The sequence below is a fragment of the Mesorhizobium sp. WSM4814 genome, from assembly GCF_055811595.1.
Window position 1 is genome coordinate 1 of sequence record NZ_JBVVQT010000025.1, and the last position, 57,514, is coordinate 57,514.

At 63.6% G+C, this 57,514-nt stretch carries 51 protein-coding genes (1 of these 51 cut by a window edge); 16 read left to right on the top strand and 35 right to left on the bottom strand.

From position 1 onward, the window contains the following. Positions 1–261: 261 nt before the first annotated feature. The 6 genes from AC0L2V_RS27165 to AC0L2V_RS27190 form a co-directional block, all read right to left on the bottom strand. Positions 262–1,260, bottom strand: coding sequence for an ABC transporter ATP-binding protein (locus AC0L2V_RS27165; protein ID WP_128174764.1), 999 nt, complete (start codon positions 1,258–1,260; stop codon positions 262–264). Positions 1,261–1,486: 226 nt separating this feature from the next. After that, on the bottom strand, positions 1,487–2,548 hold the full coding sequence (locus tag AC0L2V_RS27170) for a Gfo/Idh/MocA family protein (protein WP_473521709.1): 1,062 nt from the start codon (positions 2,546–2,548) through the stop codon (positions 1,487–1,489). After that, entirely contained in the window at positions 2,545–3,384 is an 840-nt protein-coding gene (locus tag AC0L2V_RS27175) for a carbohydrate ABC transporter permease (protein ID WP_473521710.1), read from the bottom strand. Before AC0L2V_RS27175 ends, AC0L2V_RS27170 begins: the two co-directional genes overlap by 4 nt. An 8-nt stretch (positions 3,385–3,392) precedes the next feature. After that, on the bottom strand, positions 3,393–4,316 hold the full coding sequence (locus AC0L2V_RS27180; RefSeq protein ID WP_473521711.1) for a carbohydrate ABC transporter permease: 924 nt from the start codon (positions 4,314–4,316) through the stop codon (positions 3,393–3,395). A gap of 246 nt (positions 4,317–4,562) precedes the next feature. Next, positions 4,563–5,822, bottom strand: coding sequence for an ABC transporter substrate-binding protein (locus tag AC0L2V_RS27185; RefSeq protein WP_473521712.1), 1,260 nt, complete (start codon positions 5,820–5,822; stop codon positions 4,563–4,565). Between the two features lie 2 nt (positions 5,823–5,824). Continuing rightward, on the bottom strand, positions 5,825–6,781 hold the full coding sequence (locus tag AC0L2V_RS27190) for an N-acetylmuramic acid 6-phosphate etherase (protein WP_473521713.1): 957 nt from the start codon (positions 6,779–6,781) through the stop codon (positions 5,825–5,827). 200 nt (positions 6,782–6,981) lie between these two features. Between AC0L2V_RS27190 and AC0L2V_RS27195 the strand changes: the two genes are divergently transcribed. Genes AC0L2V_RS27195 through nagA form a run of 4 tightly spaced genes read left to right on the top strand, consistent with a single transcriptional unit; the run spans position 6,982 to position 10,860 of the window. Beyond that, on the top strand, positions 6,982–7,863 hold the full coding sequence (locus AC0L2V_RS27195) for a glucosamine kinase nucleotide-binding domain-containing protein (RefSeq protein WP_473521714.1): 882 nt from the start codon (positions 6,982–6,984) through the stop codon (positions 7,861–7,863). Further along, complete coding sequence (locus AC0L2V_RS27200) at positions 7,860–8,642, top strand: GntR family transcriptional regulator (RefSeq protein WP_473521715.1); 783 nt, start codon at positions 7,860–7,862, stop codon at positions 8,640–8,642. The genes AC0L2V_RS27195 and AC0L2V_RS27200 overlap by 4 nt, the downstream gene beginning before the upstream one ends. Before the next feature lie 32 nt (positions 8,643–8,674). Continuing rightward, the gene (locus AC0L2V_RS27205) at positions 8,675–9,685 is read left to right on the top strand and encodes an SIS domain-containing protein (protein ID WP_473521731.1); all 1,011 of its coding nucleotides are present in this window, start codon (positions 8,675–8,677) and stop codon (positions 9,683–9,685) included. Next, entirely contained in the window at positions 9,682–10,860 is a 1,179-nt protein-coding gene (gene nagA / locus AC0L2V_RS27210) for an N-acetylglucosamine-6-phosphate deacetylase (protein WP_473521716.1), read from the top strand. The genes AC0L2V_RS27205 and nagA overlap by 4 nt, the downstream gene beginning before the upstream one ends. A 41-nt stretch (positions 10,861–10,901) precedes the next feature. On the opposite strand, the gene AC0L2V_RS27215 is transcribed toward nagA, so the two are convergent. From AC0L2V_RS27215 to AC0L2V_RS27230, 4 genes are all read right to left on the bottom strand, one after another. Beyond that, positions 10,902–12,281, bottom strand: a complete 1,380-nt coding sequence (locus tag AC0L2V_RS27215; protein WP_473521717.1) for a malonyl-CoA decarboxylase — start codon at positions 12,279–12,281, stop codon at positions 10,902–10,904. A 231-nt stretch (positions 12,282–12,512) separates the two neighbouring features. Further along, positions 12,513–13,190 (bottom strand): ribulose-phosphate 3-epimerase, encoded by a 678-nt coding sequence (gene rpe, locus AC0L2V_RS27220; RefSeq protein WP_473521718.1) that lies wholly within the window; start codon positions 13,188–13,190, stop codon positions 12,513–12,515. A 131-nt stretch (positions 13,191–13,321) separates the two neighbouring features. Next, positions 13,322–15,280: an EB domain-containing protein gene (locus AC0L2V_RS27225; protein WP_473521719.1), complete on the bottom strand. Its 1,959-nt coding sequence runs from the start codon at positions 15,278–15,280 to the stop codon at positions 13,322–13,324. A 166-nt stretch (positions 15,281–15,446) separates the two neighbouring features. Beyond that, on the bottom strand, positions 15,447–19,070 hold the full coding sequence (locus tag AC0L2V_RS27230) for a hypothetical protein (RefSeq protein WP_473521720.1): 3,624 nt from the start codon (positions 19,068–19,070) through the stop codon (positions 15,447–15,449). A gap of 552 nt (positions 19,071–19,622) precedes the next feature. Between AC0L2V_RS27230 and dnaK the strand changes: the two genes are divergently transcribed. The 6 genes from dnaK (at position 19,623) to AC0L2V_RS27260 (ending at position 25,613) form a co-directional block, all read left to right on the top strand. After that, the gene (gene dnaK, locus AC0L2V_RS27235; RefSeq protein WP_091591896.1) at positions 19,623–21,539 is read left to right on the top strand and encodes a molecular chaperone DnaK; all 1,917 of its coding nucleotides are present in this window, start codon (positions 19,623–19,625) and stop codon (positions 21,537–21,539) included. A 311-nt stretch (positions 21,540–21,850) separates the two neighbouring features. After that, positions 21,851–22,981 (top strand): molecular chaperone DnaJ, encoded by a 1,131-nt coding sequence (gene dnaJ, locus AC0L2V_RS27240; protein WP_023801455.1) that lies wholly within the window; start codon positions 21,851–21,853, stop codon positions 22,979–22,981. 142 nt (positions 22,982–23,123) lie between these two features. Further along, a complete protein-coding gene (gene pmtA / locus AC0L2V_RS27245) occupies positions 23,124–23,729 on the top strand; it encodes a phospholipid N-methyltransferase PmtA (RefSeq protein ID WP_473521721.1) in 606 nt (201 codons plus the stop codon). A gap of 278 nt (positions 23,730–24,007) precedes the next feature. After that, complete coding sequence (locus tag AC0L2V_RS27250) at positions 24,008–24,604, top strand: NADPH-dependent FMN reductase (protein WP_128174788.1); 597 nt, start codon at positions 24,008–24,010, stop codon at positions 24,602–24,604. Between the two features lie 20 nt (positions 24,605–24,624). Continuing rightward, positions 24,625–25,308: an orotidine-5'-phosphate decarboxylase gene (pyrF, locus tag AC0L2V_RS27255; RefSeq protein WP_473521732.1), complete on the top strand. Its 684-nt coding sequence runs from the start codon at positions 24,625–24,627 to the stop codon at positions 25,306–25,308. Between the two features lie 17 nt (positions 25,309–25,325). Beyond that, positions 25,326–25,613 (top strand): DUF1330 domain-containing protein, encoded by a 288-nt coding sequence (locus AC0L2V_RS27260; protein WP_091591899.1) that lies wholly within the window; start codon positions 25,326–25,328, stop codon positions 25,611–25,613. Positions 25,614–25,676: 63 nt separating this feature from the next. On the opposite strand, the gene AC0L2V_RS27265 is transcribed toward AC0L2V_RS27260, so the two are convergent. The 12 genes from AC0L2V_RS27265 to AC0L2V_RS27320 all read right to left on the bottom strand — a co-directional run bounded on the left by AC0L2V_RS27265 (position 25,677) and on the right by AC0L2V_RS27320 (position 36,552). Then, the gene (locus AC0L2V_RS27265) at positions 25,677–26,030 is read right to left on the bottom strand and encodes a cupin domain-containing protein (protein WP_473508018.1); all 354 of its coding nucleotides are present in this window, start codon (positions 26,028–26,030) and stop codon (positions 25,677–25,679) included. A 25-nt stretch (positions 26,031–26,055) separates the two neighbouring features. Then, complete coding sequence (locus AC0L2V_RS27270; RefSeq protein WP_473508019.1) at positions 26,056–27,441, bottom strand: NAD(P)/FAD-dependent oxidoreductase; 1,386 nt, start codon at positions 27,439–27,441, stop codon at positions 26,056–26,058. Positions 27,442–27,465: 24 nt separating this feature from the next. Continuing rightward, positions 27,466–28,575 carry an ABC transporter ATP-binding protein gene (locus AC0L2V_RS27275; RefSeq protein ID WP_473508020.1) on the bottom strand — a complete coding sequence of 370 codons (1,110 nt, stop codon included), beginning with the start codon at positions 28,573–28,575 and terminating at the stop codon, positions 27,466–27,468. A gap of 1 nt (position 28,576) precedes the next feature. Then, positions 28,577–29,362 carry an ABC transporter permease gene (locus AC0L2V_RS27280; protein WP_473508021.1) on the bottom strand — a complete coding sequence of 262 codons (786 nt, stop codon included), beginning with the start codon at positions 29,360–29,362 and terminating at the stop codon, positions 28,577–28,579. Continuing rightward, positions 29,362–30,252, bottom strand: a complete 891-nt coding sequence (locus AC0L2V_RS27285) for an ABC transporter permease (protein ID WP_023801446.1) — start codon at positions 30,250–30,252, stop codon at positions 29,362–29,364. The genes AC0L2V_RS27280 and AC0L2V_RS27285 overlap by 1 nt, the downstream gene beginning before the upstream one ends. Before the next feature lie 10 nt (positions 30,253–30,262). Further along, positions 30,263–31,333: an extracellular solute-binding protein gene (locus AC0L2V_RS27290; protein WP_473508022.1), complete on the bottom strand. Its 1,071-nt coding sequence runs from the start codon at positions 31,331–31,333 to the stop codon at positions 30,263–30,265. Positions 31,334–31,362: 29 nt separating this feature from the next. Further along, a complete protein-coding gene (locus AC0L2V_RS27295; RefSeq protein ID WP_473508023.1) occupies positions 31,363–32,031 on the bottom strand; it encodes a helix-turn-helix domain-containing protein in 669 nt (222 codons plus the stop codon). Positions 32,032–32,138: 107 nt separating this feature from the next. Further along, positions 32,139–33,209 carry a D-alanine--D-alanine ligase family protein gene (locus AC0L2V_RS27300; protein ID WP_473508024.1) on the bottom strand — a complete coding sequence of 357 codons (1,071 nt, stop codon included), beginning with the start codon at positions 33,207–33,209 and terminating at the stop codon, positions 32,139–32,141. A gap of 95 nt (positions 33,210–33,304) precedes the next feature. Then, positions 33,305–34,186 (bottom strand): SMP-30/gluconolactonase/LRE family protein, encoded by an 882-nt coding sequence (locus AC0L2V_RS27305; protein ID WP_473508025.1) that lies wholly within the window; start codon positions 34,184–34,186, stop codon positions 33,305–33,307. After that, complete coding sequence (locus AC0L2V_RS27310; RefSeq protein ID WP_473508026.1) at positions 34,183–34,824, bottom strand: 2-dehydro-3-deoxy-6-phosphogalactonate aldolase; 642 nt, start codon at positions 34,822–34,824, stop codon at positions 34,183–34,185. Before AC0L2V_RS27310 ends, AC0L2V_RS27305 begins: the two co-directional genes overlap by 4 nt. A 22-nt stretch (positions 34,825–34,846) precedes the next feature. Beyond that, positions 34,847–35,788 carry a 2-dehydro-3-deoxygalactonokinase gene (locus AC0L2V_RS27315; RefSeq protein ID WP_473508027.1) on the bottom strand — a complete coding sequence of 314 codons (942 nt, stop codon included), beginning with the start codon at positions 35,786–35,788 and terminating at the stop codon, positions 34,847–34,849. Next, positions 35,785–36,552: an SDR family NAD(P)-dependent oxidoreductase gene (locus tag AC0L2V_RS27320; RefSeq protein ID WP_473508028.1), complete on the bottom strand. Its 768-nt coding sequence runs from the start codon at positions 36,550–36,552 to the stop codon at positions 35,785–35,787. The genes AC0L2V_RS27315 and AC0L2V_RS27320 overlap by 4 nt, the downstream gene beginning before the upstream one ends. A gap of 443 nt (positions 36,553–36,995) precedes the next feature. On the opposite strand from AC0L2V_RS27320, the gene gshB reads away from it, so the two are divergent. Continuing rightward, on the top strand, positions 36,996–37,937 hold the full coding sequence (gshB, locus tag AC0L2V_RS27325; protein ID WP_473508029.1) for a glutathione synthase: 942 nt from the start codon (positions 36,996–36,998) through the stop codon (positions 37,935–37,937). A 160-nt stretch (positions 37,938–38,097) separates the two neighbouring features. Continuing rightward, positions 38,098–38,976, top strand: coding sequence for a hypothetical protein (locus AC0L2V_RS27330; protein ID WP_473521722.1), 879 nt, complete (start codon positions 38,098–38,100; stop codon positions 38,974–38,976). A 33-nt stretch (positions 38,977–39,009) separates the two neighbouring features. Here the strand turns inward: AC0L2V_RS27330 and AC0L2V_RS27335 are convergent, their stop codons facing one another. The 3 genes from AC0L2V_RS27335 to AC0L2V_RS27345 form a co-directional block, all read right to left on the bottom strand. After that, positions 39,010–39,186: a DNA-binding protein gene (locus AC0L2V_RS27335; RefSeq protein ID WP_473521723.1), complete on the bottom strand. Its 177-nt coding sequence runs from the start codon at positions 39,184–39,186 to the stop codon at positions 39,010–39,012. A 249-nt stretch (positions 39,187–39,435) separates the two neighbouring features. Next, positions 39,436–39,981 (bottom strand): Panacea domain-containing protein, encoded by a 546-nt coding sequence (locus AC0L2V_RS27340; protein ID WP_473521724.1) that lies wholly within the window; start codon positions 39,979–39,981, stop codon positions 39,436–39,438. Positions 39,982–40,035: 54 nt separating this feature from the next. Further along, positions 40,036–41,004, bottom strand: coding sequence for an IS1595 family transposase (locus tag AC0L2V_RS27345; protein WP_473521725.1), 969 nt, complete (start codon positions 41,002–41,004; stop codon positions 40,036–40,038). Between the two features lie 152 nt (positions 41,005–41,156). Here AC0L2V_RS27345 and AC0L2V_RS27350 point away from each other — a divergent pair, with 152 nt between their 5' ends. Continuing rightward, positions 41,157–42,689, top strand: coding sequence for a YifB family Mg chelatase-like AAA ATPase (locus AC0L2V_RS27350; protein WP_473521726.1), 1,533 nt, complete (start codon positions 41,157–41,159; stop codon positions 42,687–42,689). Positions 42,690–42,750: 61 nt separating this feature from the next. Here the strand turns inward: AC0L2V_RS27350 and AC0L2V_RS27355 are convergent, their stop codons facing one another. The 4 genes from AC0L2V_RS27355 to lepA form a co-directional block, all read right to left on the bottom strand. Continuing rightward, entirely contained in the window at positions 42,751–43,293 is a 543-nt protein-coding gene (locus AC0L2V_RS27355) for a hypothetical protein (RefSeq protein ID WP_287068089.1), read from the bottom strand. Positions 43,294–43,434: 141 nt separating this feature from the next. Continuing rightward, the gene (locus AC0L2V_RS27360) at positions 43,435–45,627 is read right to left on the bottom strand and encodes a malate synthase G (RefSeq protein ID WP_473508030.1); all 2,193 of its coding nucleotides are present in this window, start codon (positions 45,625–45,627) and stop codon (positions 43,435–43,437) included. Positions 45,628–45,795: 168 nt separating this feature from the next. Beyond that, a complete protein-coding gene (locus tag AC0L2V_RS27365; protein ID WP_473508031.1) occupies positions 45,796–47,817 on the bottom strand; it encodes a hydantoinase/oxoprolinase N-terminal domain-containing protein in 2,022 nt (673 codons plus the stop codon). Between the two features lie 112 nt (positions 47,818–47,929). Beyond that, positions 47,930–49,735, bottom strand: a complete 1,806-nt coding sequence (gene lepA, locus AC0L2V_RS27370; protein WP_287206326.1) for a translation elongation factor 4 — start codon at positions 49,733–49,735, stop codon at positions 47,930–47,932. A 158-nt stretch (positions 49,736–49,893) separates the two neighbouring features. On the opposite strand from lepA, the gene AC0L2V_RS27375 reads away from it, so the two are divergent. The 3 genes from AC0L2V_RS27375 (at position 49,894) to msrA (ending at position 52,494) form a co-directional block, all read left to right on the top strand. Continuing rightward, complete coding sequence (locus tag AC0L2V_RS27375) at positions 49,894–50,943, top strand: TadE/TadG family type IV pilus assembly protein (RefSeq protein WP_473508032.1); 1,050 nt, start codon at positions 49,894–49,896, stop codon at positions 50,941–50,943. Positions 50,944–51,363: 420 nt separating this feature from the next. Continuing rightward, positions 51,364–51,642, top strand: a complete 279-nt coding sequence (locus AC0L2V_RS27380; protein WP_128245691.1) for a hypothetical protein — start codon at positions 51,364–51,366, stop codon at positions 51,640–51,642. A gap of 111 nt (positions 51,643–51,753) precedes the next feature. Continuing rightward, positions 51,754–52,494 carry a peptide-methionine (S)-S-oxide reductase MsrA gene (gene msrA, locus AC0L2V_RS27385; protein ID WP_473508033.1) on the top strand — a complete coding sequence of 247 codons (741 nt, stop codon included), beginning with the start codon at positions 51,754–51,756 and terminating at the stop codon, positions 52,492–52,494. A 170-nt stretch (positions 52,495–52,664) separates the two neighbouring features. Here the strand turns inward: msrA and AC0L2V_RS27390 are convergent, their stop codons facing one another. The 6 genes from AC0L2V_RS27390 to AC0L2V_RS27415 all read right to left on the bottom strand — a co-directional run. Continuing rightward, positions 52,665–53,390 (bottom strand): amino acid ABC transporter ATP-binding protein, encoded by a 726-nt coding sequence (locus AC0L2V_RS27390; RefSeq protein WP_473508034.1) that lies wholly within the window; start codon positions 53,388–53,390, stop codon positions 52,665–52,667. Next, the gene (locus AC0L2V_RS27395; RefSeq protein WP_091591934.1) at positions 53,368–54,027 is read right to left on the bottom strand and encodes an amino acid ABC transporter permease; all 660 of its coding nucleotides are present in this window, start codon (positions 54,025–54,027) and stop codon (positions 53,368–53,370) included. The genes AC0L2V_RS27390 and AC0L2V_RS27395 overlap by 23 nt, the downstream gene beginning before the upstream one ends. A gap of 10 nt (positions 54,028–54,037) precedes the next feature. Beyond that, entirely contained in the window at positions 54,038–54,709 is a 672-nt protein-coding gene (locus tag AC0L2V_RS27400) for an amino acid ABC transporter permease (protein WP_473508035.1), read from the bottom strand. Positions 54,710–54,749: 40 nt separating this feature from the next. Further along, on the bottom strand, positions 54,750–55,544 hold the full coding sequence (locus tag AC0L2V_RS27405) for a transporter substrate-binding domain-containing protein (protein WP_473508081.1): 795 nt from the start codon (positions 55,542–55,544) through the stop codon (positions 54,750–54,752). Positions 55,545–55,735: 191 nt separating this feature from the next. After that, entirely contained in the window at positions 55,736–56,740 is a 1,005-nt protein-coding gene (locus AC0L2V_RS27410) for a cytochrome d ubiquinol oxidase subunit II (RefSeq protein ID WP_091591938.1), read from the bottom strand. A gap of 10 nt (positions 56,741–56,750) precedes the next feature. Then, positions 56,751–57,514, bottom strand: partial view of a cytochrome ubiquinol oxidase subunit I gene (locus AC0L2V_RS27415; protein WP_473508036.1) — the 3' portion only. The gene runs 595 nt beyond the window's last position; 764 of the gene's 1,359 nt are visible here — the last part of the coding sequence; its start codon lies off the right edge, out of view; its stop codon occupies positions 56,751–56,753.

A 57,514-nucleotide genomic window follows, 5' to 3' on the forward strand; every position in this document is an offset into this window, starting at 1 on the left:
CAATGTGGCCTGATTGCGTTTCAAAAAACGCCCCATGCGCCATCTGCGCCAAACTTCGGCCCCCGTGCAAAGCCCTCCTTGTGGGAGAAGGTGGCCTCGCCCACGGGTCTTGCCTCCGGCAAGCCCAAGGACAGGCTCCGCGAGGTCGGATGAGGGGTGCTCCAGCTTGGCACCGACGGCATTCCTTCCAACACCCCTCATCCGGCTCGGCGCTGCGCGCCGATCCACCTTCTCCCACAGGGGGAGAAGGAAAAAGGGGCGCTACTTCAGCACCTTGCCATCCGCTCCAAACCGATAAGTCTTCGCCGGATCCGGCGTCGCGTAGAGCGTGGCGCCCGGTTCGGCGTTGTAGACGCCAAAAATGCGCACGGTGATCAGCCCGGCCTTCTCGCAGTCGAGATAGAGGTTGGTGTCGGCGCCGAGATGCTCGGCGTGGACGACCGTGCCTTTCCAGGCGCCGGATTTCGCATCGACGGTCAAATGCTCGGGCCGGACGCCGATGGTCCTGGCCGTCTCGCCGAGCCTGGCGCCGTCGACGAAGTTCATCTTCGGCGAGCCGATGAAGCCGGCGACGAACTCATTCGCCGGCGCATTGTAGAGTTCCATCGGTCCGCCGATCTGCTCGATCTTGCCCGCGTTGAGCACGACGATCTTGTCGGCCAGCGTCATCGCCTCGACCTGGTCGTGGGTGACATAGATCATCGTCGCCTTCAGCCGGCGATGCAGCTGCGCGATCTCCAGCCTGGTGTTGACGCGCAGTGCGGCATCGAGGTTGGACAAAGGCTCGTCGAACAGGAAAAGCTTGGGCTCACGCACCACGGCGCGGCCGATGGCGACGCGCTGGCGCTGGCCGCCGGACAGCTCGGCCGGCCGCCTGGCCAGATAGGGCTCCAGCGACAGCATCGACGATGCGATGCCGATGCGGCGGTCGATCTCGGCCGCCGGCGTGCCTGCCTGCTTGAGGCCGAGGCCCATATTGTTCTTCACCGTCAGATGCGGGTAGAGCGCATAGGTCTGGAACACCATGGCGATGCCGCGCTTGGCCGGCGGGGTTGCGGAGACGTCCGCGCCGTCGATGACAACACGGCCCGAGGTCGAATCCTCCAGCCCGGCGATGACCCTGAGCAGCGTCGATTTTCCGCAACCGGAGGGGCCGACGAAGACGACGAATTCGCCATCGGTCACTTCGAGGTTGATGCCCTTCAGCACCTCGACCGGCCCAAACGCCTTCTTCACATTCTCGATATTCAGCGAGCCCACGGCGTTCCTCCGGATTGGAATGTAGGCGCCAAGGCACCCCCCTCTGGCCTACCGGCCATCTCCCCCTCAAGGGGGGAGATCAGCTGTCGGTGTCGCTTTCGCAAATTTCCAGCGCCGCAAAGTGGCGCGCGGCCGTGAAGCTGCCAATCTCCCCCCTGGAGGGGGAGATGGCCGGCAGGCCAGAGGGGGGCGCCGTAGGGCGCCACCACTTGCAACACGTCATATGTCACAGTCGCACCGCCTTCCCGCTGCGGACGCTCTCGTCGGCGGCAAGGCAGACGGCGAGCGACTTCACCGCATCGTCCATGTGGCGGGTCAGATCAATATCCTCGCGGATCGCCTTGAGCAGAAAAGCCTGTTCGCGATCGCAGAGTTCCTGATGGCCGGGTTCGCCCTCCATCGACAGCATCTCATCCGGCTTGGCGAATTTTCCGTCAGCGCCGGTCGCCGCGCTGTGCAGGCGGATGGTCGAGGTCCTGGTGTGGGTGTCGATGTCGTCGGATTTGACGCCTTCCTTCATGACGATCGACACGCAGCCGTTCGGCGAGATCACGTCCTTCACGAAAAAGGCGGTTTCCGAGATCATCGGCCCCCAGGCGGCCTCGTACCAGCCGACCGAACCGTCCTCGAACAGCACCTGCAGGTGCCCGTAATTGTACATCGTGGGCGCAATCTCGTCGCTCAGCCGCAGCCCCATGCCGCGCACCTCGACCGGCCTGGCGTCGGTGATCTGCAGCATCACGTCGAGATAATGCACGCCGCAATCGACGATCGGCGACGTCGTCTGCATCAATTGCTTGTGCGTGTCCCAGCTATGGCCGGAGGATTGCTGGTTGAGGTTCATGCGAAACACGTACGGACCGCCGAGCTTGCGCGCCTCGGCGATCAGCCTGATCCAGGACGGGTGATGGCGCAGGATGTAGCCGATCACCAGTTTTCTGCCGTTGGCCTTGGCTGCGGCGACGACGCGTTTCGCATCCGCCACCGTCGTCGCCAGCGGCTTTTCGACAAAGACATGGCAGCCGGCCTCAAACGCCTTCACCGCATAGTCTGCGTGGCTGTCGGAATAGGTGGCGATGCAGGCGATATCTGGTTTTTCCTCGCGCAGCGCCTCGTCGAAGGAGCGCCTGGTGCCATAGCCGGAAAGCCCAGGCGGCAACGGCACGTCCGAGCGGTTGACCAGCGCCGCGATCTGGAAGCCGGGGTTGGTATGATAGGCCAGCGCATGGCTGCGGCCCATGTTGCCGAGCCCGGCGACGACGACGCGAAGAGATTTTTCCTTGCTCACTTGACCGCTCCCGAGGTGATGCCGCGGATCAGCTGCCGCGAGAAGATGACGTAGAGGATCAGCACCGGCATGATCGCCAGCGACAGCGCGGCCAGGATGGCGTTCCAGTTGGTGACGAACTGGCCGAGGAACAGCTGCGCGCCGAGCGTCACCGTCTTGGTCTCCTCCGACGGCGCCAGGATCAGCGGAAACCACAGATCGTTCCAGATCGGGATCATGGTGAAGACGGCGACCGTCGCCATCGACGGCCGCACCAGCGGCAGCACCAGCCGGAAGAAGATGGTGTATTCGGACAGGCCGTCGATGCGTCCGGCATTCTTCAGATCGTCGGAGACCTGCTTCATGAATTCCGACAGGATGAAGACGGCGAGCGGCAGGCCTTGCGCCGTATAGACCAGGATCAGCGCCGTCAGCGTGTTGACCAGTCCGCTCGCCACCATCAATTGCAGGATGGCGACGGTGCCGAGGCGGATCGGGATCATGATGCCGAGGGCGAGATAAAGCCCCATTAGCGAATTGCTGCGAAAACGGTATTCCGACAGCGCAAAGGCGGCCATCGCGCCAAACAGCAGCACGAAGAACAGCGAGGCGACGGTGACGACAAGGCTGTTCTGGAAATAGTGGATGAAATCGCCCTGGCCGATGACGGTGGTGTAGCCGATCAGGTCGAAGGTTTTCGGGGTCGGCGGCGTCAACGGCGCGCCGAAGATGCCGGCGCGGGATTTAAACGAATTCATGATGACGATGATCACCGGAAACAGCGCGATCACCGTATAGGTCAACAGCACCGCATGGGCGCCGACGGTGCGGGGCAGGGAGTGGGTCGCCGTGCTCATCTTACGCCTCAGAACTGATAGCGACGCAGGCGCGTCTGGACGAGGAACAGGTAGACGCAGACGCCGCCAAGGATGATCAGGAACATCATCGTGGCGATCGCCGCGCCCATGTTGGGATCGCCGACCTGCAGCTGGAAACCGAAGAAGGCGCGGTAGAGGAAAGTGCCGAGGATATCGGTCGAATAATTCGGGCCGGCCAGCGCGCCTTGCGCGCTGTAGATCAGGTCGAAGGCGTTGAAATTGCCGACGAAGGTGAGGATCGAGATGATGCCGATCGACGGCAGGATCAGCGGCAGCTTGATCTTCCAGAATTGCGACATGCCGGTGATGCCGTCGCATTCGGCGGCTTCGATCACCTCCTCGGGGATCGACAGCAGCGCGGCATAGATCAGCATCATCGGGATGCCGACGAACTGCCACACCGAGATCAGGCTGAGCGTGGTCAGCGCATATTCTTCTTTGCCGAGCCACGGCGTGAACAGGCTTTTGAGGCCGACGAGATCCATCAGGTTCGGCGCCACGCCCCACAGCGGCGACAGGATCAGCTTCCAGGCGAAGCCGACGATGACGAAGGACAGGATTGTCGGCACGAAGATCGCGGTGCGGTAGAAGGCGGAGAATCTCAGCCGCGGGCTGGACAGCAGTGCGGCCAAAAGCACGCCGATCGGATTCTGCACGATCATATGGATGATGAAGAACCAGACGTTGTTGCGCAGCGCGTTCCAGAAATTGACCGACCAGTTGGGATCGCCGAACAGCCTGCGGAAGTTTTCCAGCCCGACGAAGACCTGGGCCTGGTCGATGTTGCGGAACAGCGAGAGCTGCAGCGTGCCGGCCAGCGGCAGGATCATGATCGCCGTATAGACCAGCACCGCCGGCGCCAGGAAGACGACGATATGCCAGCGGAACGGTCGTTTCGGTGCTGCGGCCATGCGTTCGGTCCCCGCCGATCAGGTTCTTGCGATGCTTTCGACGGCAGCGCTGCCCCTCACCCTTACCCTCTCCCCGTGAAGGACGGGGAGAGGGGGGCGTCAGCGCCGGAGCTTCTCCCTTCCCCCATCACTATACGGGGAGAAGGTGCCGGCAGGCGGACGAGGGGCGGCGCCGTCGGTTGCAGTCGATGCTATCGAAAAAAGCAGAGCCGTCCACTTGCGACGGCCTTGCTTCTATCTGCGCTCTTACTTCGCCGGCTTGTACCAGCTGTCGAGGCCGTCCTGCAGCTTCTTGGCGGCAGCTTCCGGCGTGACGGTGCCGTTGATGACGTTGGCCGATTCAACCCACGTCTCGTTCTCGAGGTTCGGCGTGCCGCGCGACAGGATCTGGTAGGTCGAGCGGATCGTCGACTTGCACTTGTCGCGCCAGGAGACGAATTCCTGGGCCAGCGGGTCTTCCATCTTCACCGGGGTGTTGTTCAGGCTGAAGAAGCCCGGCAGCGCGTTGGCGTAGATGGTGGCGAAATCCGGCGAGGCGACCCAGGTCAGGAAGGTCTTGGCCGCATCCGCATTCTTCGACGCCGCATTGAGGCCCATGCCGATATCGGTGTGGTCGGAGATGTAGCAGGTGTCGCCGGTCTTCGGCACCGGCGGCGGGAACGCGCCCATCTTGAACTGCGCCTGGGTGTTGAACAGGCCAATCTCCCACGAGCCGGCCGGGTAGATGGCGGCGCGGCCGAGGGTGAACAGGTTCTGGCTGTCCGGATAGGTCTGCGCCTCAAAACCGTCGCCGAGATAGGGCTTCCACTTGGCGAGTTCGGCAAACGGCGTAACCCACTGCGGATCGGTCAGCTTCTGCTCGCCCTTGATCAGCGCCAGACGGCCTTCTTCGCCCTTCCAGTAGTTCGGGCCGATGTTCTGGTAGCCCATGGTCGCGGCTTCCCAGAGATCCTTGGTGCCCATCGCCATCGGGATGTAGGTGCCGTCGGCCTTGATCTTGTCGAGAGCGGCATAAAACTCCTCATTGGTCGTCGGCACCTTGATGCCGAGCTGGTCGAAGGCGTCCTTGTTGTAGATGAAGCCGTGGATGACGGAAGCCATCGGCACGCAGAAGCTCGCCTTGCCGTCGTCGGTCTGCCAGGCGGCCTTGGCGACGTCGGAAAAATTCTCCATGCCGGGCAGCGTCGAGATATCGGCAAGATTGCCCTTCTTGAACAGTTCCAGCGACTTGTCGAACGGGCGGCAGGTGATCAGGTCGCCGGCCGAGCCCGCGGCGAGCTTGGCGCCGAGTGCGGCGTCATATTCGGTCGGCGCCGACGGCGCGAACACCACCTTGATGCCCGGGTTCTTGGCCTCAAAAGCCGGGATCAGCTTGTCCTTCCAGATGGCAAGGTCGTCGCCGCGCCAGCTTTCGATGTTGAGCGTTACGTCCTGGGCATAGGCCATACCGGCCGAGCCGAGAATGCTGGTGCCGAGAAGCAGTGCCGTCAGTAGTTTCGTTGTCATGCTCAGTCTCCCTGTTGACCTTTTTCAGGTTCGGTTTTGAGAACAGAGGCTTTGCGCCCCATGCTCCCCTCGATCGCGGAAAGCGCCGGGCGCAGTTTTTGGCCGGTCCCTTCCAGTAGCTTCTGCGCCGCGTCGGCGCTGGCGGCGCCGGCGGCGAGCAGAATGGCGGTCTTGACGACGCCGCCGCTGTCCTCGAGCAGGCGCGCCGCATCGTCCCTGCTGCGCCCGCTGATGGCGGCGACGATGCGGGCGGCGCGGTCGCGCAGCTTGATGTTGTCGGCCATGAGGTTGACCATATAGCCGTCATGGACATGGCCAAGCTGGATGGCGGCCAGCGTCGACAGCATGTTGAGCGCGATCTTCTGGGCGGTGCCGGCGCCCATGCGCGTCGAGCCGGCGATCACCTCCGGCGGTGTTTCGAGCAATATGGCGATGTCGGCCAGCCGAAGCAGCGGCGCATCCTTGTTGTTGGCGATGGCGATGGTCGCCGCACCCCGGCGCCTGGCGTCCTCGATCGCCCTGACCGCATAGGGCGTCGAGCCGCTGGCCGAGACCGCGATCAGGCAGTCGCCCTCGCCGATGCCGGCAGCGGCAACCGCTGCCGAGGCTTCGTCGGTGTCGTCCTCCGGCCCGCCGGCCAGTGTCTTGAAGGCATCGTCGCCACCGGCGATCAGGATGGCGATACGATCGCGCTGAATGCCGAAGGTGCCCGGCAGTTCCAGCGCATCGGCCAGCGCCATCAGGCCCGAGCTGCCGGCCGCCGCGTAAGCGAGCTTGCCGCCGCTGTTCAGCCGGCTGGCGATGATCTCGGCGGCTTTGGCGATGGCGGGAACGGCGCCGCGCGCCGCCTTGGCGGCCTCGATCTGCGCGTTGGCCAAACAGGAAAGGATGGCGTCCGGAGCCTGGATGTCCAGCCCCTCGGCATTCTGGTGAAGCGCTTCGGTGCGCGTTTCGGCCATCCGCTTTCCCTCCAATCCGCAAAACAATACCAAAAAAATACCACTTGTCCACACGCATTAGCGATTTCCCTGCCTCGGAACTGGCCTTTCGTCAAAATGCGTGGGCTTTTCAATAAAATACACCTTAATCTTTTTGAAACGAAAATTAATCCTTGGCTATTGGTATTTTATTGGTATTATCCGCCGGGAGGAGAAATCGTGTGAAATTCGTGCTTGGCATCGATGGCGGCGGCACCAGCTGCAGGGCGGCTCTTGCAACGGTGGACGGGACTGTCGTCGGCCGCGCCAAGAGCGGTGCGGCCAACATCCGCACCGATCTCACCGGCGCGAGGGCCAACATCGTAGAGGCGGCAAGGCAGGCCTTTGTCGCCGCCGGGCAGGACCCGGAACTGATCCCGCAGACCCCGGCCATCCTCGGCCTCGCCGGCGCCAATGTCGGCACCTACAGGCAGCAGCTCGAAGCGATCCTGCCGTTCAGCCAAAACCGTGTCGAGACCGACGCCGAGATCGCCCTGGAAGGCGCGGTCGGCTCCGGTGACGGCGCCATGGCCATCCTCGGCACCGGCACCGCCTACATGGCGCGCAAAAACGGCAAGTCGCGCGCCATCGGCGGCTGGGGATTCCAGGTTGGCGACCAGGGCAGCGGCGCCCGCATCGGCCGCGACCTGCTCGAGCAGACGCTGCTCGCCTATGACGGCATCCGCCAGGGATCGCCGCTGACGCAGGCCATGCTCGCCGTCTTCCGCGACAATCCCGAGGATTTGGTCGAGTTCACTACCAACGCAAAACCCGGCGATTTCGGTGGCTTCGCGCCCAAGGTCTTCGAGCATGCCGAAAAGGGCGACGCCGTCGCCAACTGGATCCTCGACAAGGCAATCGCCGACGTCGAGGCAGCACTTGGCGTGCTCGATCTCGGCGACGACGATCCGCTCTGCCTGCTTGGCGGGCTGGCGCCGCTCTATTCACCACGCCTGTCGGCGCGCTACCGGGCGCTGCTGAAGCCGCCGCTCGACGATGCGCTGGGCGGCGCCGTGCAGATGGCGGTGCGTGTCTTCGCCAAAGCAGCGGAGGCAACGCGATGAGCGAAGCCGCCGATCAGATCTTCGCCACGCTGAAACAGTCGGCGCAAAGCGGCGCGCCGCTCTATCTGCAGCTCAGGAAGAGCATCGAGGACGCGGTCAATCGCGGCCTGATCGGGCCGGGCGACGCGCTGCCGTCCGAGCGCGACATCGCCAGCAAGGCCGACATCTCGCGGGTCACCGTGCGCAAGGCGGTGCAGGATCTGGTCAAGGGCGGCATCCTTGTCCAGCGTCACGGCTCCGGCACCTTCGTCGCGCCGCGGATGGAGCGCGTCGAGCAGTCACTGTCGCGGCTGACGTCCTTCACCGAGGACATGGCGCGGCGCGGCATGGCGGTGCGTTCAGCCTGGCTCGACCGCGGCCTCTATGCGCCCTCGCCGGACGAGATGATGGTACTCGGCCTGTCATCGAACGAACTGGTGGCGCGGGTGGCGCGGCTGCGCATTGCCAACGATACGCCGCTGGCGATCGAGCGCGCGGCACTGTCTGCCAGCGTGCTGCCCGACCCGGCGGCGATCGGGTCGTCGCTCTACGCGGCGCTTGAAACGACCGGCCATCGGCCGGTGCGGGCAGTGCAGCGCATCTCCGCCGCCAATCTCGGCGACGACGACGCGCGCCTGCTCGAAGTGCCGTCAGGCATTGCCGGTCTGCACATCGAGCGTATTTCCTATCTGGCGAGCGGCAAGGTGATCGAATTCACCCGCTCGATCTACAGGGGCGACGCCTATGATTTCGTCGCCGAGCTCCGGCTGAGCGGGCCGGGCGAAGAGGGCCGGCCATGAGCACAGTAAACACCCAAATGGGGATTACCCATATGCGGCGCGAGATCGAGGAGATCCCGGAGGCCACCGCGCGCCTGCTCGACGGTTCGGCGGCAGTGCTGATCGAGGCCGGGCGCGGCATTCGCGAGCGCGACCCAAACTTCGTCGTCACCGTGGCGCGCGGCTCCTCCGACCATGCCGCCACCTTCATGAAGTATGCGGTGGAACTGACCGCCGGCCTTGCCGTCGCGTCGGTCGGCCCGTCGATCGCTTCGATCTATGGCGCCAGGCTCAAGCTGGCCGGCTCGGCCTGCCTGGCGATCTCGCAGTCGGGCAAGAGCCCGGATATCGTCGCCATGGCGCAAGCCGCGAGAGCCGGCGGTTCGCTGACCGTCGCCATCACCAACACTGCCGATTCGCCGCTGGCGCGGGCCTGCGATTATGCCATCGACATCCTGGCCGGCCCGGAGCGCAGCGTCGCGGCGACGAAGACCTTCGTCAATTCAGCCGTCGCCGGCCTCGCCTTGATGGCGCATAGCACCGGCGACGACAAGTTGCTGGCAGCACTTGCCCGTTTGCCAGAACATTTCCGCAAGGCGATCGCCTGCGACTGGATGGCGCTGGCCAGCGTCCTTGAGACGCAGAAGTCTCTGTTCATCCTTGGTCGTGGTCCGTCCGCGGCGATCGCCAATGAGGCGGCGCTGAAATTCAAGGAAACCTGCGCCATGCACGCCGAGGCCTATAGTGCAGCCGAAGTCATGCATGGCCCGCTGGCGCTGGTCGGGCCTGACTTTCCGGTGCTGGCGCTCGCCGCCCGCGATGCTTCCGAGCCGTCGGTCGCGGAGGCCGCCGACAGCCTGGCGGCCAAGGGCGCGGCCGTCTTCGTGACTTCGGACAAGGCGACAAGCGCTCAGCACCTGCCGCATGTCGCCACCGGCCATCCACTGACCGACCCGCTGGCGCTGATCGTGTCGTTCTATGGCTTCGTCGAGGCCTTTGCCCGCCATCGCGGTCTCGATCCGGACACGCCGCCCAATCTTCGCAAGGTGACGGAAACCATATGAGCGAGCGTTTTGCCCTGACTGGCGCCCGGATTTTTGACGGCGACGACTGGCACGACAACGCTGCCCTTGTCGTGCGAGACGGTCTCGTCGAGGCCATCGTCGCCGCCGGAGCCGTTCCGTCCGGCGTCGAGCGTATCGAAACCGGCGGCGGCATGCTTGCACCGGGCTTCGTCGACCTGCAGGTCAATGGCGGCGGCGGCATCATGCTCAACGACCATCCCGATGTTGCTTCGATCGAAACCATCTGCCGGGCGCACGCGCCGTTCGGCACGACCGCGCTGCTGCCGACGCTGATCACCGACACGCCTGAGATCACCGCAGCGGCGGTTGCCGCCGGTGCCGAGGCCGCAAGGCAAAACGTGCCTGGCTTTTTGGGCCTGCATCTCGAAGGCCCGCATCTGTCGATCGCCCGCAAGGGCGCGCATGACCCGGCGCTGATCCGGCCGATGCTGGATGCCGACCAGGCGATGCTGATTGCGACGCGAAAAACCCTGCCGGTGCTGCTGACCACGATCGCGCCGGAATCGGTCGACACCGTTCGCGTTTCGGCGCTGGTCGAGGCCGGCATCGTCGTCAGCCTCGGCCATTCCGACACCTTCTATGCCAAGGCGCGCGCGTTTGCCGACGCCGGCGCCACAATGGTCACCCATCTGTTCAACGCCATGAGCCAGATCGGCAACCGCGAGCCGGGTCTGGCGGGTGCCGCCATCGATACCGGCACATTGTTTGCCGGGATCATCGCCGACGGCATCCATGTCGATCCCGCCACCATGGCCATCGCACTGCGCGCCAAGCAGGGCCCCGCAAAAATTTTCCTGGTCACCGACGCGATGGCGACGATCGGCACCGAAATGACCTCATTCACGCTGAACGGCCGCGCCGTCTACCGCAGGGACGGCAGCCTGCGGCTTGCCGACGGGACGCTGGCCGGCGCCGATCTCGACATGATCGCCGCCGTCCGCTTCGTCCACCGTGTCGTCGGACTGGACCTGTCGGAGGCGCTGCGCATGGCTTCGCTCTATCCGGCGCAGGCGATCGGCCAATCACACCGGCTCGGGCGGTTCGCCAACGGCACCGCCGCCGATATCGTTGCGCTGTCGGACGAATTGGACGTCAAGGGCGTCTGGATAGAAGGCAACAAGGTTTTCGAGGTCGGTGTCGCAAAGGGCGCCTAAGGTATCAGTCGTTCGGCCCGCAGCCTGAAGCGGGTGGTTGCTCAAGTGTCCCTCTTGTCCCCAATCACCTGGGCTGGCGCCGGAAGCCGCGGCGCGGCCGGTCTCGCCGGTTTCGGCAGCAGGCGGCGCACGGCCGGCGCGGCCGCCACATCGTTCCTGGCGGCGAACAGCTCGTGGTTCTTCTCGATGTCGTCGAGCTTGTAGCGATAATTGACCATCAGGCCATGCGCCTGACGCAAGGCGCGGGGCGACAGATCGCCGAAAAGGTCGATGCGCTCCAGCCGCGCGCCATTGCCGAGATGGAACCGGGCGACCGGGTCGATCACCTTGCCGGAGGCGGTGCGGGATTCGAGGAAATACTGTGCCGCAAGAGGAAGCAGCGCCGGGCCGACGCGGTCGCGAGCGGCAGCGTCCGCATGCCAACCCTCGACGGCGACGAGGTCCAGCACTTCGGCGGCGGAGGGGATGGTTTCGGCCTGCTCGGCCAGCCAGCGGGCAAAGCCCGGCACTGGCGACAGTGTGACGAAATCGGTCAGGCCGGGAAGGTCGCGGCGTAGATCCTCGACCACCTGCTTGATCAGAAAATTGCCGAAGGAGATGCCGCGCAAGCCCTCCTGGCAGTTGGAGATGGAATAGAACACCGCCGTCGTGGCCTGCCGTGGTGGTACCGGCGGCCGCTCGTCGGCGAGCAGCTCGGCGATCGTCGTCGGCATCGCCCGGGTCAGCGCGACCTCGACGAAGATCAGCGGCTCGTCGCCGAGCTGCGGATGAAAGAAAGCATAGCAGAGCCGGTCGGCCGGCTCGATCCGGCGGCGCAGATCGTCCCAGGTGTGGATGGCATGCACCGCCTCGTAGCGGATGATTTTTTCCAGGATGTTGGCCGGCGTCGACCAGTCGATCCGCCGCAGCACCAGGAAGCCGCGGTTGAACCACGACGACAGCAGGTGGGTGAAGTCTGCATCAACGATGGCGAGATCGGGCGATGTGGGCAGCCGGGCGAGCAGATCCTCGCGCATGCGCACCAGCGCCTCGATGCCGCCGGGCGCCAGGTTCAGACGGCGCAGGAGCTCCTGCCTGGCCGGCTCGGCGGCGTCGTGCAGGGCAAGTGCCGAGCGATCGTCCGGCGTGGCGCGATAAGCATCCACCGCAGCGGCAAGCCTGGCGTGATCGGTGCCGAAACGATCGCGCAGCACATGCAGGAAAGCCAGCCTGCCGTCGGCGCCGAGGGTGCGCCAGCGATCGAGTATTTCTCTTGCATAGGCGACGCCCGATGCCTCGCCCTGGCTGGAAAGCAGACGGACGCACAGACGTGCCAGGCTGTCGGCCGAAACCGGCTCGTCACCGCGCACGAGGTTCAGCATCATCCGACCGCGGTCGGCGATGGTGTTCAGCAGGTCAGCGAAAAAAGGGCTGCGGTTCATCGATCCGACCGTCGAAGAGGAGCCTGCGGGAGGGTCCGGAGAGACATGAGGGTGAGACAGAGAATATGGATGGTAGTTTTGGATATGCCAATAAGATCGCCAAAAATGGACAAGGCCATTTTGGCTGGGGATCGCATGTCACGAGCACAAGCGCACCGGCGTCGGCCAACGAATTCCTGACCGGCTGGGAGAACAGCGCGTGCCGGTGACGGCTCGCCGGCAGCGGCAGCGTCAGCCGGCCACCTGGTCGGCCGCTGTCCTGATCGCCTCGATGTTCGCCCGATAGGCTTCGACGCTGTCGCCCTTGAAGATAGCCGCACCGGCGACCAGCACGCTGGCGCCGGCGGCGGTGACCAAAGGTGCTGTTTGCGGCGAGATGCCGCCGTCGATCTCGATTCGGATCGGCCGATTGCCGATCAGCGCCTTCACCCGCTTCACCTTGTCGACGACCTCCGGGATGAAGGCCTGGCCGCCAAAACCCGGATTGACGGTCATGATCAGGATCAGATCGAGCCGGTCGAGCACATATTCGATCGCCGTTTCCGGCGTCGCCGGGTTGAGCGACACGCCGGCCTGCTTGCCGAGGTCCCTGATCGTCTGCAGCGAACGGTCGAGATGCGGCCCGGCCTCTGCATGCACCGTCATGCCGTCGCAGCCGGCTTCGGCAAACGCCTGCAGATAGGGATCGGCCGGCGCGATCATCAGATGGCAGTCGAAGAAGGTTTTGGTGCGGTTGCGGATCGCCTTGATCACCGGCGGGCCGAAGCTGATGTTGGGCACGAAATGCCCGTCCATGACGTCGAGATGGATCCAGTCGGCACCGGCCGCCACCACCGCCTCGACCTCGTCGCCGAGCTTCGAAAAATCCGACGCCAGCACAGATGGCGCGATCAGGGTCTTTTGAGCCATGTTCGCTTCCCGTTCTTGAGCCCGCCTTCGCCGTAATCGTCTCAGCGCTGCTTGTCGACAGGAATCCGGTGCCTGCGCAAAAGGAGAGAGGCAGCGTTGGCCACCTCTCTCCCTGTTCAAGCGTCGCGATTTCAGTTCACCGGATGCAGCGGCCTGGCCAGTGGTGGCAGCAAGACCTTGCCGCTGCCTTGCTTCACTTTTTGCAGATTGGGCTTCTTCACAGGTTGCCTGGGCACGCAGTGTCCACGCACCAGTTTTTCAGTTGCCCGGCAGGCGGTGATGATCAGCGGGTTCTTAACGCATGCCTTGCCGACCAGATGATAGCCGCGCTTGCAGTCGATAATGATGGAGGGCTTGCGCACACATCTCCCGTCGATGCGTTGTTCGTTGCGCTTGCACCTGTCGGCGATCACCGCATTGCGCACGCATTTCAGCCCCACCCGATGGTAACCGGGCAGGCAGTGGATGCTGACCCCGATGCACTTGCCGTTGACAAGCTTTTCGGTGCTGCGGCAGGCAGCCACGAGCGGCCTGTCGACGCATTTGCCACGGATAAGCCTTTGGCTCGGCAGGCATGTGCGGCCGGCATCGATGACGACCGGCGGAAGTTGCGGTTTGCCGGGATTGGGTGGCGTATCGACCGCCAGACCATCGGCATTCGGATCAAAATTGCGCTTGATGCAGGTAAAATCCTCGCTGCTGTTGTCGACGGTGGCGATCGAACCGTTCTGCTTGATCTCCTGCAGGGTGCACTGGATCGAGCGGGTTCTGACGATGCTGAACTCGTGTGCGGCGCTCGCCTTGAACACACCGCCATCATTGAAGGCGACCGTCGTGTCGGTGAAGAATGCGCCGTTCGAGCAGCTGATGCGGTAGTGAAACGCACCCGGCGCCTCGCGCTCGACGTCGAACGCCACCTGGCCCTTGCGCGGGCAGAGTTTTTTGAAGCCAGCGCTGTCCGAGACAGTGACCTCGCCCTGCCAGTCCGAATGCGCCGGCGGGTTGTCGGGGTTGTCCTGAGGTGCGTCGGTGAAGCCGCCCCCACCCGCGCCGGTGCAATGGACGGTGATGTCCTTCCAGCCGTCGAATGGTTCGAACGGACCGTTGCCGACGATCTCGGTCTTGTACTGGAAATAGGCGGTGGCGCCGACATCCTCCCATTTCTCATAGGTGGCGAAATAGCCATTCTTGGTCGCGTCGTGTGACGCCCACGCCTGCTGCACCTCGGAGGTGATCGGCCCGTCGTTCTTCTGGCGCCAGATGCGCATCGACACGGGCCCGGCCTGGTTGGCCTGCGCCCGGCTCGTGACCTTCAACGACGGGCAGACCGTACCGGGCGTCGAGCCGGTCTGGTTCGACTGGTAGGTGGTCAGGAACAGCTTGACGTTGTCCACGTCGAATTCGCCGAAATCATTGGCGACGTCCTGAACCGGCGGCTTGATGACGGGGTCGCAGACAATCTGGACGTCGAACGTTCCATGCTCGGCATAGTGCGAGTCGTACAGCGGATGGGGCCAGTTGCCGCCCTGGGCCTCGCTGACCGCATTGTCCATGTCGAGCGCCGTGTCGGTCAGTGCCGAGAAGCTTGCATGGAAGCTGTGCGTGAACGAGTAAGACTTTGTCGGCCCATCGGGCTGGAGGTGCTGATTGCACCGGGCAATGATCTGGTCGCCGTAAGGCACGACGGCGATACCGGTGTCCGACGACAGCGGTATTATGGAGGGGTCGAAGGAGAAATTTTCCTGATGATCGTAGTCGCGGCTGACAGGTGACGTGCTCCAGATCGGCGGAAATGCGCCGCACTGGCCTGGCCCACAAACGCCGAGCGCCACGCCGACATCCTGCACATAACCTGGCCACCGCGTGTTGAGCTTCATGTGGCCCCAGAACTGGACGCTGCCGCTCTTAAGCGTGTCCCACTTTTGCTTGTCGCTGGAGCCGACGTGGATCGTCGTGTTGGCGCTTTCGGTGTTGAACGACATTGACTTGATGTTCGCCTGCTTGGCGAAGGCCGGCGTGGTGGCGAGCGCAGCTGCGATCAGGGCAGCGGCCGCTGCCGTGTTGCGGAAAGCATGTTTGGCTGAAGACATTTTCTCTCTCCCTGAAATGTTGCTTCGGGGAGTTTGTCGCCGACTGCGGCGATAAGGTTCACGCAGCGGCTGAAACGCGTCCGACCAACACCAAAACCCCGCCGGATTGCTCAGGCGAGGTCTTGTGTTGCGGTCCAAGGTGACGGACTGTTGCGCGCCCGGTCCCCTACTGGAGAGTCCGCGGCCTGCGCCTCGGCTGCTGCAGGATGTTCGGGTTCAGCAGCAGGTTCGGATTGATCTGCAGCGTCGGCGCCCTGCGGATAGGGTGGCAGTCCGGATACTGTCCGACTGTCCCGACCGGGCAGCGCCGCCTGATGATCGGCTGGCACCGGCCGTTGATCAGCCGTGAACCAGGCGCGCACTCCAGCTGCGCCCGGCGGCATGCGCCTCTGATCACCTCGGTCCCGCGCGGGCAGACACAGGCGCCGCGTTTGTTGTGAACCTGGCCGCGGATGGTGCACAGTTCAACCGTCGGTTGCTTGACGATCGGCAAGCAGGCCCTGCCCCTCAGTTCGGTCCGTCTCGGACAGACGCAATCGCCGCTCTTGGTGCGGATCTGGCCAGGCAGCAGCTTGCACAGGCGTGCCGGCGGCTCGTCGGTCGACACGCACCTGCGGTTATACAGCTCGGTTCCGCGCGGGCAGACACAACGTCCGTCGGAGGTACGGATCTGGCCCTTGAGCAGCACGCAGCGCTCCTTCGGTTTCGGTATGATGACCGTGCCGCCAGCCGACGAGCACTGGCCGTTGCGGAAAGTGGCGCCTTGCGGGCAGACGCAGCGGCCGGCGTCGTTCATGACGAGGCCCTGCGAGCACGCCTTCTTCCCCTCATTATTCTTGATGGTGAAGGGATGGCAGGCATAGGCCTTGCCGCGATCGCCCTGCACGCTGGTCAGGTCGCCGGAGAGCATTTTGCCCGCACCTCGCACCGGCGTGTCGGGCGACAGCACGCCGACGCAGTTCTGGCCGCTGACGGCGCCCTGCAGATCGGCCAGGCGGCCGTCGTCGGGAATGATCGCGGTCACACGGTGAACGTGGCTTTCCCCGGCGCCGAGCGTCAGATTGGCGATGCAGGACGCAGGCAAGGTCGCCGGTTCCGGCGCACAACCGAAGGGCGGGTCGATCGAGGTGATCGCCACGCCTTCCAGCCGGCCGAGGCCTTCGACACCGATCGCATCACCAATGCGAACCGGACCGGAGAAGGCGTTTTTCCCATCATTCGCGATGGTGATCTCGAACGAGCAGGGCTGGCCGACCCGGCACTCGGCATCGCCGGTTTTCTCGACACGGATGGTCGAGGCGCCGCCGCCCTTGGCGCAGGCCCTGCCGATCGGATGGACGACGTCGTCTCCTGGCGCCGGGCCGTAGGAGCCGCGTGCGCAGTTCTCGAATACGCCATTCGCTGCAAGCGCCACGTCGAAGTGACGGCTGGTTCCGGGCGTCATGACGGCGCCGGGAATCTGGCACGACAACGCATTGGCCGGAACCGGTTCGCACGTCCATTCCGCGCCGTCGGGAGTGACGGTCTGGATCTGAACGGGCGCGCCTCCAGCCACCAGCGTGGCGGCATCGTTGACCCAAACCGGACCGGTGGGGGCACTGGTGCCGGTGCTGATGACGCTGATGCGGCAGGTGACGGCCGCAGCACCGGCCAGCGCTCCGCTGCACAGTTTGGTGAGGCGCATGGCCGGCTTGCCGCTGTCGGAATGGCGGATGCGTTGCCTGGCGCAGGCCCTGTTGTTGGTGAGGTCGTTCTCGCCGGGGATGGCTTTCACCTCGGCGCAGTTCTCGACCGTGTTTGGCCGGTAGCCGGCCGGCATCACCGCCTTGACGAAGATTGGCGTGGAAGCGCCCGGCGAGAGCACGATGCCGGCATTGTCGCAACGGAACTGGCCGGGGCCGTTCGGTCCGCATGTCCATGTCGGGATCGGGCCGAAGCTCGACGATGCCGGCACGCCACCCGGATAGGTGTCGGTAACCGTCAGCGGCCCGTCGTAGCGGACGTTGCCGTTGTTGATGATATCGATCACGAAGGTGCAGACACCATCTGCCGTGCAGACCGGGGTGCGGGCACGCTTCTTCAGGATCAAATCGACCTTCTTTTCCACCGGCGGCCGGCAGTCGCGGCCCCGGTCGCCACGCCGGCAGATCGGGATCGAGGCGCAGTCGCGGTCGTTGTCGAGGCAAGGAGGCACGCCGCCGGGCCGCGGAAAATCAGGCGGATAGAAAGGCGGCAGGTAACCGCCGCCCGGTATCTGCTCATTGTAGCCGGCACCGCCTTCGCAGGGATGCCAGACTTCGACGTCGCCGACATGCCCTTCTGCCTCAGGGCCTTCTACCTCGGGGTCTTCGAAATAGCCGTCAAAGTCGACGAACCACGCGCCGAAAGGCGGCACGTTGGCCGGCTTGACCAGCGCCGTCGGCGTGATCTGCACACCGTGCACGGCGAGCGGCCCGCCGCCGGCAAGCCGTTCGGCAAGCGCGGGGTTGTCGCGCAACTTGTCTGCGGTCTTGACCAGCGTCTCGGTGCAGATGCTCGCGTCGAGATTGCCGTCGGCGTCATAGCCATATTGCAGGTCGAGGCCGCCAGCCGACTGCCGATTGTCTTGCGGGAAGCCGACCGCATAGTCCTGCGGCATTTCCACCCAGATTGATTCCGTCGCCGGATCTTCCGGGTTTTCGCGCCCGTAGCGGAGGACCTCGCCCGTGCCGGTATCGGCGAACCGGCTGTAGTCGTAGCGGTTTTCCACCGGGCCGCGCTGGGCCAGGTACATGAAGCCGCTGATGTCGAAAGCGATGTCGGTGACGGCGTGGTCGTTGTCGGCCTTGACCGTCAATTCCCAGCGCGGGTCGCCAGCAAAGCTGCCGTCGCGGGCAACGCCCACCGACCAGAGCTCGGCCTTTTCAGCGACGGAATAATAGAGGCGGCCGCCGTGATAGGCGACGGACCAGACGCGACGCTCATCCTGCGTATAACCCCAGCTGTCGGGGTCCTCGCTTTCGAAGGCAGCATCCTCGATGTCCATCACCAGGCCATCGTCGGCAAGCGGGACCAGCCCGTGCGCCGGGCGTCCGGCAACGCCATGGTCGAACCTGTCGACCAGCGTGCCGTTGGCGTCGATGCGGTGGATGAGACCGGTGTCGAGGTCGCTGGCGAAGAACTGGCGGCGGATAGTGTCGAAGGTGACGTCGCCGATGCCAGGGCCGCTGTTGGTGTCGAGGTCGGCGAATTTGCTGACCTGGCCGGTGATGCCGTCGATCTTCCAGATCGTGCCCGGTCCGCCACCGTTCTCGGTGCCGAACTGGCCATCCATGAAGGTGGCGCCGGCAGCACCGCGACGCTGCCGCTCGGGACGACCGTCCGCATCTTCGTCTGACGTGACGATGCGGACGCCATGCAGCGAGGTGGCGCCGGCATAGAGGTTCGCAATGCCCGAGGGAGCACCGTCGCGTACCCCGTCGTCATAGGTGATGCCGAACAACTGGCCGATCTGCCCGGCCGTCACTTCGAAGGGCGGCGGCGTGAAGACGAGTTGGCCGGAGGCCCGCCCGCCCAGCCTTGAAACGTCAAAGACGCGCAAGGTTGCGCGCGTCGTGTCGATAAAGGTCTCGTCGACCGGGTCGACGCTGGGCGGCAGGCCCTCCTCAGGATCACGAATGACGGTACCGGAAAATCCGGTCACCGCCATCGAGCCTGGATAGATGATCTGCGTTTCCTGCGCCTGCACGGCACCGCCAAGCCACAGGATGGTGGCGAGCGCCAACGCCGGAAAGCCGCTGGCCGGTTGCATCGCACGGCGCAAACGGCCAGCACGAGAGCGTACGAACGCGCCGTGGTCGCAAGACATGGAATTCCCCCGACGGGAGAAACATCCGGTGTTTCCGCGCAAATCAGGGCAAGGCGCGACGTTCCGGCACGTTTTCCCTGATCGAATTTGTCTGCTTTCCTCGTAATCACGATATGCCGGCTCTTACGCATGGTCAACGCAACCAGCGGAACGCCTGGCATAGCGACCCCACCCCGAAAGCGGTGGTCGCGCTGAGCCTGGATTTCCAGTCATGGCCTTTCCTTTCCAGGGCCGCACCACGCAGCGCATCTGGGTGTCAGTCGCGAACCGACGCGGAAAGGTTCATGGGCCGGAGAACCCTGGCCGGGCCGGGAAAAGGATGTGTTGGATGCCTTGCGCAGAATGCTTGCGCGCCGCGCAGCCTGTTCTTATATACGCGCCAAGCCGTTCGGCGCCGGAATGCCGGTTGCCGAAGCGGAATTTCTTGTGAACAGGGGCTTTCGTCGGAACGCCTGTACGGGTCCTGAGAGCCTGCTTAGCGGAGAGATTAGAAAAATGGCAAAAGTAATCGGTATCGATCTGGGGACCACCAACTCCTGCGTCGCCATCATGGACGGCAAGGAATCGAAGGTCATCGAGAATGCGGAAGGCGCGCGAACGACCCCATCCATCGTCGCCATCAACAGCGACGGCGAGCGCCTCGTCGGCCAGCCGGCCAAGCGCCAGGCGGTCACCAATCCTGAAAACACCATCTTCGCGGTCAAGCGCCTGATCGGCCGCCGCTATGACGATCCGGTTACGGAAAAGGACAAGAAGCTTGTCCCCTACCAGATCGTCAAGGGCGACAATGGCGACGCCTGGGTCGAGGCCGGCGGCAAGAAGCAGTCGCCCAGCCAGATCTCGGCAATGATCCTGCAGAAGATGAAGGAAACGGCGGAAGCCTATCTCGGCGAGAAGGTCGAGAAGGCGGTGATCACCGTTCCGGCCTATTTCAACGACGCCCAGCGCCAGGCCACCAAGGATGCCGGCAAGATCGCCGGCCTGGAAGTGCTGCGCATCATCAACGAGCCGACCGCGGCCGCACTTGCCTACGGCCTCGACAAGAAGGAAGGCAAGACCATTGCCGTCTATGACCTTGGCGGCGGCACGTTCGACATTTCGGTGCTCGAAATCGGCGACGGCGTGTTCGAGGTGAAGTCGACCAATGGCGACACCTTCCTCGGCGGCGAGGATTTCGACATGCGTCTGGTCGAATATCTGGCGGCCGAGTTCAAGAAGGAACAGGGCATCGACCTGCGCAGCGACAAGCTCGCGCTTCAGCGCCTCAAGGAAGCGGCCGAAAAGGCCAAGATCGAGCTGTCGTCGACGACGCAGACCGAGATCAACCTGCCCTTCATCACCGCCGATGCCACCGGCCCCAAGCACCTGACGCTGAAGCTGACGCGGGCGAAGTTCGAGAGCCTGGTCGAGGATCTCGTCCAGCGCACGATCGAACCCTGCAAGGCGGCGCTCAAGGATGCCGGCCTGAAGGCCGGCGAAATCGACGAGGTCGTCCTGGTCGGCGGCATGACCCGCATGCCCAAGATCCAGGAGATCGTGAAGCAGTTCTTCGGCAAGGAGCCGCACAAGGGCGTCAATCCGGATGAGGTCGTCGCATTGGGCGCCGCCATCCAGGCCGGCGTGCTGCAGGGCGACGTCAAGGACGTGCTGTTGCTTGACGTGACGCCGCTGTCGCTCGGCATCGAGACGCTGGGTGGTGTGTTCACGCGGCTGATCGAGCGCAACACGACGATCCCGACCAAGAAGAGCCAGGTGTTCTCGACTGCCGAGGATTCACAATCGGCCGTGACCATCCGCGTCTTCCAGGGCGAGCGTGAAATGGCCGCCGACAACAAGGCGCTCGGCCAGTTCGACCTGGTCGGCATTCCGCCGGCGCCGCGCGGCGTGCCGCAGATCGAGGTCACTTTCGACATCGACGCCAACGGTATCGTCAACGTCTCGGCCAAGGACAAGGGCACCGGCAAGGAGCACCAGATCCGCATTCAGGCGTCTGGCGGCCTTTCGGACGCCGACATCGAGAAGATGGTGAAGGACGCCGAAGCCAATGCCGAGGCCGACAAGAAGCGGCGCGCGTTGGTCGAGGCCCGCAACCAGGCCGAGGCGCTGGTGCATTCCTCGGAAAAGTCGCTGAAGGAATATGGCGAGAAGGTTTCCGAGGCCGACCGCACGGCGATCGCCGATGCGATCGCAGCGCTGAAGACCGCTGCCGAAGGCGACGACGCCGCCGAGATCGAAGCCAAGACGCAGGCGCTCGCCGAAACCTCAATGAAGCTCGGCCAGGCCATGTATGAGGCTTCGCAGAAGGAAGCCGCGGAAGCTGACGCCAAGGCGGACGCGGCCAAGGACAGCGACGTGGTCGACGCCGACTTCGAGGAAATCAACGAGGACGACGACAAGAAGAAGTCGGCCTAAGCGGCCTGCCGGCAGGTTTAGGCGCATGACCCCGAAATCGGAATCGATTTCCGGAAAGGATCATGCGCAAAAATCAAAGTGCTATAGCGTCCTTTGCGTGTCCAACAGGACGCGCGGCGCTGTAGTAAAGCCCGGCGTAAAGCCGGGCTTTTTTGCCACTCTGGCCGAAAAAGTGCGCGCCTGATCGAAAAAGTGCGGGCAAGCCCGTGTCAACACTGGCATCCCGGCTCCATCGCACCTAAATCGGAACAGCGTGCCGGCGAACGACGCAAAGTGCTTCAAGACGTTGAATATCCGGACTGCGGGAAAAGATGAAAGCTGATTTCTACGAAACGCTGGGCGTGCAAAAGGGGGCCGACGAGAAGGAGCTCAAGAGCGCTTTTCGCAAGCTGGCCATGCAGTTCCACCCCGATCGCAATCCCGGCGATCATGCCTGCGAGCACAAGTTCAAGGAAATCAACGAAGCCTACGAGACGTTGAAGGATCCGCAGAAGCGGGCGGCCTACGACCGTTTCGGCCACGCCGCCTTCGAACAGGGCGGCATGAACGGCGGCGCACACGGCTTCGGCGCCGGCGGTTTCGCCGACATCTTCGAGGATATTTTCGGCGACATGATGGGTGGGCGTCAGCGCCGTTCGTCAGGCGGACGCGAGCGCGGTGCAGACCTGCGCTACAATATGGAAATCACACTGGAGGAGGCGTTTGCCGGCAAGACGGCGCAGATCCACGTGCCGGCATCGATCTCCTGCATGGAATGCTCCGGCAGCGGCGCCAAGCCCGGCACCCAGCCCGTCACCTGCTCGATGTGCAACGGCCACGGCAAGGTGCGCGCCACGCAAGGTTTCTTCTCGATCGAGCGCACCTGCCCGCAATGCCAGGGACGTGGCCAGACCATCAAGGAGCCGTGCGCGAAATGCGCCGGCCAGGGCCGCGTCACCGAGGAGCGCTCGCTGTCGGTCAACATCCCGGCCGGCATTGAGGACGGCACCCGCATCCGCCTTGCCAATGAGGGCGAGGCCGGCCTGCGCGGCGGCCCGTCGGGCGATCTTTATATTTTCCTGGCGGTCAAGCCGCACGAATTCTTCCAGCGCGACGGCGCCGATCTCTACTGCAAGGTGCCGATCTCAATGACGACGGCTGCCCTTGGCGGTTCCTTCGAGGTGACGACGCTGGACGGCACCCAGACGAAGGTCAAGGTGCCGGAAGGCACCCAGAACGGCCGCCAGTTCCGCCTCAAGGGCAAGGGCATGCCGGTGCTGCGCCAGCACAATGTCGGCGATCTCTACATCCAGACCGCGGTCGAGACGCCGCAGAACCTATCCCGCCGCCAGCGCGAGCTGCTGGAGGAGTTCGAGCAGCTTTCCTCGAAGGATAATTCGCCGCAGTCGAGCGGCTTTTTCGCCCGCATGAAGGACTTTTTCGAGACCTTCAGCGAGCGCTGATGGCGACTCTCGCCGATCGGATGTAGAATACAGCCGAGGGGAAGCTCCCCTAGCGTCATCAACACCTTATACCGGCGTCCGCCTTGCCTTGAAGCCCGTAGCTGCTAAGTAGCCACTCGGGGGACCGTTCAGGAGAACTTGCATGGCACATGGTCCCGGACTGCGAAAGACGCTGGCAGAGAAGTTCGACGACGAACTGAAGTTCTTCAAGGGCTGGATCGACAAGCCGAAGGCGGTCGGTTCGATCGTGCCGACCAGTTCCATCACGGCCCGCAAGATGGCCTCCGTCGTCAACCCGATGTCGGGCCTGCCGGTGCTCGAAGTCGGGCCCGGCACCGGTGTCATCACCCGAGCCATCCTCGCCCACGGCGTAAAGCCTGAAAATCTCTACGCAGTCGAATACTCCCCCGATTTCGTGCGCCATCTGCGCCAGCTCTATCCCGACGTCAACGTCATCGAGGGCGATGCCTTCAATCTCGATGCGACGCTCGGCGACAAGAGCGGCCTGACCTTCGATTCGGTCATCTCCGGCGTGCCATTGCTCAATTTCCCGGTCGAACAGCGCGTCGCCTACGTCGAAAGCCTTCTCGACCGCATCCCGACAGGCCGCCCGGTCGTGCAGCTGACCTACGGCCCGCTGTCGCCGATCCCGCCCGGCCGCGGCGACTACACGGTCGAGCATTTCCATTTCGTCATCCGCAACATCCCTCCTACGCAGCTGTGGATCTACCGGCGCGGGGCGCATTAGCTTCTCTGCGCAAAGCCGTTCGGCGATTAGTGGAAACGCGCGTCACTTCGTCATCCACGGGAGCGTAGCGACGCAGCCCAGACCCGAGAATCCATGCCGGGACATCTGAGCACCGCAGCGGTACAGAATTCTGCTCCGCGGCACTCCGCGGCCAAGGTCGCGGAATGGATCCCAGGGTCTCCGCGACGGAGCTTCGCTCCTGCTCCGCCCAGGGATGACGAAGTTGGCGTTGATTTGACAGATCCCTGGCTGTACCTGTCCGGGAACAAGGGGGCCCGATGGCAGTGATCGCGAAAATTCTCGTCTTCGCCGGTTCGAATCGCTCTGGCGCCTACAGCGGCAGGACCGCCGATGTGGCGCAGAAGGAACTCGCCCTGCACGGCGCCGAGGTGACCCGCATCTCGCTTGCCGACTATCCGCTGCCGATCCTCGACGAGGACCTGGAAAAGGAGAAAGGCATTCCCGAGAACGCCATCAAGCTTGCCCGGCAAATTGCGGCCCATGACGGGCTGCTGATCGCGACGCCCGAATATAACGGCTCGATCCCGCCGCTGCTCAAGAATACCATCGATTGGGTGAGCCGGGTGCGCACGGATGACGGGCGGTCGTTCAGGCCGTTCACCGGCAAGCCCGCTGGCCTTTGTTCGTCTTCCAAAGGACATTTCGCCGGGGTACGCTGCATCAACCATCTGCGCGCCGTGCTGGTGCGCTGCCAGATGGAGGTGGTGACGCCGGAGTGCTCTGTCCCGGAGGGCGGCAACGCCTTCGACGAGGACGGGAATTTCAGGGACGAGCGACTGCACAGATCGATGGAGCACCTATGCCGCACGCTGATCGAAACCTCGCGCCTGCTGTCGACGCGGATCGAGGCGTGATCCAGGAGCGCGCCAGCACCATGCAAGACAGGCTGATCGTCGGCCTCGACGTGCCGACGCTGAAGGACGCCGAGACGGTGGTGCGCGAGCTCGACGGGGTTGTCTCCTTCTACAAGATCGGCTATCAGCTCGCCTTCGCCGGCGGCCTCGACTTCGCCCGCGAGCTCGCCAGCGGCGGCACCAGGATCTTCCTCGACATGAAGCTGCTCGACATCGACAACACGGTAGCCAAGGGCGTCGAGGCCATTGCCAGGATGGGCATGACCATGCTGACGCTGCACGCCTATCCGAAGACGATGAAGGCAGCGGTCGCGGCCGCCAGGGGCAGCGATCTCTGCCTGCTTGGCGTCACCGTGCTGACCTCGATGGACGAGCAGGACGTGATCGACGCCGGTTATGAGCATGACCCGCATACGCTGGTGCTGAGGCGCTCCGAGCAGGCGCTGCATGCCGGCATGGGCGGCATCGTCTGCTCGGCCGAGGAAGCGGAGGCGGTGCGCCGGATCGTCGGCCCCAACATGGCCGTCGTCACGCCGGGGATACGGCCCAAGGGCAGCGACCATGGCGACCAGAAACGCGTCGTCACGCCGGCGCAGGCGATCCGCAACGGCTCCAGCCATCTCGTCGTCGGCCGGCCGATCGTCAGCGCCGCCGACAAGCGAGCGGTCGCGGAAGCAATTCTTGACGAAATGCGCTCGGCCTAACAATTCGGAGAACAAGCATGCCGAAGGGATACTGGATCGCCCGCGTCGATGTACGCGATGCGGAAGGTTACAAGGACTATGTCACTGCCGCCAAACCGGCTTTCGATCGTTTCGGCGCCGTTTTCCTGGCACGAGGCGGTGCACATGAAAAAGCAGAAGGGCCGGGCCGCGACCGCAACGTGATCATCGAGTTTCCGTCATTGGCTGCGGCGCACGATTGCTATCACTCGCCCGAATACCAGCGCGCCGTCGCGATCCGGCAGAAGGTGGCCGACGGCGAGATCGTGCTGGTCGAAGGGGTTTAGTTCAGCGGCCACAGCCGTGGCGTGCATAGTCATTTGGAACCGTCGCGAACGTGCCCGCGGCGTTCAGACCGAATGCAGGATGTAAAGCTTGCGCGTTTTCTCATGGATGGTCCATTCGCCCTCCCAGCCAAGCGGCAGGACGAGCAATTCGCCGGGTCCGACATCTTTGGCTGCGCCACCAGGACCGTGCAGCGTCACGCGGCCGGACACGATGTGGCAAATCTCGGAATTCGTGTCACGGCGCGCGGTGAACCGGCCTTGCGAGCATTCCCAGACACCGACTTCGATCTTGCCATCCTCCGACGTCCAAAGCGTGTTGGCTGCTTCCATCTGATCGCCTTCCAGCGAGGTGGGCTTCGGCTGGGGCTCACCGAGGTCGATATGCGCCAGGTGGGCGAAGGTCTTGAAGTCGATCATTGCTAAATCCCTGAAGTGATGCGGTTCAGTGCCCGGTGATGCGATCGGCCACGGCGGCCAGCCGCGACGTGCGCGGCAGCCCCTTTGCTTCCCGCTCGTCGGCAATTCGATAGAGCTGATACATCGAATGGACGCCAAGCCAGCGCAGCGGCTCTGGCTCCCACTTGCGCACGGTTCGATTGACCCAGGGAAGCCGCGTCAACTCGGTGTCGTTGCCCAGCAGCAGATCGCGCAGAGTGCGCCCCGAGAGGTTCGAGGTGGAAACGCCGAGGCCGACATAACCGCCGGCCCAGCCTATTCCGGTGTGCCTGTCAAAGCCCACCGTCGTGCACCAGTCGCGCGGCACGCCCAGCGTTCCACACCACGCGTGGTCGAGCTTGAGCCCCTTGGTCTGCGGCAGAAGCGTCGTCAGGATTTTATGCAGCTTGTCGATCGTCGCCTGCTGGGTGACGCCTCGAACGTCGGTCTTCGAGCCGAACCGATAGGGCACCCCGCGCCCGCCCATGGCAATGCGTCCTTCCCGGGTGCGCTGGGCGTAGCAGTAAGTGTGCGCGGCATCGCCGAGCACCTCGTAGCCATCCCAGCCGATTTCGCTCCACAGCTTGTCGGAAAGCGGCTCGGTGACCACGATGGCGCTGTTGAGCGCCAACCACAGTCTTTCGTGGCCGGCGATTCCCGCGGTAAAGCCCTCGGTCGCCCGCACGATCTTTTCGGCTCGCACCACGCCCCGGTTGGTTGCGACCGTGCCCTTCTCGATCGACAGCACGGTCGTCTGTTCGTAGATCGGGACGCCGAGCCGCTCCACTGCCCTGGCGAGCCCCTGCACCAGCTTTGCCGGCTGAATCCGCGCAACCTTCTTGATGACGAAGGCGCCGCGGGCGTTGTGCACCGCTATGCGCCGACGCATCTCGGCTGCATCGATATACCCGACGCGCTCGTCGGTCAGCGCCCAGGATCTGGCATGGGCATACATCGCCTTGGCGCGCTGCTCCTGCGCCTCGTTGGTTGCGACCAGCAGTTCGTCGGTGCGACGAATGTCGGCGTCGATGCCTTCAGCTTCCGCAACCGATATGACCTCGTTCACCGTGCCCGTCATTGCCGCCTGCATGGCGATGACTGCAGCGCGCGAGGTTGCCTCCTGATATTTTTCGCGCGACCAAGAGAACCCGCCGGACAGCCAGCCGCCATTGCGCCCCGAAGCACCGAAGCCGGCGAACTCCTTCTCGATGACGACAATATTGAGATGCGGGGCCGCCTGCTTCAGATAATAGGCGGTCCAAAGGCCGGTGTAGCCGGCCCCGACGATGCAGACGTCGGCCACGATATCGCCCTGCAGCGGCGGCCGATAGCCGGGCACCCCGCCGATGTCGGCATACCAAAATGAAACGTCGCCGTTCTTCTTCACGTCCATTGTCGCGATTTCCCAGACAGGATTTTAGGTCAGCGTGAAATCGGCGTTTTCGTCGTCGGCCAGCAGCTTCACGTCGCTGCCCGCGAATACGAGGTCGACCTCGTCGCCGATGGCGAAGGTCTCGGCCTCCAGCGTCGAGCGCACGATCGCCTTCGAGGTGTCGGCCAGCACGACCTCGTATTTGGAGCCAGATCCGAGATAGATGGCCTCGCCGATGCGCCCGGGCAGGGTGTTTCGATCTTGTCCGCCCTTTCCCCGCCTGGCGAGGCTCAGCTTCTCCGGCCGCAGCAGCATCACCGGCTTGGCGCCGTCGGCAAGGCGTTTGGCGGCGGCCACTTTCCATCCGGCTACGTCGATGGCGGTCTCGTTGCCGGAGGTGGAGGCTGCACCACGCAGTATCGTCGAGTCGCCGACGAACTTTCCGACGAACAACGTCTCGGGCTCGTCGTAGAGTTGGCGACCGGTGCCGATCTGCTCGATGCGTCCCTGGTTGAACACGGCGATGCGGTCCGAGAGGACCAGGGCCTCCTCCTGATCGTGCGTGACGTAGACGAAGGTGGTGCCCAATTCCCTGTGGATCCGTTTGATCTCGAGCTGCAGCCATTCACGCAGCTTCTTGTCGAGTGCGCCGAGCGGCTCGTCCATCAAGAGCAGCGGCGGGTCGAATACGATGGCACGGGCCAGCGCGACGCGCTGCTGCTGTCCGCCGGAGAGCTCGCTGGGGAAGCGGTGGCCGAAATCGGCCATCCTCACCATGTCCAGCGCCTTGCGCACCCGGGCCGCGCGATCGGGATTGGCGATGCCGCGCAGGGTCAGCGGATATGCGACGTTCCTGCTCACCGTCATATGCGGGAATAGCGCGTAGTGCTGGAAGACGACGCCGATATTGCGTTTGTGCGCCGGTACGCCGATGACGCTTTTGCCGCCGACGTCAAGTGAACCCGAGCTGACTTCGGTGAAGCCGGCGACGACGTTGAGTGTGGTCGTCTTGCCCGAACCGCTGGGTCCGAGCAGCGTCATGAACTCCCCCGGCTCGATGCGCAGCGAGACCTTGTCGAGGGCGATGAAGCTGCCATAGTGTTTGCTGACGGATTTGAGATCTATGGCTGCGCCGCGGGTCGATGGTGAGGCCATGTCAACGTTTTCCCTGTCTCGAACCGATCAGCAGCCCCGCCCCGATCACCAGCGACGTCACGATGAAGAGCAGCGTGCCCACTGCCGCAACGGTGGGGTCGGCGTCCCGGGTGATGCTCGAGAATATCTGGACCGGCAGTGTTTTCAGATACGGGCTGGTGATGAACAGCGCGACGATGATCTCGTCGAATGAGGTCACGAACGCAAACAGCAGCCCCGACAGGATGCCCGGCGCGATCAGCGGCAAGGTCACCGTCCTGAACGCCGTCAGCCGGGTCGCGCCGAGGCTGGCAGCAGCAGTCTCAAGCCGTTTGTCGAAGACTTCCAGGCTGGCGGAGACGGCGATGATGACGAAAGGAACGGCGAGCATCGTGTGGGCCAGCACGAAGCCGGTCATGGTGCCCACCAACCGCGTATCGAGATAGACCGCGTAGATTCCGACGGCGAGCACCACCCCCGGCACGACCATTGGCGTGATCAGCAGCGCGCGCAGCACGCCGCTGACGCGACTTTTCATGCGATCGAGGCCGAATGCCGCCAGCGTGCCGATGACGGTGGCGAACAGCGCCGTGACGACGGCAACCTTGAGCGAGCCGACCAGGCTCGCCGACCATTCGGGGTTGGTGAAAAAGTTCTGGTACCACTGCCAGGAAAAGCCGGATGGCGGAAAGGCCAGCGACTTCTTGTCGTTGAACGACATCGGCACGACAACGATTGTCGGTGCGACCAGCCAGACCGCTACCAGCAGGCAGTACAGACCGAGCAGGATTCGACCGGACTGTTTCATCAGCGCCTCGAGCCCGTCTTGTGCGGTTGACGCGATAGCGGCGCGGCGAGCGCGAGCAGGACGAAGGTCGCGATCAACAGCACCACACCCATCGCACCGCCGCGGCCCCAGTTGAGCAGGCTGAGCACCTGGTTCTGGATCAGGGTCGAGAGCATGGTCGATCGCGGACCACCGAGCAGCGCCGGGGTGATGTAGAAGCCGAGTGCAAGAATGAAGACGATGATGGCGCCCGCGTAGACGCCCGGAAGCGAGAGCGGCAGATAAACCTGGGCAAAGGCGCGCGCCGGGCTCGCGCCGAGGCTCCGTGCCGCCTGCATGAGCCGCAGGTCGATCGTCTTCATCACCGAATAGAGCGGCAGGATCATGAACGGCAACAGCACCTGCGCCATGCCGATCACCACGCCTGTCTGCGTGCGGATCAGCTTGACCGGGCTGAGGCCGACTGCCCTGATGACGGAGTTGATCACGCCGGAATCCTGCAGCAGGATGACCCATGCCAGAGTGCGCACCACGCCGCTCACCCAGAACGGCACCAGCACGCACAGGATGAGGACGAGCCGCATCCTGGGTCCGACCGCGGTCATCACATAGGCATAGGGATAGCCGGCGATGAGACATACCAGCGTCACCCAGGCGGAGATCGCGAAGGTCCGCTGAAGCACCGTCAGATTGACCGGTGTGCCGAAGAACCAGGCATAGTTTTGCCATCCCCATTGCGGCTCGGAAAAGCTGCGCAAGGTCACGATGGCGAGCGGCAGGCCCAGGCAGATGACGAGCAGCAGCAGCGCCGGCGCGACGAGCCAGAAAGCCTGTCCACGAAACCAGCGCCGCCGGCCGTCTGCCGTGACAGCCGGAACAGTGTCCCGGCTGTCGATTGCTCTCGTTGCCACGGCGGCGGACCTAATTGCCGGCCATCAACCCATTCCACTTTTCGTTCGCCACCTCGAAGTTCTCCACCCAGAACTTGATGTTCTGCTGATAGCCAAGCTTCAGCTTGTCCGGCGTGTTGGTCATGAACGCCGCGGTGATCTCGTCCACTTCGGGCTTCGCGTCCTTGTGGATCGGGGTATACGAGGTGGTTTTTGCAAGCGTCTCCTGCGCGCTCTTGCCGAGGTAGGCGTTGATCAGCGCATGCGCCGCGTCGGGGTCCTTGACGCCCATCGGAATGGTCATCTGGTCCATCACCACCAGCCAGTCCTGCCACGCCGGCGTGTACTTCGCGCCGTTCTTCACCGCGGTCATGGCACGTCCAGTCCACATCGCGATCATGTCGGCTTCGCCGGATTCGGCGAGCTGCTGGGAATCGGCGCCGGTCTTCCAGAAGATCGTGTCCGGGCCGAGCGATTTCACCTTCTCGATAGCCTTGTCGATATCGGCAACCGTCATGTTTTCGACCGACCCGCCGGCGGCGAGCAGCGCCTGCTCGATCATGCCGCCGGACAGATCGCCGCTGCCCTCCAGGGCGCGCGAGCCCGGGAATTTCTCGATGTCGAAGAAATCCTTCCAGCTCTTGGGCGGGTTATCCTTGTACTTTTCGGTGTTGTACATCAGCACCACGCCATAGTTCATGGCCGGCACGCTGCATTCGCTGATCTGGCCCTCCGGAATGTTGGACGTATCGATCTTTGAGAAGTCCAGCTTCTGGAACAGCTTGCCGCAATAGACGTAGGGCGGGAAATCGCCGGTATCGACAACGTCCCAGGTGACATTGCCGGACTCGACCTGCGCCTGCAATTTCGAGATCTCGGTTGGCCCGTCGCTGAGCAGCGTCACGCCTGACTTGTCGACGAACTCTTTCAGCGCTGCGATCTGACCATCCTGATAAATGCCTCCATACGAGACGAAGGTGAGCGTCTTGCCCTTCAGCGAGCCCTCTGCCACCTCGCCCGCCACCGACTTGCTCTGCGCAAGCGCTGCTGTGGTGATCATCAGCAGCCCGAGCGCGGCCACCTGTCCGATCCTGGTCTTCATTTTTTATCTCCCATTTATGTGCACCCGCATTAGTTCGGTCCGTCCGGCTGCGAGCCTTGTCCGGGCGTGTATCGATTGAGTTCCGCCGCGCCACTGGTCGGGGGCGCGATGATCCAGAGCACCTGCGCCGGCGTCTTGCCGACATTCTCTGTACGATGCGGCGTCGAGGTGGCGTATTCGATGCTGTCGCCTTCGTTCATGACGAAGCGCTCGTCTGCCAGCGTCAGCTCGACAGTGCCCTTCAGGACGACGAACATCTCGTGCTTGCCGCCATGCGTGTAAGCTTCGTCGCCGGTCGAGCCGCCGACGTCGAACTCCCCCGAATAAACCTCGAATTCATGGATCGGCCGACGCGACAGCAGCGTCTTTCGGCAACCGTGGCTGATCGGCAGCAGGGGGCGGTCGGCTCTGGTAAGCACCTTGTGGAACCCGCCCTCGGTCTGCTCGAACAGCTCGTTGATGCCGAGATCCAGGGCTGCCGCGATCCGCATCAGGGTGCTGGCACTGGCGCCGCTCAGATTGCGCTCGAGCTGGCTGATGAAGCTCGCCGTCGTGCCGACCATGTCGGCCAGCTGGCGAAGCGAAATGCGTCGGGCCATGCGAATGGCCTTGATCCGGCCGCCGACATGCTTGGCCTTGCCGGCTTCCGTCGTCGCCAGCGCGGCTACCTCCGGGGATGTCGCAGGGTCGACTTTCACCGAGCGCCTCCTTCACTTAACACCCTATTAAGTGAAATGTCGGAACGCAAGCCGTTTGTCGAGGCACGGTCCTGGCCCGTCGGCGCGGCTGCGTACGCGGGCGCTGCTCATTTCGTGGGCGAGGCGAAAAAACGGCTCGCGGCGGTCGCGGCCATCGCATCGGCGAGGCCCATCTGCCATTGCGTACGGCAATAGGCGCGGAAATCGAAGCAAGGCAGGCCCGGGCAGACCTCGAACTCGATGAGGTGGATGCTGTCGTCGGCTTCGATCCGGAAATCGACGGAAAACACATCCCGCAGGCCAAGCCCGGCGATCAGGCTTTGCGCGATCCGTCGGATCCTTGCATCGGCTCGCGGCTGGCTGGCGGCAACCGGCAGCAGCACCGGCTCGGCATATGTTCCCGCCGCCCTGGCAGCCTCGCCGGTGTCGCCGTAGAGCGCCAGGCTGTCTTCCATTGTCTGGAAATCACTTCCCGACTCGACAAAGACGATGCCGAGCGCTTCGACGCCGGTGTCCGGATTCAGACCGAGAAAACTGGCGCGCGCATTGCGCCCGGTGACGTAGGGCTGCACGACGACATCGTCGCGATAGGCAGCGAAGACGCGCCGGCTAAGCTCAAGCGCGTGGCCGAGATCTCTGCTGCGCGAATCCGGCCAGATGCCAATCTTGGCGCCGAGCCGGCTCGGCTTGACGAACCAGCCGGCTGGCGAAGCCGGTGGCTCGACCAGCCAGCGTCCGTCGCGTGCCAAACCGGATTGCGGCACCGGCAGGCCGAGTGCGCCGAGCACGGCGCCGGAGCGGAACTTGTCCTGGCAGAGCGCAAACAGCGCATCATCGGCGCCGAGCAGCTTCAGGCCGTTCAGCCTTGCCAGCGCCGGCGCCGCACCGCCACGGAAATAGGCGATGCCGTCGGTCAGCGTCCACACCAGCGTCGTCTTCGGATCCTCACCGGCAAGCAGATTTGCGGCATCGTCGAGCGCCACCGGCGCGAAGGACAGGCCGCGCGTCTGGCAGGCTGCGGCCAGCGCGTCGAACTCAGGGGCGATGTCGGTCGATTGCGCCAGATAGGAGGCGATTTCGGCGGCGCGCCCCGGCACGTGGCCATCAGCAACCAGCCGCTCGAAGCAGGCGTTTTCCGGCTCGTAGAGTAGGATCAGCTTCGGCCTGCGGCTTGACATGGCATCAACGATTCCTGGCGATGAACGGGCCTGGCAGCGCGACTGCCTACCATCGCATGGCGGATGTATCAGGCTTTCGCGAAATCGACGTCAGCCTAGCCAATCAGCACGCGCGGCTCGAAGCGGCCGTTGACCGGAATGTCGAGCAGAAACGTCATGCCGGCTTGCGGATCCAGCAGGCGCTGTTTCTCATCCTTGCCCGACCAGGCGGAGGTGACCGCCAGCCGGTCGGCATTCCTGCCGACAAAGGCCGGGCAGGACGGCTGCGTCACCGGCATCGCGACCGAACGGATGAGCTTGCCGTCAGGCCCGTAGGCTTCAACGACGCTGCCGCCCCAGCAGGCGTTCCACAGGACACCGTCGCGATCGAGCACCGAACCGTCGATATAGCCCTTGGCCTTGCGGTGATCGACGAAGATTTTTGGCTCGCCAGCCGGCAGGCCGGCCGCCGGATCGCAGCCGACGCGCATCAACAGGCCGGTGCTGGTATCGGTGTAATGGGCAACGGTTCCATCTTCGGAAAAACAGATCGAGTTCGACACCGTGATGTCTGAATAGAGCCGGCGCAATTCACCCCTGAAGAACCAGTAGATCGAGCCAGCGGCCTTTGCCTCGCCCTTGCCCATCGTGCCGACCCAAAAGGCGCCGCAGGGATGGACGCGCGAATCGTTCGAGCGCGTCGCCGGATTGTCGGCCTCGATGGCCGTATGCAGCGTCATTTTGCCGGTCGCCACGTCGCGGACATGCAGGCCGGTTTCGGTGGCGATCAACTGTCTTTTGTCGTCGACGACGGCGATCGCGCTGGCCATTTGGCCAAGCTCGTGGATTTTGACGGCACCGCCGGACAGGGGCTTTTCCAGAAGCTGGCCGTTGACGATGTCGAACCAGTAGAGCGTTTCGGTGGCGGGGTCATAGCTCGGGCCTTCGCCGAGTTGACAGACATGGTCGGAAAAAACCGAAACGATGGCTTCGCTCATGGCGCTGCTCCAAACGCTGCGTCCCAGGCCGCGACTGCGGCCTGCGCCCGCGTTGCCACCTCGTCGACGCTCATACCAGGCTTGAACAGACTGGAGCCGAGGCCGAAGACGCTGACACCGGCCGCCTTGTAGCCGGCAAAGTCCTTCTCCGACACGCCGCCGACCGCGCCGACCAGCGTCTCAGCCGGCAAAACGGCGCGCATCGCCGCGATCCCGGCCGCGCCGAGCACGCTGGCCGGGAAGAATTTCAGCGCCGAGGCGCCGAGCCCGATGGCCTGGAAGGCTTCGGTCGGCGTGAATACGCCCGGCATCGTCACCATGCCGTAATTCATGGCGCGACCCATGACCTCGGCATCGATGTTGGGGCTGACCAGCAGCCGCCCGCCGGCCTTCTCCAATCCGTCGACATCGGCTGCGGTCAACACAGTCCCCGCGCCGACCAATGCCGTCGCCGGCAGCGCCTCAACGATTCTCGCGATGGAGACAAACGGATCCGGCGAATTGAGCGGCACTTCGATCGTTTCGATGCCGGCCTCGAAGATCGCCCGGCCGACGGCCACCGCCTCGTCCGGCTTGAGGCCGCGCAGGATGGCGACAAGCCCGCGCTCGAGCTTCGGAAACGATGCGGTCTCGGTCATGCGGCAACTCCGCTGTTGTCGATCATGTCTGGGCAATCATGCCATTTTTGCGCGCCGCCTCGATGAGGCCGGCACGCACCGCCTCGTCGGCATCGACGGCTCTCACCGCAAGCCCGGCAAGACCGAGCGCCTCAGTGTAGAGGGTGCCGAGCGCGCCGGATGCGACCAGCACGATCGACGCCGCGCCTTTTCGATAGCGGCGGCTGGCCGAGGCGATCTCGCCGCCGATCAGCAGGCCGGACAGGCAAGCAGCGGCATCGTCGGGTTTCAGGTCCTGCAATAGGCCCGCAGCGCGGATCGAGAACAGCCTCGATGTGACATCGCCGCCCTCGGCCAGCGCGATCTCGCACCAGCGCTGGAAAAACGGATTGCCTGGTGCAACCGGCTTGGGCTGCTCGCCCAGCGAATGGCGCAGGATCGAATGCGCCGCCAGCACCGAAAACAGCTCGCCGGTCGGCCAGGTGCCAAAACCGGCAACGGCGCCGTCCTCGACCAGCACCCATTTGGAGTGGGTGCCGGGCATGCAGACGAGATGGCGGCTTGTTGCCGGCAAACCGGCGCCGGCAAGCTGCGTTTCCTCGCCGCGCATGACGTCAGGCGCGTCGGCCTGGCGCTGGGCAAGGCCCGGCACGATGCGGATATCGCGGCGCTGGCCTGGAACGCGCGCAGCACCGGCAAGGATGGCGCCGATCGGCGCCGGCACGCTGACATAGGGCGCCTCCAGCCAGCCCTGGCGCGAGCCGGCCATGCCGCAGATGATCACGGGCATCGTTTTCGGCGCGCCCATCGCCGCCAGATGTCCTTCGAGGATGGTCGAAAATCCGGCCGCCTGCGCGGTGATCAGCCCGTCGTCGCCGCGACGCTCGGCGAGGACATTTCCGGCCTCATCGACCAGCCAGACCCTGAGACGGGTGGTGCCCCAATCGACGGCGGCCACAGAAGGCACGTTGCTCGCTGAGTTCACAGGAAGCCCCCGTCGACGATCAGCATCTGCGCGGTCAGCATGCGCGAAGCGTCCGACGCCAGGAACAGCACCGTGCCGACGACGTCTTCCGGCTGCATCACCTGCTTGATGCATTGCTTGGCCACGTGGGCGGAGAGCGCCTTTTCGGTGACCCAGAGCTGCTTCTGCCGCTCGGTGATCACCCAGCCGGGTGCGATCGCATTGACGCGAATGCCGTCGGCGCCGAGCTTGCCGGCAAGCCCCTTGGTCAGGCCGACGATTCCGGCCTTGGCGGCGGTATAGGCCGGCATGTCGGGGTGATTGATCAGGAACGACGTCGACGTGAAGTTGATGATCGAGCCGCCGCCGGCGCGCTTCATGCCCGGCGCCACCGCCTGTGCGGAGAAGAAATGCGGACGCAGGTTGACCGCCTGGTTGTTGTCCCAGAACTCCACGGTGACGTCTTCCACCGCGTGGCGATCGTCAAGTGCTGCATTGTTGACCAGCACGGTGACGTCGCCATGCGCCTCTGCGGCCCTGGCGGCCGAAGCCCGCAGCGCCTCGACGTCGCGTATGTCGGTCTTGAGATAGAGGGGGCGGCGGCCGAGATCCTTTTCGATGCGGTCGGCCAGCGCCAGGCTCGGGGCGTCGGCGATGTCGATGAAGGCGACCTTTGCCCCCTGGCGGGCAAAACCCTCGGTCAGCGCCGCGCCGATGCCGGAGCCACCGCCGGTGATCAGCACCGAAGCGCCCTCAAGGTCGGCAAAGCGCGCCGATGGCATCATTTTTTTCTCCTCGCGCATGGCCCCGAAAATCGGTTGCGATTTACGGAAAGGATCATGCGCAAAATCAAAGTGCTACAGCGTCGTTTGCGCGTCCAAAAGGACGCGCGGCACCGTAGGCTCGGTCGGCGCGCATCCTAGCCAGCCCGGTCGGGGGAGCAAGGGAGAAAAAGCAAATTCGCGGGCTTATGTCTGACAAGTCGCTCGTCAGATCGCCTTGACGCGCAAGGTGCCACGGAGGCAATTTCTGAGATAGCCGAGCGTGGCATCGAAACCCGACCGGCCCCCCGAACGGGAATCGTTGCCGCCGGCGCAGCCGAACTGACAAGGGCGCTCCGCCTGCGCCTCATCGAGGCCCAGCAGGCGCTCCTCAAAATGTCGCGATTGGCAGATGACCGGCGAGGTTGTAAGGGCAAGCAGCCCATCCGATCCGCCGGAGATCCGCCATGCCCCTGAAAGTCGCTGTCCAGATGGACCACATCTCCACCGTCTCGATTGCCGGCGACACGTCGTTTGCGCTGTCGCTGGAAGCGCAGCGGCGCGGCCACCAGCTGTTCCATTATACGCCCGACCGGCTGTCGCTGCGTGACGGCAAGGTGTTTGCCGGCGTCGAGGAAATGCAGGTCCGCGACGAGAAGGGCAGTCACTATTCACTCGGCGAGAAAGTGCGCACCGACCTGTCGGAGATGGACGTCGTCCTGCTCAGGCAGGACCCGCCTTTCGACATGAACTACATCACCACGACGCATATGCTCGAGCGCATCCATCCCAGGACGCTGGTGGTCAACGACCCGGCCTGGGTGCGCAACAGCCCGGAAAAAATCTTCGTCACCGAGTTTCCCGACCTGATGCCGGAAACGCTGATCGCCAAGGACAGCCAAGAGGTTGCCGCCTTTCGCAAGGAATTCGGCGACATCATCGTCAAGCCGCTCTACGGCAATGGCGGCGCCGGCATCTTCCACCTGCACGAGGCCGATCGCAACCTCGCCTCGCTGCTCGAAATGTTCGGCCAGATGTTCCGCGAGCCCTACATCGTTCAGCGTTATCTGAAGGAGGTGCGAGCCGGCGACAAGCGCATCATCCTGATCGACGGCGAGCCGGTCGGCGCCATCAACCGGGTGCCGGCCGAGACTGATTCCCGCTCCAACATGCATGTCGGCGGCCGCGCCGAAAAAACGGAACTAACGGAGCGCGAACGCGAGATCTGCGCCCGCATCGGCCCGTCACTGAAGGAGCGCGGCTTTATCCTCGTCGGCATCGACGTGATCGGTGACTACATGACCGAGATCAACGTGACGTCGCCGACCGGCGTGCGCGAGGTGCAGCGTTTTGGTGGCGCCGATATTGCGAGCCTGTTCTGGGATGCGGTCGAGGACAAGCGCAAGTAGCGTCCATGCTTGGCGGAACAGCGGCTTTCCGATCCGTAGCCAATGCGGCGCCATCAAGGCACAACGTTCGATCGTTCCCGTAATGTTCTTGCCTTTGCTCGGCGATTATATATTTGACAGACCCGATGACGCGGCAAGGCGGTTCTGATATGAACCGCGCATGGGGAAAAATCAGCTACCGACTGAGATCAAGCCGCCCGCCATTGAAAGGGCGCGGCGCATTATCGCCGCGTCGTCAAAAATGCACCGCACCAAGATTGGGACGGTCGTGCTGGCGCTCATCCCCGGCTATTTCACCGCTGAATGGTTCAACGGTGCCGGCCTGATGGAACCTGCAGAGACTCTTGCGGGCTATCTCTGGTTCCTCATCGGTCATCCGGTAACGCACGGCGTTTTGCTATTGGTTGCATGTTGCCTTTTCTGGTCGGCCGGAACGCAGGCCGTTGCCGCCGAAGACGAAGCAGCGGCACGTCTAGCCAGGGCGACCAAAGAGACAGCAGAGCAAACAGACAAGCACACCGATGAGGTGGCGAAGCGGATCAACGATGACGTTTCGCGCACGTTAGGACAGATGAAGGCAACCGTTGAGGCCGTCAAACACCGCTACGATCAGCGTGCGAAAGCATCAGATGATTTTTGGCGGGCGGCAGCCTTTCAAAAGATCGCACTGGATATGGTCGATAGTTCGAAAATGCGTGCAACTCACATTGAGCGGTTCGCTTCCGATCTTAATCCGACGCACGACTTTCGCGAACCGTCGCTAAGCCGATTGATTTCTGACTGGGATAGGCAAATTGAAAATGTTGCACCCCACGGGATGATCCCACCCGACTTCAAAAGCATCTCTGAAATGCAAATAAGCGAGGCCGTAGTCCCAGAGGCCGATCACCTCCCCATAAAATACCAGAGATCATACAAAGAGTGGCACATTCGACGGGAACGTTTTGACCGTATCCTCCAGGACTTTTTGAAACAGCAGACCCAAAAAATGGCGAATTCGGAATCTATGCTAAAGGTTCCGATAGGCGCGCCCGAATAGAGACGCCGTGCCTCGTCGTTTAGGGGGGATTGGCTAAGGCTTCTTAGGTTGCGGCGGCTTGTCTTCCTTCGGCGGCGGCGCCTTCACCACCTTCTTTAACACGCGGTCAAAGGCTTCCTCTGACTGGTCGGTTTCCAGCTCGCGGGCGGCCTCGCGGAACTTGTCGATTTGCGGCTTAGGCGTGTCCTGCTTTTGCGTAGGGTGAGTCATAAAAATTGACATCCTTGATTACGATGCGGCTGCCGTCCACGGCGAAGAAGACATCGATTGATGGCATACCTATGGAACGCGCACCATCAAACACAAATGATCGGATTGGGGCTACCAAGGGCTGCCCTGCGTATTGATCCCGGGAAAGTACCCATACAACCATGTTCCACGCATCTTCAGCCCTAGGCCATTTCTCCAATGCGTCATTCACGGCGAGGCGAACTTCCTCCTCCTCGCAAACGTCAAGCATTAAATAAGTCCACGTTCCCTGGCGCGCGCCAAGTGACGCTTTCTCTCTTCCTCGTTCGGCTCACGGATGCGCGAGGCCAATAGCGCAGTAAATGGAAGTGGCTCTTTCATCTTTGCGATCTCCCATGCGTAATCATGGGATTCTTCGCTTATCGATTCTGCCGTATGATCCTCGACAATGTGCTTTATCCAATAGTCTATGGCCGCTTTTTCTTCAGCGCTGAACCAATGCTGATCAGGCTTTTGCAAAACCTTGAAACGCCATATCGGGCGATCATAGACCCTGTCTTCCCATTGTTCGATGGCACCATCTCTGACCAATTCACTCCTAATGGCCATACCATCTCGCGGGATAGGACCGCGCTTCTCGCGAATGTAGGGGGCTCCTGTGATCGATTGTCCCGAAAGCATGTAGCGACGAGCGTCGGCAAACCACGCGATCTTGTAGAGCTTGGTAGCTCCAAATTTTGGGTGAGAGCCAGCGGCCCAAATCACATAGTGAATTAGGTTCTTTAGCCGGCTTCGGTCATATAGCCTATCAGGCATCCTTCGTCTTCTAAGCGGTATGATGCACTTTGCGTAGGGATACCGCGTTCGCGTTCAAGTCCGCTCACGATACACCAAACGGCGTCCCTTTGCACCTTTTAGAGCGATCAGCGAGCGAACGTTGTCCTCAATGCCCATGGCCGAACGGTTTGAATAGCGGAAGTCAAATTCGGCCAGATAGCGGTGCAGATGGTGTTCGGCGCAATGCTGGTAAACGCCTTTCATGCCGCGCTTGAAAATCGAATAGAAGCCTTCGACGGTATTGGTGTTGATGTTGATGCGCTCGCCAGCGCCGTTGATTTCGATGCGGCCATATTCGTTGACGCCATGTTCGACGCGGCCATGGGAAACGAACTCGCCGCCGACACGCTTGTAGACATGAGCTTCATCGGTCATCAGCGCCGTTTCCTTTGCGATGTTGGCGCGAACAATCGGGACCACCTTGGCAATCGACGTGCTGTCGATATGGAACGAACGGGCAATGCCGCCGCGCTCGACAAGGGTAAGCACGGTGTTCTTGTGAGCCGATCCGGTCGTCTGCTTGGGAACGCCCGCCAGACGGCCAATGTAGGTTTCGTCAACCTCAACGAATTTGCCGTTGCCGCCCATGGGTGTGAAGTCATCCGAGCGCATGGCCTCGCGAATGCGGTGCGACAGGAACCAGGCCGTCTTGTAGGTGCATTCCAGAACCCGGTGCATCTGGTGCGAGGAAATGCCCTTCTTTGACGAGCACATGAGGTGGATGGCCTGCAACCACTTGTGCAGCGGAAGGTGGCTTTCCTCGAAGATCGAGCCCATGCGAACCGTGAACTTCTTGCGGCAGTCGCGGCACTTGTAGAGGCCGTGGATTTCGACGCCGTTCGGGTTCTTCTTCGAAGCCTTGGTGCGAACGCCCTTCAATGCGTAGTGCTTTTCCATCGAGCCGCAGTGATGGCAGACCGGACCCTGCGGCCAAAGCATCGCCTCGACATGCTCAAATGCGGCGGCTTCGTTATGGAAGTAGGGGCGGGACAGAACGGACATGGCGATAACTCCTTGGAATCGTTATCGCACTTTCGATTGGGTCTGTCAAATATATAATCGCCCTTTGCTCAAAATCTGTGGTTGTCTCAGATGACGCCGTTCGCGGCATGATCGCATGGGCTTCGGGCGAGCCCATGTCCGGGGGCAGAAAAATGGTTGCGCGGGTCCGCACGGTCGCTTTCCAGGGCATCGAGGCCGTGCCGGTCGACGTGCAGGTGATGATCGCGCCCGGCAAGGTCAACATGCACATCGTCGGCCTCGGCGACAAGGCGGTGGCCGAAAGCCGGGAGCGGGTGCAGGCGGCGCTGCACGCATCGGGCCTGTCGATGCCATCGAAGAAGGTCACCGTCAATCTGGCGCCCGCCGATCTGCCCAAGGAAGGCAGCCATTACGATTTCCCGATCGCGCTTGGCCTGATGGCGGCGCTTGGCGCCATTCCAGGCGACATGCTGGCCGGCTATGTTGTGCTTGGCGAACTGTCGCTCGACGGCACCATCGCCGCGGTGGCCGGCGCGCTGCCGGCGGCGATCGGCGCCAATGCCGAAGGCAAGGGCCTGATCTGCCCTTTCGCCTGCGGCCCGGAAGCGGCGTGGGCCGGCAAGGATTTCGACATTCTGGCGCCGCGCAGCCTGATCGCCATCGCCAATCATTTTCGCGGCACGCAGGTGCTGTCGCGGCCGGAGGCAGGAATCCACGCCTCGGCGCGCGACCTGCCGGATCTTGCCGACATCAAGGGCCAGGAGACCGCCAAGCGGGCACTCGAAGTGGCGGCGGCCGGCGGCCATAACATGCTGATGATCGGTCCGCCAGGATCGGGAAAATCGATGCTGGCGCAGCGGCTGCCGTCGATCCTGCCGCCGCTGGCGCCGCGGGAATTGCTCGAAGTCTCGATGATCGCCTCGGTGGCCGGCGAGCTTGGTGAAGGCAAGCTGACCGACCGGCGGCCGTTCCGCGCGCCGCACCATTCGGCCTCGATGGCAGCGCTGGTCGGCGGCGGCCTGCGCGTGCGGCCGGGCGAGGCCTCGCTGGCCCACCACGGCGTGCTGTTCCTCGACGAGTTTCCCGAATTCTCGCCGCAGGCGCTCGACGCGCTGCGCCAGCCGCTGGAGACCGGCGACTGCATGATCGCCCGCGCCAATCATCGCGTCACCTATCCGGCGCGCATCCAGCTGGTCACGGCGATGAACCCGTGCCGCTGCGGGATGGCCGGCGAGCCGGGCTATCGCTGCCTGCGCGGCGACCGCTGCCGCACCGACTACCAGGCGCGCATATCAGGCCCGCTGCTCGACCGCATTGATCTCCGGATCGAGGTGCCGGCGGTCTCGGCCAGCGATCTGATCCGGCCGGACCGGGCGGAGAAAAGTGCCGACGTGGCGCTGCGCGTGGCCCGCGCGCGGACAACCCAGCGCGAACGTTTCGAGCGGCTCGGCGCGACCTCCGTCACCACCAACGCGCACTGCTCCCCCTCTGTCATCGAGGAGATCGCGATGCCGGATGCATCAGGCCTGTCGCTGCTCAGGGATGCCAGTGAAAAGCTCGGCTTTTCGGCGCGGGCCTATCACCGGGTGCTGAAGGTGGCGCGGACATTGGCCGATCTCGAGGCCAGCGAGACTGTCGGCCGCATCCATCTGGCCGAGGCGATTTCGTACCGCATGAGTTCGGAGCGAATGGCGCAGGCGGCGTGACGTTCCCCTCCCCCTTGAGGGTCCCTTGAGGGAGGGTGACCGGCCCGGCCCGCCGCGGCAGCTACTTAACCGGGATCATGAGATGTGCGTAGGGAGTGCCCGCCCACATCACATATGGCCTGGACGTGTCAGGTTTGGGGTCAGCCGGATAGCCCTGCATCATATCCATTGCGTTGACGATCATCACGTGCGGTCCGGTCTCCACCCAATTGTTGCCTTCCTCGGGCTTCGTCGCATAAGGATCGGTGTTGCTGCCGTCGGTGCCGCCGGCCAGCATATACATGAAGCCGACCTTGCCCTTGGGCGGTTCCTTTTTTCCAATCCACGCCATCGCCCATTCCATCGCGTTGGCATCGCCACACATTGGATCCGGGCCAGGTGTGGCCGGGTTGTCCGGCATGCACCAGAAGCCGTTTGTGCCCTCGCGCAGTGTGCGCATTGCACCCTTCTCATCCATAGCGTGGATCGCAGCGCCGCTTGATACAGCGGGGGGTGCGGCGGATTCAGCGCTCTTGATCATCGCAGCGTCATCGGCGGCTGCGCCTTGCATCGCAACCAAACTGCCCGCCGCCACAAGGGCAGCGACCGTCAGAAGCCGTGTCATGGCCGTTCTCCGGTTTTGAGTTCTTGTGCATGATGTCGGACGCACGGCCTCCCAGAGCCGTTTGTCGGTGGTTAAATCGTAGCAGATCGCGTGCACCGGGACAACGATGTCTTAGCATTTGCTAATATCTGTCGGGTTATACTAGAACTCTGTGCGCGCTAGCGAGGGTCTTTCCTTCGCCTTCAGCTCCAACCGTCGCGCATGAAGCACCGGCTCGGTGTAGCCGTTGGGCTGGACCCGGCCCTTGAAGACGAGGTCGCAGGCGGCGAGGAAGGCAATCGACTTGTCGAAGTCAGGGGCCATCGGCCGGTAGAGCGGATCGCCTGCGTTCTGGCGGTCGACGACGCCGGCCATGCGCTTCATCGTCTCCATCACCTGGTCTGAGGTGCACACGCCGTGATGCAGCCAGTTGGCGATGTGTTGCGAGGAGATGCGCAGCGTGGCGCGGTCCTCCATCAGGCCTACGTCATTGATGTCAGGCACTTTCGAGCAGCCGACGCCCTGGTCGATCCAACGGACGACATAGCCCAGAATGCCTTGCGCGTTGTTGTCGAGCTCGTTCTGGACCTCCGCCGGCGACCAGTTCGGCCGCACCGCTACCGGCACCGACAAGATGTCGTCGAGCTTTGCCTTGGGGCGGCTCTTCAGCGCCGCCTGCATAGCGCCGACGTCGACCTTGTGGTAATGGGTGGCGTGCAGCGTCGCCGCTGTCGGCGACGGCACCCAGGCGGTGTTGGCGCCGGCCCTGGGATGGGCGATCTTTTCCGCCAGCATCGCCGCCATCAGATCGGGCATCGCCCACATGCCCTTGCCGATCTGGGCGCGGCCGGCCAGCCCGCATTCCAGCCCGGCGTCGACGTTCCAGGCTTCGTAGGCGGCAATCCAGACGGCCTGCTTCATGTCGCCCTTGCGGATCATCGGGCCGGCTTCCATCGAGGTGTGGATCTCGTCGCCGGTGCGGTCGAGAAAACCGGTGTTGATGAAGACGACGCGATCTTTGGCGGCGCGGATCGCCTCCTTGAGGTTGACGGTGGTGCGCCGCTCCTCGTCCATAATGCCCATCTTGATGGTGTTTTTCGCCATGCCGAGCACCGCCTCGACACGGTCGAATATCTCGACGGCGAAGGCAACTTCTTCCGGGCCGTGCATCTTGGGCTTTACGACATACATCGAGCCCGCGCGCGAGTTTAGCCGGCGGCCGTTCGGGCCGACATCGTGTAGCGCGATCAGCGCCGTCATCGTCGCATCCATGATGCCTTCCGGCACTTCGTTGCCGTCGCGGTCCGTAATCGCCGGATTGGTCATGAGGTGGCCGACGTTGCGGATCAGCATCAGCGAGCGGCCGGGCAGGGACAGCGTGCCCCCATCAGGCGCGGTGTACGACCGGTCGGGATTGAGTTTACGCGTAAACGTGCTGCCAGCCTTGGTGATCTCCTCGGCAAGGTCGCCCTTCATCAGGCCGAGCCAGTTGCGGTAGACCAAAACCTTGTCCTGCGCATCGACCGCCGCGACCGAATCCTCGCAGTCCTGAATGGTGGTCAGCGCCGATTCCAGCACGATGTCGGCAATGCCTGCCGGATCGGTCTTGCCGATCTGGTTGCTGCGGTCGATCACAATCTCGATATGCAGGCCATTGCGGGTGAGCAGGACGGCTTCGGGATTATCGGCGTCGCCGCGATAGCCGGCAAACTGTTTGGGATCGGCGAGCGTGGTGGCGCCGGCGCCCTCGCCCAGCCGCAGCATGCCGTTGGCCACGGAAAGCCCGTTCACCCCTGCCCATTTGCCGGTCGTCAGCGGGACCGAATCGTCGAGAAAACCCTTCGCCCAGGCAATGACCCTGGCGCCGCGCTCGGGATTGAACCTGGCGCCCCTCTCGGCGCCGTCGGTCTCTGGAATGGCGTCGGTGCCGTAGAGCGCATCATAGAGCGAGCCCCAGCGCGCATTGGCGGCATTCAGCGCGTAACGCGCGTTCATCACCGGCACCACCAATTGCGGCCCGGCAACCATCGAGATCTCAGGGTCGACATTGTCCGTCGCTACGGAGAAGGCCGGCCCTTCCGGCACGAGATAGCCGATTTCCCTCAGGAAATCCTTGTAGGCTTCCATGTCGCTGGGCGCGCCATTGTCGTGATACCAGCGGTCGATCTGGCCTTGCAGCGCGTCGCGCTTTGCGAGCAGAGCCCGGTTCTTCGGCGCCAAATCATCCACGATGGCCGAGAAGCCGGTCCACAAGGCGTCGGCTGCAATGCAGGTGCCCCGCAGCGCCTCGTTCACGACGAAATCATAAAGTTCGCGGGCAATCCGCAATCCGGCGATTTCGACGCGATCGGTCATCGGGGCTTTCTCCAGGCGAAAGGCTTTGGCCGGGCCTTTGACATGTCAGGGTGGCAGGGTCAATTCAGCTTAGGGTGAAGGTAGGGCAAATCGCTTCCATTTCGAATGCCGCCTCACCCTCTGCGTTGACGCAGGCTGGTGCGGCTCCCCCTTCTCCCACAAGGCGCCCTACACCGCGATCCTTGGCCTGCCCGACGCCACCGCCACCACATGCGCCTCGATGAACATGCGCTGGCCCTCGACGGTCGAAACGCGGAATTCGCTGGCGATCTCGATTTCGGCGCTGTCGGTGCCGGCGTCCCTGGCCCGCCCGGCGGCAATGGCGCGGACATCGGTTTCCGCTGCCGCGATCGCCGCCGCCTCGTCATTGAAGTCGCGCACGCTTTCGCCCGAGGCGACGCGAAACAGCCCTTCCTGGGGCTGGCTGACGCGCGCCTCCGCCGAAACCCTGACCTGGCCGACGACGGCGCCGAGCGCATTGGCGACATCGGTATCTTCGGGCACCACGCAGTCATGGCCGACCAGCGGCGGCAGCCCGGCATAATGCAGCGGCGCCGAGGCGCCGAGGCCGATGACCGGGCGGTCGAGCGCGACGCTGAGCCGTGCGATGCCGGGATGGGAATCGACGGCGCGCTGGACCAGCGCGTGCGCCACGGTCGCCGCGCCATCCAGCCCGTCCTCGGCAAAGGCGGTTTCGAGGATGACTTCCGCCGACAGCCGGGTCAGCGTGGTCAGTACCCGTTCCGAGATCGCCTCCGTCGTGGCGGCGATCGCCTGTCCGCGGCCGTCGCGCTTGCGGGCGAACAGCTCGGCACCGAGCCGAGCCGTGGCGGCATCCCAGTTGGCCTGCTTGCCCAGCACATGGGCGGCGTCCGACGGCGTAAAGCCGGCGACATGCACCAGCCCGCGCGACACCAACCGGTTCAAGGTGGCGTTCTGGGCATTTGATGTCAAAAGCCGGTCGACGGCGAGCGGCGTCGCGCCGATCAGTTCATAAAGCTTGGCCTCGGCGCCGGTCAGGCCGGCAGCCAGCCGCTCCGGCACGCCAGTCCTGACCGCCAGCCGGCCATCCATGCGGCTGGGGTTGGCCGCGCGGATTTGGCGTTCCAGTTCGACGGTCACCGCTTCGCCATGCATCATGCCGGCCAGCGCCAGCGGCACCAGGCGGCGCGGCCCGAGCAGGATTCTTGGGTTGAGCGCGCCATCCTCCAGCGTCACTTCGGAATCGCCGCCGAGTCCAAAGGTGCGCATGGCGACCGCCTCGACCATGGTGCGGAAGCCGCCGACGGTGGCGCCTTCCGGGTCAAGCCTGGGACGGCCCTGGTCGAGCACGGCAACGTCGGTGGTGGTGCCGCCGATGTCGGAGACGACTGCATTGTCGAGGCCGGTCATGTGGCGAGCGCCGACAAGGCTGGCGGCCGGGCCTGAAAGAATCGTCTCGATCGGCCGCTGGCGGGCGAAGGCGGCCGAGACCAGGGCGCCGTCGCCGCGCACCACCATCAGCGGAGCGGCGATGCCGCGCGCAGCAAGAAAGCCCTCGGTCGCCGCCACCAGCCGGTCGATCATCGAGATCAGCCTGGCGTTGAGCAGCGTCGTCAGCGCCCGGCGTGGGCCGCCGAGCTTGGCCGAAAGCTCGTGGCTGGCGGTGACCGGCAGGCCGGTTACGTCGCGGATCAGGTTCCGCGCGCTTAGCTCATGCGCCGGGTTGCGAGTGGCGAAATAGGCGCAGACGGCAAAGCCGGACACCGAGGCGCCCAGTTCCGGCAGCGCTGCCTCCAGCCCGGACAGATCGAGTTTCGCCGCATTGCCGTGGACATCGTGGCCGCCGGGGCAGAACACGACAGGGTCGGTGCCGAGTGCGGTCTTCAGCCCGTCGCGGGCAAGGTCGCCCTCGGCAAAGCCGATCATCACCAGCGCGACGCGGCCGCCCTGGCCCTCTACCAGCGCATTGGTGGCAAGTGTCGTCGACATCGACACCAGTTTGATCGCTGCAGGGTCGGTGCCGGCTTTTTGCAGCACCGCATCGACCGCGCCCGAAATGCCGACCGCCAGATCGTGACGGGTGGTCAGCGCCTTGGCCTTGGCCAGAACCTTTCCGTTAGCGCCACCGGCTTCCGACCACAGCACGGCATCGGTATAGGTGCCGCCGGTGTCGATGCCGAGGAACAGGGGGGAGGATTTGGAGGTCATTGGCGGATCCGGGATTTTGCTCCCCGCCCTTAGCCGATACGCGCCGGCTGATAAAGCCGCGAGCGCTGGGCCACGAAGCCTGATCCCCCCTCAGCTACGCGCGGACGGCTTCTCAATCGCCCATCTTCAGCGCCTGGATAAACGCCTCCTGCGGGATGTCGACCTTGCCGAACTGGCGCATCCGCTTCTTGCCCTCTTTCTGCTTGTCGAGCAGCTTGCGCTTGCGCGAGACGTCGCCGCCGTAGCATTTGGCAGTGACATCCTTGCGCAGCGCCGAGATCGTCTCGCGGGCGATGACCTTGCCGCCGATTGCCGCCTGGATCGGGATCTTGAACAGATGGTTCGGGATCAGTTCCTTCAGCTTCTCGCACATCAGCCGGCCGCGCTTTTCTGCCGCCGTGCGGTGGACCAGCATCGACAGCGCGTCGACCGGCTCCTCGTTGACCAGGATCGACATTTTAACCAGGTCGCCCTCGCGATAGTCGGTCAAATGATAGTCGAAAGAGGCGTAGCCCTTGGAGATCGACTTCAGCCGGTCGTAAAAGTCGAAGACGACCTCGTTGAGCGGCAGGTCGTAGGTCAGCATGGCGCGCTTGCCGACATAGGACAGGTCGGCCTGGATGCCGCGCCGGTCCTGGCAGAGTTTTAGGATGCCGCCGAGATACTCGTCCGGCGTCAGAATGGTGGCGCGGATCCACGGCTCCTCGATGGCCGATATCTTGACCACGTCGGGCATGTCGGCGGGGTTGTGCAATTCCTTGGTCGTGCCGTCGTTCAACAGCAGCCGGTAGACGACCGACGGCGCCGTGGCGATGAGGTCGAGGTTGAACTCGCGCTCCAGCCGCTCCTGGATGATTTCCAGATGCAGCAGGCCGAGGAAGCCGCAGCGATAGCCGAAACCGAGCGCGGCGCTGGTTTCCATTTCAAAGGAGAAAGAAGCGTCGTTGAGGCGCAGCTTGCCGACTGCGGCGCGCAGATCCTCGAAATCGGCGGCGTCGACCGGGAACAGGCCGCAGAACACCACCGGCTGCGCCGGCTTGAAGCCGGGCAGGGCCTGTGCCGTCTGGCGCTTGTCCTCGGTGATGGTGTCGCCGACGCGGGTATCGGCGACTTCCTTGATCGAGCCGGTGAAGAAGCCGAACTCGCCGGGGCCGAGCTCGTCTACATTGATGCGGGCCGGCGTGAAGACGCCGGTGCGCTCGACCAGGTACTTGGCGCCGGTGCCCATCATGCGAATGGTCTGGCCCTTCTTCAGCACGCCGTCGATGATGCGGACCAGCACGATAACGCCGAGATAGGCGTCGTACCAGCTGTCGACCAGCATCGCCTTCAGCGGGGCAGCAATGTCGCCCTCGCGCGGCGGCGGCAAATCGTTGACGATCGCCTCCAGCACATCGGGAATCCCGAGGCCGGTCTTGGCCGAGATCAGCACGGCGTTGGAGGCATCGATGCCGATCACCTCCTCGACCTGCTCGCGGATGCGCTCGGGCTCGGCGGCCGGCAGGTCGACCTTGTTCAGTACCACGACGATCTCGTGGTTGTTGTCGATGGCCTGATAGACATTGGCCAATGTCTGCGCCTCGACGCCTTGCGAGGCATCGACGACCAGCAGCGAGCCCTCGCAGGCGGCCAGCGACCGCGACACTTCATAGGCGAAGTCGACATGGCCGGGCGTGTCGATCAGATTCAGGATATAATCCTCGCCGTTGCTGGCGTGGTATTTCAGCCGCACCGTCTGCGCCTTGATGGTAATGCCGCGCTCGCGCTCGATATCCATCGAGTCCAGCACCTGCTCCTTCATGTCGCGCAGCTCCAGCCCGCCGGTCAGCTGGATCAGCCGGTCGGCAAGCGTGGATTTGCCATGGTCGATATGCGCGACGATGGAGAAATTGCGGATGTTCTTGATCGGCGTGGTCATGTCGGGCGCTTTAGCAGGGGCAGCTTGCCCGGGCAAGCGGCCGGGCGCCGCATGAGCCGCCGGCGATCGCAACGTCGTTAAACTTTGCTCCATCAGATTAGGGCATAATTCGCGCCCTGCGTAATAGGCACGACCTGTTACCGTTTGGAGAACACGAAATGCCACTGTTCGGAAGCCATTTTCTCAGTTCCGAGAGCGGCTCCTTAGCGCCGATACTCGCCATTATGCTTATCCCGATGTGTGCCGCTCTGGGCCTCTCGGTCGACTATAACGCGGCCATTGCGACCAAGGGATCGATGCAGAATGCGCTCGATGCCGCGACGCTGTCGATCACGACGCTGCCAACCAGCACGTTACTGGCGGACCGTCAGGTGAAACTGCAGGAGTCGTTTACGGCCAATAGCGGGCAAGGCACCGCCAAGCTCGATAGCTTCGTCGTCGCCGCCGACGGCACCGCCAGCATCGATGCTTCGGCCAAGTTTGCCATGCCGACGAACTTCATGCAGATCGTCCACGTCGACACGGTGCAGATCGGCGTCGCGTCGGCAGTGCGCAAGCGGCCGGCGCTGGTGCAGACCACGTTCAAGGTCGACAAGGTTTCGGGCCATTGGAACAAGACAATGACGCTCTACGGCACGAAATTCACCGAGACGGCGATCAATCCGCTGATGAAGATCACTTATGTCTACAACAATTTTGGTGATCCGAAAGGCTACGGCACGTCGACAGTGTATACGGTCAACGGAGCGACGAGCACGAAGGTCCAGGAACAGAAATGCACGACCAAGACGGTGCAGAATTTTAACGGCCTGCCTACCGGGGCGATTACCCAGACGAGCGGCAACAAGAAATACCTGACCACCTGCACCAACACCATGTACCCCGCGAACGGCGCCGGCGCGGTGATCGACGTCAGCCTGATGGATGTGCTGTATCTGCAGATGGATGTGCCATCGGCCCAAACACCCAAGCTCAAGTCGAATGACGCAAACACATCGAACCGGTTGTACATCGACAGCGTTGAAGTCGCGCACGGCAAACTGGTGGACATCTTCACCGCCGTGCCGTGCGGCCAACCCAGCCAGCAGGCCTGGGAAGACGGCGGCAATCCCGTACCGGCTCCGGTGTCCAACGCCGACTTCTTCTACACCGTGACCGGCAAGTGCGACTTCAATCAGCGGCCTTCGCAAACAGTGCTTACGCAATAGGGGCAGGCGCCTGAGCTGCCAATCTGCCCCCTTGTGGGGGAGATGGCCGGCAGGCCAGAGGGGGGCGCTGTCCCGCGGCCTTGCCAAGATCGAAAATCCCGCCGCCGTGATCCACCCCTGTTGCCAGGAGATTCGACCGCCTCTCCGGTTATCGATGCATTAACCTGGCGTTAGGGAGCGAGGCCACTGCACGCAAGGGCTGCCTCGCCGCGCTTTACGTCGCCCCCCTCTGTCCTGCCGGACATGTCCCCCACAAGGAGGAGGGAGATTGGATGTCGCACCCGCTTTCGCCAATATCCAGCGTTGCAAAAACAACGAGCCTTCCGATCACGAAGCGGTGATGGCTGTAACGAAAGCCCAGGCGGCGGCGAAGAGCTGATGTGATCGCCATTCCGGCGCGCCACCAACCTGGAGACCATCATGACCAACCTCACCCGCCTGACCTTGCCGGCACTTGCCTTCGCACTGTGCTCGACGGCGCTTTTCGCCGGCGGCATTGCGCGCGCCGAAGATGCGATGAAGCCGGCCGATGCGATGGCGACCGACGCCATGAAGCCGGCGACCGACGCGATGAAGCCGGCGGATCCGATGGCGGCCGAAAAGATGAAGGACTGCATGGACAAGGCTGCCATGGAAACCGACGCGATGAAAAAGGACGAGGCGACCAAGGCCTGCGACGCGATGGGGACGGCCAAGTAGGCCCGCGTCCGCGAACGGGGCGCGGCCGAATGCACGCGCCCGCACGGCAATGTGAGGCCGCGACGGACCTATCTGTCGTATAATCGTAAACTCACGCATGGGAGAGCAGAGATGACCGGCATTGAAAAAACCGCCGCGAAACGGTGGATGAACTTCGCCAGGGGCGCGCTTGCGGCGCTGATGCTCGCGGCGGCCGGCGCCGCCTTGTGGCAGACGCCGGCAATTTCGGCCGAGGAGGCGGTGGTGATCCCGCCGCCGGCGATGGACGAGAAACCCGCCGCCGGCACCGCCAAGGCGGTCTTCGCCGGCGGCTGCTTCTGGGGCGTGCAAGGCGTGTTCCAGCACGTCAAGGGCGTGACCAGTGCCGTCTCCGGCTATGCCGGCGGCGACAAGGACACCGCCGTCTACGAGACGGTCGGCACCGGCCGGACCGGGCATGCCGAGGCCGTCGAGATCATCTACGAGCCGTCCAAAGTCAGTTACGGCCAGCTGCTGCAGGTGTATTTCTCGGTCGCGCACAACCCGACGCAGCTGAACTACCAGGGTCCGGACCGCGGCCCGCAATACCGTTCGACGATCTTTGCCGAAAGCGACGCGCAGAAGAAGATCGCCGAGAGCTATATCGCCCAGCTCGACAAGGCCAACGTGTTTCCGGAGCCGATCGTGACCACGCTGGAGACGGGGAAAAAATTCTATCCGGCCGAGGACTACCACCAGGACTTTTTGACGCTGAACCCGACCTATCCCTACATCGTCTACAACGACCTGCCCAAGGTCGAGAATTTGAAGACGCTATTCCCAGACCTCTACAGCGACAAGCCGGTGCTGGTGCTGGCCGGCAACAAGAGCTGATCTTTTGCCAGTGTGTACTTGGTGCGTCCTAATGGACGCATGTCGGCGTCAGGTGTGGTGAGGTACAGGTCAGGCCGCGCCGAAAATGGTGGATTCCGAGAACCGGAACGGAGCGCACTTTCGGGTACGCGAGTACCGCCGGGTGCAGGCCGGCTGAATATCAACACAGCTTATTGCACGCCCAGAAACTGCCGGAGCTCCGGCGTCCTGGGATTGGAAAAAACGTCCTCGGGGGCGCCGATCTCGTGGACACGACCCTGATGCATGAAGACGACGCGCGAGCAGACGTCGCGGGCAAAGCGCATCTCGTGGGTGACCATCACCAGCGTCATGCCTTCCGCCGCCAATTCCTTGACGACGGCCAGCACTTCGGCGACGAGCTCGGGATCGAGCGCCGAGGTGATCTCGTCGCATAGCAGCGCGATGGGCTGCATGGCGAGCGCCCGGGCGATCGCCACGCGCTGCTGCTGGCCGCCGGACAATTCGTCCGGCAACGCATCGAACTTGTGGGCGAGACCGACGCGGTCGAGCATTTTTCGCGCGACCGCCTCGGCGTCGTTCTTCGGCGTCTTCTTCACCACCATCTGCGACAGCATGACATTGCCGCCGGCGGTGAGATGCGGAAACAGGTTGAATTGCTGAAAAATCATGCCGACCTTCAGGCGCAGCGCCTTGAGATGCACCTCGTCGGGCAGGAACTGGGCGCCGGCGACGACGATCGAGCCTTCATCGATGGTCTCGAGCCCGTTGATGCAGCGCAGCAGCGTCGACTTGCCCGAACCGCTCTTGCCGATGATGGCGACGACCTCGCCCGGCGCGACGTCGATGGAAATCCCCTTCAGCACCTCGTTGTCGCCGAAGCGCTTCTTCACCTCAGTGATTGCGATGAGCGACATTGAGCTTCCTTTCCAGGAGCTGGCTGGATTTCGACAGCGGCCAGCACAAAGCAAAGTAGATGAGCGCGACCAGGCCATAGACGGTGAACGGCTGGAACGTCGCGTTGGTGACGATCGAACCGGCCTTCGACAGTTCGACGAAGCCGATGATCGAGGTGAGCGCGGTGCCCTTCACCACCTGCACCGAGAAGCCAACGGTCGGCGGCACCGCCACTTTCAGGGCCTGCGGCAGGATAACGTAGCGCATCTGCTGGAGATAACCCATGCCGAGGCTGGCTGACGCCTCCCATTGACCCTTAGCAATGCTCTCGACGCAGCCGCGCCAGATTTCGGCGAGGAAGGCGGCAGTCCACAGGATGAGCGCGACACAGGCGGCAAGCCAGGCGGGAACGTCGATGCCGAACAGGCCAAGACCGAAGAATGCCAGAAAGAGCTGCATCAGCAGCGGCGTGCCCTGAAACAGCTGGATGTAGCCCCGTGACAGAAACTGCATCCCACGCCGACCGCCGATGCGCAGGAAAAGCAGGGCCGCACCGACGATGCCGCCGCCGATGAAGGAGACCAGCGAGAGGACAACGGTCCAGCGGGCGGCCAGAAGCAGATTGCGCAGGATGTCCCAGAAGCTGAACTCGGTCATGGCGCCTGTCTCATCGCGACGCCTTCCTCGGGAACAGCATCTCGCCCAGGCCGGCCAGCAGCTGGCGCAGCAGGATGGCGAGCGCCAGGTAGATCAAGGTGGAGACGATGTAGGTTTCGAAGGCCCTGAAATTGCGCGACTGGATAAAATTGGCGGCGAAGGTCAGGTCCTCAGCGGCAATCTGCGAAACGACGGCCGAACCCAGCATGACGATGACGATCTGCGACGACAGCGCAGGCCAGATGCGCTGCAGCGCCGGGACCAGAACCACGTGCCAGAAGGTCTGGAACGGGGTCATGGCGAGGCTGGCGCCGGCCTCGAACTGGCCGCGCGACGTGGCCTGGATTCCGGCGCGGATGATCTCGCAGCTGTAGGCGCCGAGGTTGACAATCATGGCGAGGTTGGCGGCGGTCAGTTCCGACATCCTGATACCAAGCGACGGCAGGCCGAAGAAGATGAAGAACAGCTGGATGAGGAAGGGCGTGTTGCGGATCAGCTCGACATAGGTCGCAACAACGGGTTTTAGCCATTTCGGCCCCAGCGCCCGCACCCAGGCGCAGGCAATGCCCAATGCCACGCCGAACACCGCGCCGATCAGGATAAGCTGCACGGTGATCCGGATGCCCCTGAGCAGCACCGGCAGAGATCCGATCAGCCAGCTGAAATCGAACTGATAGGTCATGACTTGCTATCCGACCTCAGCCACACGCGGCGGGCGGCGATCACAGCTCAGCCGGCAGGTCCACCTTCAGCCATTTTTGCGAAATGGCGTTGAGGGCTCCATCGGACCTGGCGGCGGCGATGATCCCGTTGATCTTGGCCATCAACGCCGGCTGCTCCTTGTTCATGCCGATGTAGCAAGGCGAGTTCTTGATCAGGAACTTGAGTTCCGGCCGCTTAGGCGGGTTCTTTTCGAGGATGGCGGCGGCGACGACATTCCCGGTCGCGATCACCTCGACCTGGCCCGACAGGAAAGCGGAAATAGTGCCGTTATTGTCCTCGTAGCGCTTGATCTCGACGCTCGCGGGCACAACCCTGGTCAGTTCGAGATCTTCGATCGCGCCGCGGGTGACGCCAACGGTCTTGCCGGCGAGGTCTTCCGCTTTTGCGACGGCGACGTCTGCCGGAGCGAACACGCCGTTGTAGAACGGAGCATAGGCTTCGGAAAAGTCGATGACCTTCTCGCGATCGGGATTCTTGCCGAGGCTGGAAATGACCAGGTCGACTTTGTTGGTCTGGAGATAGGGAATGCGGTTGGCGCTGGTGACCGGGACGATCTCGAGCTTGGCGCCGAGCTTTTCGCCAATCAGATTGGCGATGTCGACGTCGTAGCCTTGCGGCGTCATGTCGGCGCCGACACTGCCGAAGGGCGGGAAATCCTGTGGTACGGCGATGCGGACGGTGCCGCGCGCCGCGATGTCGCTCAAGGCGTCGGCCCGCGCCTGCGGAGACGAAGGCATGGCCATTCCAACGGCGGCGGCGAAGGCCAGCATGCAGACATTGCGACGGTTCATTATCTTTCCCTTTGACTGGACAAAACCAATTGGTCGCCAGGGCAAAGCAACAGACATGCCAAACCATCGAAATCGCTGCGAATCGGACTTTCCCGGCGGGATTGGCAAGGTGGGATTGGCAAGGCAGTCTTCACGAGCCCCTGCCGCCCGAGCAATCGACTGCCTAAATATTGTGCAGTTCGGCGGTTTGCCAGTCAGTCGTAGGTCAGATCCGTCGCCTTGCCGCCGAAGACGCGGTAAGCATAAAACGAATAGAAAATGATGATCGGCAGCACCACCACCGTGCCGGCCAGGATGATGGCGAGGCTTTCCGGCGCGGACGCCGCCTGCCAGATGGTCAGCCTGTCGGGCACGACGAAGGGATAGAACGACCAGGCGAGGCCGGCAAAGCCCAGCGTGAAGATGGCGGCCAGCGTCAGGAACGGCGTCAGCGCATGGCGGTCGCCGGCCTTGGGCAGATGGAAGGTCTGCCGCCACAGCCATGCGAACAGCACCGCCGACAGGACCGGCAGCGGCGACAAATAGAGCATGGCCGGCCAGACGAACCATTTGTCGAAGATGCGCGGACTGGCGAGCGGCGTGGCCAGCGACACGGCGACCATGCCGAGCGCGGTCAGCACCAGCGCCCGGCGCAGCCATAGCACCGCCTTCTTCTGCAATTCGCCTTCCGTCTTGTAGATGACCCAGGCCGCGCCCATCGCCGCGTAGGCGGCGGCAAGGCAGAGCGCCACCAGCGCGCCGAAGGCCATGCCGCCGAGGCCGACATCAAGGCCCAGCACATAGATCCCCAGCATGTAGCCCTGCGCCAGCGATGCGATGACCGAGCCCAGAAAGAAGATGCGGTTCCAGCGATGCTTGTGACCGGCCGGCACCTTGGCCCGGAAATCGAAGGCAACGCCGCGCAGGATCAGGCCGACAAGGAGCAGGAAGACCGGAATGTAGAGCGCGGTGAGGATGGTGCCGTGCGCCAGCGGGAAGGCGACCAGCAGCAGGCCGACGGCCAGCACCAGCCAGGTCTCGTTGGCGTCCCAGAACGGCCCTATTGCGGCGATCATCGTGTCCTGCTCGGCGTCTCCGGCGGCTGCGAACAGGATGCCGATACCGAGGTCAAAGCCGTCGAGGATGACGTAGATCAGGATGGCAAGGCCCATCAGGCCGGCGAAGATGAGGGGGAGCAATGTCGGCCAGTCGAGGGTCATCGCCGTTCTCCTATTTCGCCGCCGGCTGCGACAGCGGCGCGTCGAGAACGCCCGGCAGCGGCGAGGCATCGCCGTCCTTCGCCGCCTTCAGCGCCAGATAGACCAGCACGCCGAGATAGGCGATCAGAAGCAGCGCATAGAGGATGAGATAGACCGCGAGCGACAGCGCGACCTGGCTGCCGGCGACCGGGCCGACGGCATCGACAGTTTTCAGCACGCCGGCGACCAGCCACGGTTGGCGGCCGATCTCGGTGGTGTACCAGCCAGCCAGCGTCGCCAGCCAGCCGGACAGCGCCATCGGCACCATCACCAGCGCCAGCGGTCTCGGCAGGCTGTGCCGGCGCTTGAGGAAAAAGGCGGCCGACCAGGAGACGACGAGCATCAGGACGCCGGTGCCGACCATGATGCGAAAAGCCCAGAACACCGGGAACACCGGCGGGTGGTTGCCGGCATAGTCGTTCAGCCCCGGCACGACGCCGCTGGCGCTGTGCCTGAGGATGAGGCTGGCGCCATCGGGGATGGTGATCTCGTATTTGTTCTCCCTTGCCGCCTCGTCGGGAAGCGCGAAAAGGACCAGCGGCACGTTGGGGCCGGTGTTCCAGTTGGCCTCCATGGCGGCGATCTTCTGCGGCTGATGCTCGAGCGTGTTGAGGCCATGCTGGTCGCCGGCGAAGATCTGGATGGGGATCAGGATCGCCGCGGTGAAGACACCGGTGCGCAAGGCCTTCCACATCGATTCCGAACGGTCGCCATAGAGATAGCGCAGCGCCGACA

Bases quoted from the DNA above. Each gene is read 5' to 3' on its own strand.
- AC0L2V_RS27215 (WP_473521717.1), bottom strand. From the start codon at position 12,281: ATGAACCGCAGCCCTTTTTTCGCTGACCTGCTGAACACCATCGCCGAC.
- AC0L2V_RS27360 (WP_473508030.1), bottom strand. From the start codon at position 45,627: ATGACCGATCGCGTCGAAATCGCCGGATTGCGGATTGCCCGCGAACTT.
- lepA (WP_287206326.1), bottom strand. From the start codon at position 49,735: ATGACCACGCCGATCAAGAACATCCGCAATTTCTCCATCGTCGCGCAT.
- gshB (WP_473508029.1), top strand. From the start codon at position 36,996: ATGCCCCTGAAAGTCGCTGTCCAGATGGACCACATCTCCACCGTCTCG.
- AC0L2V_RS27205 (WP_473521731.1), top strand. From the start codon at position 8,675: ATGCGGCGCGAGATCGAGGAGATCCCGGAGGCCACCGCGCGCCTGCTC.
- AC0L2V_RS27260 (WP_091591899.1), top strand. From the start codon at position 25,326: ATGCCGAAGGGATACTGGATCGCCCGCGTCGATGTACGCGATGCGGAA.
- AC0L2V_RS27190 (WP_473521713.1), bottom strand. From the start codon at position 6,781: ATGGCCGAAACGCGCACCGAAGCGCTTCACCAGAATGCCGAGGGGCTG.
- AC0L2V_RS27230 (WP_473521720.1), bottom strand. From the start codon at position 19,070: ATGCAACCGGCCAGCGGCTTTCCGGCGTTGGCGCTCGCCACCATCCTG.
- dnaJ (WP_023801455.1), top strand. From the start codon at position 21,851: ATGAAAGCTGATTTCTACGAAACGCTGGGCGTGCAAAAGGGGGCCGAC.
- AC0L2V_RS27200 (WP_473521715.1), top strand. From the start codon at position 7,860: ATGAGCGAAGCCGCCGATCAGATCTTCGCCACGCTGAAACAGTCGGCG.
- AC0L2V_RS27400 (WP_473508035.1), bottom strand. From the start codon at position 54,709: ATGACCTATCAGTTCGATTTCAGCTGGCTGATCGGATCTCTGCCGGTG.
- AC0L2V_RS27250 (WP_128174788.1), top strand. From the start codon at position 24,008: ATGGCAGTGATCGCGAAAATTCTCGTCTTCGCCGGTTCGAATCGCTCT.
- AC0L2V_RS27305 (WP_473508025.1), bottom strand. From the start codon at position 34,186: ATGAGCGAAGCCATCGTTTCGGTTTTTTCCGACCATGTCTGTCAACTC.
- AC0L2V_RS27345 (WP_473521725.1), bottom strand. From the start codon at position 41,004: ATGTCCGTTCTGTCCCGCCCCTACTTCCATAACGAAGCCGCCGCATTT.
- pmtA (WP_473521721.1), top strand. From the start codon at position 23,124: ATGGCACATGGTCCCGGACTGCGAAAGACGCTGGCAGAGAAGTTCGAC.
- pyrF (WP_473521732.1), top strand. From the start codon at position 24,625: ATGCAAGACAGGCTGATCGTCGGCCTCGACGTGCCGACGCTGAAGGAC.
- AC0L2V_RS27320 (WP_473508028.1), bottom strand. From the start codon at position 36,552: ATGATGCCATCGGCGCGCTTTGCCGACCTTGAGGGCGCTTCGGTGCTG.
- AC0L2V_RS27275 (WP_473508020.1), bottom strand. From the start codon at position 28,575: ATGGCCTCACCATCGACCCGCGGCGCAGCCATAGATCTCAAATCCGTC.
- AC0L2V_RS27335 (WP_473521723.1), bottom strand. From the start codon at position 39,186: ATGACTCACCCTACGCAAAAGCAGGACACGCCTAAGCCGCAAATCGAC.
- AC0L2V_RS27265 (WP_473508018.1), bottom strand. From the start codon at position 26,030: ATGATCGACTTCAAGACCTTCGCCCACCTGGCGCATATCGACCTCGGT.
- AC0L2V_RS27350 (WP_473521726.1), top strand. From the start codon at position 41,157: ATGGTTGCGCGGGTCCGCACGGTCGCTTTCCAGGGCATCGAGGCCGTG.
- AC0L2V_RS27310 (WP_473508026.1), bottom strand. From the start codon at position 34,824: ATGACCGAGACCGCATCGTTTCCGAAGCTCGAGCGCGGGCTTGTCGCC.
- AC0L2V_RS27330 (WP_473521722.1), top strand. From the start codon at position 38,098: ATGGGGAAAAATCAGCTACCGACTGAGATCAAGCCGCCCGCCATTGAA.
- AC0L2V_RS27290 (WP_473508022.1), bottom strand. From the start codon at position 31,333: ATGAAGACCAGGATCGGACAGGTGGCCGCGCTCGGGCTGCTGATGATC.
- AC0L2V_RS27175 (WP_473521710.1), bottom strand. From the start codon at position 3,384: ATGAGCACGGCGACCCACTCCCTGCCCCGCACCGTCGGCGCCCATGCG.
- AC0L2V_RS27395 (WP_091591934.1), bottom strand. From the start codon at position 54,027: ATGACCGAGTTCAGCTTCTGGGACATCCTGCGCAATCTGCTTCTGGCC.
- AC0L2V_RS27380 (WP_128245691.1), top strand. From the start codon at position 51,364: ATGACCAACCTCACCCGCCTGACCTTGCCGGCACTTGCCTTCGCACTG.
- AC0L2V_RS27185 (WP_473521712.1), bottom strand. From the start codon at position 5,822: ATGACAACGAAACTACTGACGGCACTGCTTCTCGGCACCAGCATTCTC.
- AC0L2V_RS27180 (WP_473521711.1), bottom strand. From the start codon at position 4,316: ATGGCCGCAGCACCGAAACGACCGTTCCGCTGGCATATCGTCGTCTTC.
- AC0L2V_RS27375 (WP_473508032.1), top strand. From the start codon at position 49,894: ATGCCACTGTTCGGAAGCCATTTTCTCAGTTCCGAGAGCGGCTCCTTA.
- AC0L2V_RS27365 (WP_473508031.1), bottom strand. From the start codon at position 47,817: ATGACCTCCAAATCCTCCCCCCTGTTCCTCGGCATCGACACCGGCGGC.
- AC0L2V_RS27410 (WP_091591938.1), bottom strand. From the start codon at position 56,740: ATGACCCTCGACTGGCCGACATTGCTCCCCCTCATCTTCGCCGGCCTG.
- AC0L2V_RS27300 (WP_473508024.1), bottom strand. From the start codon at position 33,209: ATGTCAAGCCGCAGGCCGAAGCTGATCCTACTCTACGAGCCGGAAAAC.
- rpe (WP_473521718.1), bottom strand. From the start codon at position 13,190: ATGGCTCAAAAGACCCTGATCGCGCCATCTGTGCTGGCGTCGGATTTT.
- AC0L2V_RS27355 (WP_287068089.1), bottom strand. From the start codon at position 43,293: ATGACACGGCTTCTGACGGTCGCTGCCCTTGTGGCGGCGGGCAGTTTG.
- AC0L2V_RS27390 (WP_473508034.1), bottom strand. From the start codon at position 53,390: ATGTCGCTCATCGCAATCACTGAGGTGAAGAAGCGCTTCGGCGACAAC.
- msrA (WP_473508033.1), top strand. From the start codon at position 51,754: ATGACCGGCATTGAAAAAACCGCCGCGAAACGGTGGATGAACTTCGCC.
- AC0L2V_RS27270 (WP_473508019.1), bottom strand. From the start codon at position 27,441: ATGGACGTGAAGAAGAACGGCGACGTTTCATTTTGGTATGCCGACATC.
- AC0L2V_RS27280 (WP_473508021.1), bottom strand. From the start codon at position 29,362: ATGAAACAGTCCGGTCGAATCCTGCTCGGTCTGTACTGCCTGCTGGTA.
- nagA (WP_473521716.1), top strand. From the start codon at position 9,682: ATGAGCGAGCGTTTTGCCCTGACTGGCGCCCGGATTTTTGACGGCGAC.
- AC0L2V_RS27340 (WP_473521724.1), bottom strand. From the start codon at position 39,981: ATGCCTGATAGGCTATATGACCGAAGCCGGCTAAAGAACCTAATTCAC.
- AC0L2V_RS27225 (WP_473521719.1), bottom strand. From the start codon at position 15,280: ATGTCTTCAGCCAAACATGCTTTCCGCAACACGGCAGCGGCCGCTGCC.
- dnaK (WP_091591896.1), top strand. From the start codon at position 19,623: ATGGCAAAAGTAATCGGTATCGATCTGGGGACCACCAACTCCTGCGTC.